39 protein-coding genes (1 of these 39 running past the window's edge) are annotated in these 57,671 nt (G+C 39.8%); 16 read left to right on the top strand and 23 right to left on the bottom strand.

The genetic code is table 11. The features are described from left to right. Positions 1–35: 35 nt before the first annotated feature. The 6 genes from UABAM_RS07920 to UABAM_RS07895 form a co-directional block, all read right to left on the bottom strand. Positions 36–668: a PEGA domain-containing protein gene (locus UABAM_RS07920; RefSeq protein ID WP_151967460.1), complete on the bottom strand. Its 633-nt coding sequence runs from the start codon at positions 666–668 to the stop codon at positions 36–38. 70 nt (positions 669–738) lie between these two features. Beyond that, a complete protein-coding gene (locus UABAM_RS07915; RefSeq protein ID WP_151967459.1) occupies positions 739–5,277 on the bottom strand; it encodes a tetratricopeptide repeat protein in 4,539 nt (1,512 codons plus the stop codon). A gap of 517 nt (positions 5,278–5,794) precedes the next feature. After that, entirely contained in the window at positions 5,795–11,035 is a 5,241-nt protein-coding gene (locus UABAM_RS07910; RefSeq protein WP_151967458.1) for a PEGA domain-containing protein, read from the bottom strand. 258 nt (positions 11,036–11,293) lie between these two features. Then, positions 11,294–13,051: a hypothetical protein gene (locus UABAM_RS07905; RefSeq protein ID WP_151967457.1), complete on the bottom strand. Its 1,758-nt coding sequence runs from the start codon at positions 13,049–13,051 to the stop codon at positions 11,294–11,296. Between the two features lie 15 nt (positions 13,052–13,066). Next, positions 13,067–13,432: a hypothetical protein gene (locus UABAM_RS07900; protein WP_151967456.1), complete on the bottom strand. Its 366-nt coding sequence runs from the start codon at positions 13,430–13,432 to the stop codon at positions 13,067–13,069. A 460-nt stretch (positions 13,433–13,892) separates the two neighbouring features. Further along, a complete protein-coding gene (locus UABAM_RS07895; RefSeq protein WP_151967455.1) occupies positions 13,893–15,098 on the bottom strand; it encodes an LptF/LptG family permease in 1,206 nt (401 codons plus the stop codon). Positions 15,099–15,292: 194 nt separating this feature from the next. Here UABAM_RS07895 and UABAM_RS07890 point away from each other — a divergent pair, with 194 nt between their 5' ends. Further along, positions 15,293–16,075, top strand: coding sequence for a bestrophin-like domain (locus UABAM_RS07890; RefSeq protein ID WP_173013196.1), 783 nt, complete (start codon positions 15,293–15,295; stop codon positions 16,073–16,075). A gap of 46 nt (positions 16,076–16,121) precedes the next feature. On the opposite strand, the gene UABAM_RS07885 is transcribed toward UABAM_RS07890, so the two are convergent. The 3 genes from UABAM_RS07885 to UABAM_RS07875 all read right to left on the bottom strand — a co-directional run bounded on the left by UABAM_RS07885 (position 16,122) and on the right by UABAM_RS07875 (position 19,496). After that, a complete protein-coding gene (locus UABAM_RS07885) occupies positions 16,122–17,966 on the bottom strand; it encodes a C25 family cysteine peptidase (protein WP_173013195.1) in 1,845 nt (614 codons plus the stop codon). A 212-nt stretch (positions 17,967–18,178) separates the two neighbouring features. Further along, positions 18,179–18,844 carry a hypothetical protein gene (locus UABAM_RS07880; protein ID WP_151967452.1) on the bottom strand — a complete coding sequence of 222 codons (666 nt, stop codon included), beginning with the start codon at positions 18,842–18,844 and terminating at the stop codon, positions 18,179–18,181. Between the two features lie 10 nt (positions 18,845–18,854). Continuing rightward, entirely contained in the window at positions 18,855–19,496 is a 642-nt protein-coding gene (locus UABAM_RS07875; RefSeq protein ID WP_151967451.1) for a fumarylacetoacetate hydrolase family protein, read from the bottom strand. Positions 19,497–19,621: 125 nt separating this feature from the next. Between UABAM_RS07875 and UABAM_RS07870 the strand changes: the two genes are divergently transcribed. Together UABAM_RS07870 and UABAM_RS07865 are read left to right on the top strand one after the other, a co-directional pair. Continuing rightward, on the top strand, positions 19,622–21,361 hold the full coding sequence (locus tag UABAM_RS07870; protein WP_173013194.1) for a cation:proton antiporter: 1,740 nt from the start codon (positions 19,622–19,624) through the stop codon (positions 21,359–21,361). 6 nt (positions 21,362–21,367) lie between these two features. Then, entirely contained in the window at positions 21,368–22,126 is a 759-nt protein-coding gene (locus UABAM_RS07865; protein ID WP_151967449.1) for an SDR family NAD(P)-dependent oxidoreductase, read from the top strand. 416 nt (positions 22,127–22,542) lie between these two features. Here the strand turns inward: UABAM_RS07865 and UABAM_RS07860 are convergent, their stop codons facing one another. The 5 genes from UABAM_RS07860 to UABAM_RS07840 form a co-directional block, all read right to left on the bottom strand. Then, positions 22,543–22,974: a hypothetical protein gene (locus UABAM_RS07860; RefSeq protein ID WP_151967448.1), complete on the bottom strand. Its 432-nt coding sequence runs from the start codon at positions 22,972–22,974 to the stop codon at positions 22,543–22,545. Next, a complete protein-coding gene (locus UABAM_RS07855) occupies positions 22,968–24,167 on the bottom strand; it encodes a Na/Pi cotransporter family protein (protein WP_151967447.1) in 1,200 nt (399 codons plus the stop codon). The genes UABAM_RS07860 and UABAM_RS07855 overlap by 7 nt, the downstream gene beginning before the upstream one ends. Then, positions 24,157–25,800, bottom strand: a complete 1,644-nt coding sequence (locus tag UABAM_RS07850; protein ID WP_151967446.1) for a hypothetical protein — start codon at positions 25,798–25,800, stop codon at positions 24,157–24,159. The genes UABAM_RS07855 and UABAM_RS07850 overlap by 11 nt, the downstream gene beginning before the upstream one ends. A 209-nt stretch (positions 25,801–26,009) precedes the next feature. Further along, on the bottom strand, positions 26,010–26,522 hold the full coding sequence (locus tag UABAM_RS07845) for a DUF6702 family protein (protein ID WP_151967445.1): 513 nt from the start codon (positions 26,520–26,522) through the stop codon (positions 26,010–26,012). Beyond that, positions 26,519–28,864, bottom strand: a complete 2,346-nt coding sequence (locus UABAM_RS07840; RefSeq protein ID WP_229759366.1) for a M1 family metallopeptidase — start codon at positions 28,862–28,864, stop codon at positions 26,519–26,521. The genes UABAM_RS07845 and UABAM_RS07840 overlap by 4 nt, the downstream gene beginning before the upstream one ends. Positions 28,865–28,985: 121 nt before the next feature. On the opposite strand from UABAM_RS07840, the gene UABAM_RS07835 reads away from it, so the two are divergent. From UABAM_RS07835 to tatC, 6 genes are all read left to right on the top strand, one after another. After that, positions 28,986–30,719 carry a hypothetical protein gene (locus UABAM_RS07835; protein ID WP_151967444.1) on the top strand — a complete coding sequence of 578 codons (1,734 nt, stop codon included), beginning with the start codon at positions 28,986–28,988 and terminating at the stop codon, positions 30,717–30,719. Positions 30,720–30,796: 77 nt separating this feature from the next. Continuing rightward, positions 30,797–32,722, top strand: coding sequence for a response regulator (locus tag UABAM_RS07830; RefSeq protein ID WP_151967443.1), 1,926 nt, complete (start codon positions 30,797–30,799; stop codon positions 32,720–32,722). A gap of 479 nt (positions 32,723–33,201) precedes the next feature. Beyond that, on the top strand, positions 33,202–34,242 hold the full coding sequence (locus UABAM_RS07825) for a PIN/TRAM domain-containing protein (protein ID WP_151967442.1): 1,041 nt from the start codon (positions 33,202–33,204) through the stop codon (positions 34,240–34,242). A gap of 3 nt (positions 34,243–34,245) precedes the next feature. Further along, complete coding sequence (locus UABAM_RS07820; protein ID WP_151967441.1) at positions 34,246–35,046, top strand: CPBP family intramembrane glutamic endopeptidase; 801 nt, start codon at positions 34,246–34,248, stop codon at positions 35,044–35,046. Positions 35,047–35,050: 4 nt separating this feature from the next. Further along, positions 35,051–36,064 carry a hypothetical protein gene (locus UABAM_RS07815; protein ID WP_151967440.1) on the top strand — a complete coding sequence of 338 codons (1,014 nt, stop codon included), beginning with the start codon at positions 35,051–35,053 and terminating at the stop codon, positions 36,062–36,064. 13 nt (positions 36,065–36,077) lie between these two features. Continuing rightward, on the top strand, positions 36,078–36,848 hold the full coding sequence (gene tatC, locus UABAM_RS07810; protein ID WP_151967439.1) for a twin-arginine translocase subunit TatC: 771 nt from the start codon (positions 36,078–36,080) through the stop codon (positions 36,846–36,848). 112 nt (positions 36,849–36,960) lie between these two features. Here tatC and UABAM_RS07805 read toward each other — a convergent pair whose 3' ends face one another. Next, positions 36,961–37,671 carry an SDR family oxidoreductase gene (locus UABAM_RS07805; protein ID WP_151967438.1) on the bottom strand — a complete coding sequence of 237 codons (711 nt, stop codon included), beginning with the start codon at positions 37,669–37,671 and terminating at the stop codon, positions 36,961–36,963. A gap of 81 nt (positions 37,672–37,752) precedes the next feature. Here UABAM_RS07805 and UABAM_RS07800 point away from each other — a divergent pair, with 81 nt between their 5' ends. The 3 genes from UABAM_RS07800 to UABAM_RS07790 all read left to right on the top strand — a co-directional run bounded on the left by UABAM_RS07800 (position 37,753) and on the right by UABAM_RS07790 (position 42,779). Continuing rightward, positions 37,753–39,381, top strand: a complete 1,629-nt coding sequence (locus tag UABAM_RS07800) for a sigma-54-dependent Fis family transcriptional regulator (RefSeq protein WP_173013193.1) — start codon at positions 37,753–37,755, stop codon at positions 39,379–39,381. An 11-nt stretch (positions 39,382–39,392) separates the two neighbouring features. Further along, on the top strand, positions 39,393–40,661 hold the full coding sequence (locus tag UABAM_RS07795; protein WP_151967436.1) for a tetratricopeptide repeat protein: 1,269 nt from the start codon (positions 39,393–39,395) through the stop codon (positions 40,659–40,661). A 141-nt stretch (positions 40,662–40,802) separates the two neighbouring features. Beyond that, on the top strand, positions 40,803–42,779 hold the full coding sequence (locus UABAM_RS07790; protein WP_151967435.1) for a S8 family peptidase: 1,977 nt from the start codon (positions 40,803–40,805) through the stop codon (positions 42,777–42,779). Positions 42,780–42,843: 64 nt separating this feature from the next. Here the strand turns inward: UABAM_RS07790 and UABAM_RS07785 are convergent, their stop codons facing one another. The 8 genes from UABAM_RS07785 to UABAM_RS07750 all read right to left on the bottom strand — a co-directional run bounded on the left by UABAM_RS07785 (position 42,844) and on the right by UABAM_RS07750 (position 50,392). Further along, the gene (locus tag UABAM_RS07785; protein ID WP_151967434.1) at positions 42,844–43,953 is read right to left on the bottom strand and encodes an FtsW/RodA/SpoVE family cell cycle protein; all 1,110 of its coding nucleotides are present in this window, start codon (positions 43,951–43,953) and stop codon (positions 42,844–42,846) included. A gap of 3 nt (positions 43,954–43,956) precedes the next feature. Next, positions 43,957–44,556, bottom strand: a complete 600-nt coding sequence (locus tag UABAM_RS07780; RefSeq protein ID WP_151967433.1) for a hypothetical protein — start codon at positions 44,554–44,556, stop codon at positions 43,957–43,959. 2 nt (positions 44,557–44,558) lie between these two features. Next, entirely contained in the window at positions 44,559–45,050 is a 492-nt protein-coding gene (gene mreD / locus UABAM_RS07775; protein ID WP_151967432.1) for a rod shape-determining protein MreD, read from the bottom strand. Further along, entirely contained in the window at positions 45,047–45,775 is a 729-nt protein-coding gene (mreC, locus tag UABAM_RS07770; RefSeq protein ID WP_151967431.1) for a rod shape-determining protein MreC, read from the bottom strand. The genes mreD and mreC overlap by 4 nt, the downstream gene beginning before the upstream one ends. Before the next feature lie 99 nt (positions 45,776–45,874). After that, a complete protein-coding gene (mreB, locus tag UABAM_RS07765; RefSeq protein WP_151967430.1) occupies positions 45,875–46,918 on the bottom strand; it encodes a rod shape-determining protein in 1,044 nt (347 codons plus the stop codon). Positions 46,919–47,161: 243 nt separating this feature from the next. Further along, positions 47,162–47,395 carry a hypothetical protein gene (locus UABAM_RS07760; protein WP_151967429.1) on the bottom strand — a complete coding sequence of 78 codons (234 nt, stop codon included), beginning with the start codon at positions 47,393–47,395 and terminating at the stop codon, positions 47,162–47,164. Between the two features lies 1 nt (position 47,396). Continuing rightward, entirely contained in the window at positions 47,397–48,263 is an 867-nt protein-coding gene (locus tag UABAM_RS07755) for a hypothetical protein (protein WP_151967428.1), read from the bottom strand. Positions 48,264–48,721: 458 nt separating this feature from the next. Further along, a complete protein-coding gene (locus UABAM_RS07750) occupies positions 48,722–50,392 on the bottom strand; it encodes a hypothetical protein (protein WP_151967427.1) in 1,671 nt (556 codons plus the stop codon). Between the two features lie 161 nt (positions 50,393–50,553). Between UABAM_RS07750 and UABAM_RS07745 the strand changes: the two genes are divergently transcribed. The 4 genes from UABAM_RS07745 to UABAM_RS33910 all read left to right on the top strand — a co-directional run. Continuing rightward, the gene (locus tag UABAM_RS07745) at positions 50,554–52,593 is read left to right on the top strand and encodes a thioredoxin domain-containing protein (protein ID WP_173013192.1); all 2,040 of its coding nucleotides are present in this window, start codon (positions 50,554–50,556) and stop codon (positions 52,591–52,593) included. Positions 52,594–52,613: 20 nt separating this feature from the next. After that, complete coding sequence (locus tag UABAM_RS07740; protein ID WP_151967425.1) at positions 52,614–53,321, top strand: hypothetical protein; 708 nt, start codon at positions 52,614–52,616, stop codon at positions 53,319–53,321. 120 nt (positions 53,322–53,441) lie between these two features. After that, on the top strand, positions 53,442–56,105 hold the full coding sequence (gene tal, locus UABAM_RS07735; RefSeq protein ID WP_151967424.1) for a transaldolase: 2,664 nt from the start codon (positions 53,442–53,444) through the stop codon (positions 56,103–56,105). Further along, a protein-coding gene (locus UABAM_RS33910) for a TIGR04283 family arsenosugar biosynthesis glycosyltransferase (RefSeq protein WP_151967423.1) crosses the window boundary here: on the top strand, positions 56,095–57,671 show its 5' portion. 430 nt of this gene lie beyond the right edge of the window; only the first 1,577 of its 2,007 coding nucleotides appear in the window; it begins with the start codon at positions 56,095–56,097; its stop codon lies beyond the right edge, outside the window. Before tal ends, UABAM_RS33910 begins: the two co-directional genes overlap by 11 nt.

The raw sequence follows: 57,671 nt of genomic DNA, 5'->3' as shown, positions 1-57,671 counted from the left end.
TATTTTGACCATCCTCTAAGTGGAGTATTGTAATTTTAGTTGGGATTTAAAAGTGCGCTTATGGAAAATGGTTCAGGTGAAGCTGGTATGTCAATTTCTTGTGTGTAAGTTTTATACCCCGCTTTTTCAACTACCATAATCTTGCGACCAGGTTTTACATAAGATTGGTCACTGATTGTTTGCTGTTCCGTTCCACCACCTACATCGGCAATGCTTACTTTGTCTGGTGTGATGCGCTGGTTGGTATTGACATCTAAAAAGTTGAAATTAAGAAGGCGATCTTTTGCTTTTAACATACCGGTAAGTACATATTTTCCTTCAAAATCACTTTGAATGTATACGTCTTTGAACAGAGTGTCATAACCGCTTTTTTCAATACGCAAGTTGTATTGACCATGAGGCAAACGACTGTTATGAGTGACAATTTCATTGTTATTCCATACCGTAATGCCAATGGCACGACCAGCGGGATGGTCACACTGTATTTCATGCTTAATTACGGCAAGACCATCACGTTTTGCGACACCTGCGTCAATTTGTTGGTTGGTGGTATTGCGGTGTACGATGATTTTGTCTGGTTCATTTGTGTCTTCGAAAACTGTTTGCGTACAAGCGGCCATTACCAAAACGCAGCCCATTAGTACATAAAAAAAACATCCAGGATTCATTGTTATACCCTAAATAATAGAACGGACGGTGGCATTTGCCACCGTCCATTTTGATTACACAAGTAAAGAATTACTTAGTTTTGTTGATTGCCTCAACAACAACTTGTAGACGTACGCGATCTTGCGCAGGACCTAGTTTCCAAGATTCTAGGTAGCTAATCAACTGATCTCGTTCGGTGTTGTGTAATTGCTTCAACATCTTACGATTACGATATCCTTTGAGTAGTTTTTCCATTACCTCTAGAGATGCACGACGACCACGTTCACCTTTGGCCATGCGGTCTAAGTGCTCGATCAATTTAGGTACGGATAGGTTTTCTGGACGGCTGATGCTCATACCAGAACGGAAACGCGCTAGAGCTCTTTGTAAGAACTTGTAGCCAATGTATGCGCGGAAGTTCTTCGCTTTTGGCGGAACCATTACTGTGTAGTAGAAACGTCCAATACCTTTTTCCATCTTGATGTGGTGATCTTCTAGCATTTTACCGTCAATACTGAATGTGTATGTGTATTCAATACCATCAATTTTTTCGGTATTCTTGCGGATCGTAAACTCAAGAGGATTTAGTTCTACAAGTGGTACTGGTAGAATGTATGGACCTTCTCCAGGTGGTATCAAAGTAGCCGTAGAAACGGTTTGATACTTCTTGAACTTCACGCGGAAGTTTACTTTCTTTCCTGGTTCGAATACATCTCTAAATTCTACTTTTTTCTTGGTTCCTAGGTCGATTACTTCGTGAGCATCAACTAGAGATCCAGTTTTCTTGTCAACCATCTCAAAAGAGATTTGACGATTCTTCGCTAGTAAGCTTTCGTTGATTAAGTATGCATCTTCACTTGGAGCAATGTCGATGGTCTTAATCGCACCAAAACTGTATCCTGGCTGAGTTACCTTGAGGTCGTATGAACCTGGACGGATTCTCTTACCATCTGTTACTAGGAACAATACGCGTGTTTTCTTCGAGATCAACGATACTTGGTATGGTGGCAAGTTCGCTGGTGGCTCAACATTGTGCGTAATGTTGATGTTGATCGGTACTTGCTTCGCACGTAGTTTTTGATCAATTACATATGGACGATCATCTGGCCATACGTGTTGCTTCACCTCGATTGTTTCGTATGCAGGCTTCTCAATCTTGAGGATGTAAGAGTTTGGCTTAATGATGTCACCTGGCTTGATTTCTTTCGCTTCCGAAGGCTTATCAAGAGGAGCCATTGTAATTTTGTAAGGTGCCAAGTGTGAAGGTGGCTCTATGTCATAAGTAATGTTCAAGTCGATCTTACGTGGTTTAGTCGCCAATACTTCTTGAATCAAGTATGGTTCGTTTCCTGGCTCAATAGTTACGTTCTTACGTAATGGGATGTAACCAGGTTGTTGAATTTCAAGTTCGTACTTGCGAGGCTTGAACAAGTGTTCACGAGCATCTTTACCGTCTAGAGCAACAATTTCTGGATCGATACGTTCACCCACTGGGAAGTCCCCGGTGATGTCAAGTTCGATTTCACGAGCAACAGTTTCGAGCATATCTTTAATTAGATATGGTTCATCTGAAGGTGTCACAACAATTTCAAATGACTTCTCGTTGTAACCTTGCTTTTCAACAGCAACAGTGTAAGTACCAGGTAGTTGAGACTCACCTTGTTCCATGATTTCGTTGTCCAGAGTGATTACGTCTGGCATAACTTCTTTGTTATCGAAGTCACTGACGAAAGAGTACTGGATTTGACGTGGCAATGCTTCCATTGTCGCTTCTAGTACATATGGATCTTCGCTTGGCTCAATTGTGATACCACTAGAAATGGTCTTGTAACCTTTTTCTTTGATTGCCAATTGATATTCGCTAGGCTTCATCTCTTGGCCATCTTTGATCGCTGTTGTTCCAACAAGTACGCTTGTTGGTGTCATTTTGTTACTGGTGTAAGAGCTGATGATGTTTAGGTTCACCTTACGTGGCTTACTCTTCATTTGTTCATCAATCTTGTATGGCTCTTGACCAGGAGTGATGTTTAGACGCTTGTAGATTGGGTAGTAACCTTTTCTTTCGATCACAAGTTCGTACATACCTGGACGAATCTTGTTTACAGCACCCATTGGCATTTCGTTCATCGCTAGAACGTCAACTTCTAGAGGTTCAGATGGTTTGAAGTCTCCGGTGATGTTGATGTGTACTTCGCGAACGGTTGCGTTCATGAGTTCTTTGATTACATAGTTACCACTACCTACAGGAATGTTCACTGTTTTGTTGATCATTGCGTAACCAGTTTTTACAACGCGTAGCGGATAGTTACCAGGCTTCATTGTAAGAACGGTTTTTGGATTCTTTGGATTTTCTTTTCCAATGCTGATTTGTTCAGGCTTGATCAAATCTTTTGTGTAAGAATCTCTGAACTCGAAAGTAACAAGACGAGTTTTGGAGATAACAACTTCAGAAAGGATATAATCTTTGTCGCTTGCAAGAATTTGTACTTGCTTACGAACTGGGATGTAACCTTCTTTTAGGATTACTAGTTCATGAATACCAGGCTTAACTTTGAAACCTTTGTTGATTGCTTTTCCATCAAGAGTAATTTCATCTGGTTCAATTGGATTTCCAGCTTCGTCAGAAATGTCTGTAACAACAGTACGGTCTCTTGCCACTAGGCGACGCTGTAGTGTGTATGCGTCTTCGCGAGGCATAATAAGTACGCGGTCACTTGCAATTTCATAACCAGGTTGAATTACTTCGTATAGATAACTTTCTGGCTTAATTTTCTTGCCGTCAGATACTTTTTCTTTTAGACCAAGAGCTTCGTTTTTCATGTTGCATGTGTAAGTCTGGTCTTTGTCTTCAGGTTCTACATCGTAAGTGATTTGTAGTTTTAGTTCAACATCTTTTGGATTCAGTACACTGGAAATAGTGTATGGTTCATCCGATGGTGGTATTTCGATTGTTTTTGTGATCGGAACGTAACCAGCACGTTCGATTTTTAACTCGTACTTTCCAGGCTTAAAGTTTTCCTGGGTTTTGATATCACGACCATTTAGTGTACATTTGTCTGGAGAAATACGCATTTTAGGGAAAGACGCTAAAATTTGTGTTTGTACACGACGTGGTAGAGATTTTAAAGATTCTTTTAAGATATAGTCTTTAGAAGACGGATAAATTGTTACGCGTTTACTTACTGGCTCATAACCTCTTTTGCGAATGACAACACGGTAAGTATCAGGACGTAAACTTTCACCGGTAATTTTTACAAAACGGTTATTGAAAGCGATTTCATCAGGAGTCAACTCTTTGTTTGGTTGATAGTCACCCGTAATTTGGAAATATACCTGACGATTTAGGGTCTTCATTTGCTCAAAAAAGCGATATTGTGACTCACTAGGTGGAATAATGATGGTTTTTACGATGGGTTCGAAACCCTCTTCTTTAATCACCAACTGATATTCACCTGGTTTTACTTTGCTGCTGTCTTTTACTGATTGACCATTTAGTGTAAATGTGTCTGGATCAATAGTGTCTTTTCCTGATTTTGGATCTACAAAGTCACCGCGAATACTTGCTGCAATTTCGCGCATTTTACTTAGTAGACGTTCTTCAAACTGAAAAGGACCTTCGTTTGGATAAATGGTAAGGGCTTTTTTCACATCTTCGTAACCCGCTTTACGGATACTTAGTAAATAATGCCCTGGCTTGAAACTGTCATCGCTTACACGACGTGGCTTACCACTTTCTTTACCATTTTTTAGGTTTGTTAGCGTGATTTCATCTGGAGTAATTGGACCTTGTTGAAAAAAGTCTTCAAAAACTCTAGGTTCCACCTTACGTGGCATCGCCACTAACATTTCATCGACTTCTGAGTGTCTTTTTTCAGGAAGCATTTGTACCATTTTGTTCAAAGGATAGTATCCCTTTTTCTCAATTTGTAGTACAACGCGTACTGAATCAGGAGTGATGAGTTCGTCTTCGTCAAAATCACTGCGAACTTTAGCGACCAAGAATTTTGTGTAGTGCTCAATCTTTTTCGCGAAAGGATCTTCAGTACCAGCTGTTTGTACACTTTGAGGAACAAATTCTGCACCTGCAACTGCTTGAAAATCAGTGAAATTTTTGTTGCCGAGAACATCGGCCGCACCAACAGTAATTTGACCATCAGGAGTGATATCGTCTTTTTGTGCCGCAGCTTTTGCTTTTACTTGGCACTTGTGATTGTAGATAACACCTAATTTGTGATGGAAATCCGACATCTTGCCGCAGTTGCCAAGCTTTTCTGCGTAGCGAATCGCTTGTTGCAATAGACGAATGGATTTTTCTGTTTGGTTGCTATTTGCATATAGTACCGCAAGGTTTTGTAGTGTATACATGATGTATACATCGTACTGTGTACCTTCTTGCTTTTGATAAAATCCAAGTACAGCTTCGTATCCAGCGATAGCTTCGGCGTACTTGTGTTCTTTTTCCAAACCAAAAGACTTTTGGAAAAGCTCTTTGGCTTGTTGCGCACTCTGCGGTGCGACTACTTTGGTTTTTTCACCTTCTTTTTTTTCCGGTTTTTTGTCATCAGCTATAAGCCCAGAGCTAAAAATGAGGCTGATAGCTAATAAAAAAATAAGAGGAAGTCTACACATTGAGTGTTACCTTTCTAAAACTGAAAATGTACCTTTTGCTGTTTCGTTTATTACAATTAATAGACAGCAAACTGGTAATTCTATTCACAGATTTATGAAAATTTTTTCCACAATCTGAAGTTCAAAGAGATAGTACAAGCAATTGACGATCTACTTTGGGCTTTAGATGGGAATTTGGGTAGGGTGTCCTTTAAGCAATTGTTTGTTTTTGCATATAATACCATGTTCTTCTCTGTGTGGCAATTTTTTAATCGTTGTTTTGTTTTCATTTTGCTTTGAAGGGGTGTTAAGACTGTGAATATTGTTTATTATACAGTTTTAAGATAATATCCGGACACCTTGTGATGTCCAGATATGAAACATTTTTCAATAGAAAGATTGTCATCCCCGGTTTGGGAATTGTCATCCCCGACTTGAGCGGGGATCCAGCAATTTGAAGTAAATCCTGGATTGCTGGTTTCCCGCTTTCGCGGGAATGACAATACTTTCGGCAATCGAAACGTCTTAAAAGAAGAAATTATTTTTCTTCTAGTTTTTTGATCGCGGTCTTACGTGTCTTTTGTTCGTCTGGGTTTAGAGTTAGGTCGCGCAACAAGTTGGCAATACGACGGCGATCTTCTTGAGGAAGAGCCGCAACCTTAAACTTGTCTTGACGATCTTTGAGTAGACGTACAGCACGACGTAGCGCTTGACTTGGACTTGATTTTGCTAAACCACGCAAGTGTTCAAGTAAGCGTGTTGTGTCGATCTTACGTAGGTCGCGGAATTCGAAATTTTCGCGAACTAGGGATTCGTCGTAGTAAAAACCACAAACAATACGCATCGAACGCATGCCTTTTGGTGCGTAGAATTCATAGTTGATGAGGTTAAAACCATCACCAGAAATAATGTGGTGCTTTTCTAGCGGATCACCGTCAACATAGATTTCGACAGGGATCTTAATGCTGTCAAGTACCATACCATGATATTTCTTACCAATGCGCATTTCGTACTTCTTGTACTCGGTCAAGTCAACCTTAATCGCGTATGGACCATCACCAGGCTCAATTGTTACAGAAGCATCTACGGTTTTGTATTTAACAAAACGCGCGATAAATCCGTATTTGACTCCTGGATCAAACTTTGTATCCGGTGTCGCAACTGTACCGTTGATGAGTACTTGTTCTGCTTCAATAATACGACCTACTTTCTGATCGTAAATACCGAAAGACAACGGACGAGGTTGTGCCTTGAGTGTCTCGCGAATCCAGTACGGTTGTTCGCTTGGACGAATACGTAGTACTTTCTTACTATCACCGAATCCATAACCAGGGCGGGTAATTTCTAGTTTGTGATTTCCTGGCTTGATGCGGTTTCCGTGTTGTACACTACGTCCGATACCGTCTTCGTTAATGAAAGTTACTTCATAGTCACCAAGAGCTTTGGCCTCTTCACCTGGTGCGATATCGTACTTGACTTCGATTAAGATTTGTACGTACTTAGCAACGAGTTTTGCTGAGAGTTTGTACGGACGATCATCAGGGATAATCACCGCGCGACCTCTGTAGAGTTCATACGCTTCTTTTTCGATTTGTACTTCGTATTCACCAGGAATGATCATGTCGCCTTCGCTCACTTGACGGAAATCAGTGTCGTTAAGACTGCGAATGCGTATCTTGTGTATACCTAATTCTTGTGTCGGTTCGACATCGTAGCTTAGGTCTACGTTTAGACGACGACGGTTGGCGATGAGGTGACGATCTAGCTCAAGAATTCCTTCGCCTGGTTCGACATCGATTTTTTCGCGAATCTCTGCGAAACCTGGGTGAGCGATCATCAATTCATACGACGCTGGCTTGAACTTTTCTTCCGGAACGATATCGCGTTCACCTAAGGTGAGAAGTTCTGGGGTAAAATCTGCGCCATCCATGTAATCATGAGTTACTTTTACCGCCACTTGACGTGGTTTGGAGATCATGGTCTTCTTCACCAAGAACGGAGTGGTTCCCGCAGCTACGGTGATGGTAAAACTCAGGTCTTCGTATCCCTCTTTCTTGAGGGTAACTTTGCGCTCACCTGGGGTGAGTACATCGGTAGGTAGAAAATCTCTACCATCTACCACAACCTGATCAAGATCTAGCATAACACCTGGACGATAGTCACCATCGACTTGTAGGTCTAATCGACGTGCACGTGGGTCCATAGACATTTTCAATGTGTACGCTTCTTCGGAAGGTTCTACGGTGATCGCAGTTGTTGCTGGATCGTAACCTTCTTTTTCAAGCTGTACTTGGAATTGTCCTGGTTTTATTTCTTCACCTTCACGTATTTCTTTACCATTGAAAGAAACTTTGTTTGGTATGATCTTGATACTACTGTCAAGTGAGTCACTAATATCAAGTACCAGTTTACGTTTCTTAGCAACAAGTGTCTGACGAATTATGTAGTCTTCCTGACTTGGGTTTACTTGAATACGCGTATTGAGCTGTTCGTATCCGGGAACGTAGATCACTACATCGTAACCACCTGGACGTACTTTACTTGATCCTGGGGTGACGTCTTCACCATTAAGTGTCAATACTTGTGCGGTGAGGAAATCGTTGTTGTAGTCACCTTTGATTTCGGCTTTAACCAAACGCTCAGAAGGACTGAGTTGTCTTTCAATGACGTATTCTGTCGCACCTGGCTCAATGTTAACGTCTTCTGTTAGAGTAGAATAACCTTGTGCCTTAATGACCAAGCGATAACGCTTTGGCTTAAATGGTGCGCTTCCGGTTACCGGAGAATCACCAAGTGTAATAATATCTGGTGTAATTGGCTTATTGTCTTCGATGTCGGTAATTTGTGCGCGTACAACGCGTGCCATAGATACCATTTGCTTTTGGATCACATAGTCTTCAGTTCCTGCGAGTAGTTTAAACTCATCGTTAATTGAGTGGAAGCCGGCTTTGTTGATCACTAGAGTGTGTACACCAGGCTTTATTTTGGTGATGTTTTCTACTGGATTACCATCGACTAAGATTTGGTAATCTTGTAGGTTTGGCATCATTTCGTAGTCCGAAGTTACGCGGAAAATCACTTGACGTGGTAAAGATACCAATTCTCTCTTGAGTAGATACGCGGTTTCTGCTGGATTGATGGTCATCGCTTCTGTCACACGTTCGTAACCATCGGCAACGATTTCCAAGCGGTAGTTGTGCGGATCTATCTTATCATTGGTTCTTACAATTTTGTCAAACGCAATTGTTTCCCCTTTTAGGCGAACAGTTTGCGAAATATTTGGATTCTCAGGAGGAACATCGTAGCTAACGTCCAAAGTCAACGCACGTTGCTTAGGCTTCATTATTTCGATGATTCTGTATGGCTCTTCGGAAGGTTCAATTTCCAGAGTCTTCGCGATCGTTTCGTAACCAGTTTTACCTAAAACAAGTTCGTATCTTCCAGGTTTGGCTTCGCTTTCTTTTTGAATTGTCTCGTTGCCTAGAGTACTTGTGTCTAGAGGCATGAGGTCGATTCCTTTTGGAAAAGAAGCGGTTACGTGGAGAAGAACACGTCGTGTTTTTGGTCGTAGTGTAGTCTTTAGTATATAAGGATCTTCTGAAGGTTCGATTGGACCTTCAAAGGTATATACTTCGAAACCTTCGCGCTCAACGCGGAATTCGTTAACCTTTTGCGGCGGAACAGCGTCGCCGTGACGGACTTCGTTACCACCAATGGTTACTTTCACGTTGTCTAGTTTGGAAATACCTTCTTGGGCATCAGGATTGTTAGGATCTTCAATCCCACCATAAATCTCAAGGTGAACTTCACGTGGCTTCGCATTGAATTGGCCTTTGATGATATAAGGTTCACTACCAGGAGTTACATCAATCACCTTCTCAATCGGATAGTATCCGGCTTTGTTGAGAACAAGTGTGTGTTTTCCAGGTTTTACTTTGTAACCATCTTCGGCGTCTTTGCGGTTTACAAGCATCGAATCCGGTTTGATTTTGATATCTGGATCGTAATCCGAATTCACGTCAATGACTAGCTCACGACGAATCGATACAAGTTCTTTCTTGATTACATATTGTTTGTCATCTGGAAAGATAATGATTTCTTCGTCGATTGGCTCATAACCAACTTTGCGAATGCGTAAACGATAGCGTCCTGGTTTGTACAGCTTGAACGGTGCCTTGGTCGCAACATCAACGGTTTCTTTTTCGTTACCATTTATGATACGCGCAAGACTGATAATGTCTGGAGTGGTTACACCCAGCACGTTGTCCGCTGAAATTTCAGGAATCACTTTACGTGGAATTGTTTCCATGTCAACGCGTACTTCAATTTCAAGTTTTTGCGCTGGAAGTGATCTTTGCAAATCTTCCACTGGTTTGTAACCTTTTTTGCGGATATCTACCATCACATCCATTTCATCTGGATTTGGGGTAGGATCTACATCAAAGTCAGAGAAAATTTTCCACAGCATGTATTTGGTAACGGATACCATGTGTGCTTTGACGATATAAGGACGACTATTAGGCTCGATGAAAATCGGTTTACTGTATTTTTTATAACCGGCTTTTTCCACTACAACATTGTAGTTTCCAGGAGCAACTGTTTCATCGGTAATCGGAATCGTAATTTTGTTTACGCTATCTAAATCGATCAAATACTTTTTATCAGGTGCAATTTTGTCAGGAGGAATAACATCGTAGTTCATTTGCACCAATACCTTGCGTGGTAGAGGGCGCATCTTAACGCGGTGGATGTCGAGTGTTTCTCCTGGTAAGATTTTAATGTTTTCGCGTACTTGTTTGTAACCATCACGGTTAATTTCAAGGGTGTAGCGACCAGGTAAAAGAGTATCGCGGTAGTTGATTTGCTTATTTTCTTGGGTAATGACAACGTCTTCCCCTTTTAGTACCGGCTCTTTTCCTTCTTCCCAAACACCATCATCAACAAGTAGACGTACCGGACGGAACTTGTATTGTAAAGTAATTTTTTTCTTTACCACACCATCGTCGGGAACATCAATTGTCGTTTCGAGTGGTTCATAACCCTCTTTAATAACGCGAACAACATAACTACCGCTGCGAATGAGAGTGTTTTTGATAGATTTATTTTTTTCACCGACAATAACTACATCGTCGGGTTCTAACGGTTGGCCCCCAAACAGGGGATCGTTAATGTGAAGTACCAAACGGCGTTTAGGAACGACGATTGGTTGTAGACTAACTAATACTGTTACTTTCTTGTCACTGATGGTCACTGGTCTATCAATGGGCTTATAACCGTCTTTACTGATTTTGATTTTATAAGTCCCTGGTTGTAACTTGTGCTTATCTTCGACCTTGTTATCTTTGGTATATACTTCGAATTCACTGTCTAAAAGGTCTTTACCGTAAACATCAGTACGTTCATACACGACTTGCCGCTCGTAAGCTGGTGCCTTCATATTGCTTTGGGAAGAGTAAAAGGGAACAGAAACTTCTCCCTTACCCTTTGAACCGTCAGGATAAAGAACCGCTACATTCACATAGCGTGTACGCAATCCCAAGTACGCAAAAATAATGCAGAAAAAAAGTAAGGTTAAAAGCGCAGCAAAGATGAACTTCTTCATTTCGAAGAAACCTTCTTTGTCCTGCGTTTTACCAACGGCTTTTTTAATGCGTTGCGTAATTCCCATATCTTGCTGAAGGAGAGCTGTTTTGATACGTGCAGTAAGTCCTAGTTCTTGTGGATTAACCAAGAGCCTGTGTCTTTGTTTTGGCTTCTTGGGATCTCTTTCTTCTGCCATAAAAACTCTCTTTTCAAAATTTTGTTATCAAAAAAGTATTTGTGAAAAAAAGCATACAATCACATATACGTAATTTGTACATTTTTGTTGACAAATAACTTCTAGGAGAAAATTTACGAGTAAAAAGGAATTAAATTATATAAAAGAATGTTAAAAAATAATAGTGCAAATAACAAAAAATGTCATTTCTTTTTTGTGGAAGGTTAACCTGGGCAAAGTGGACTTTGTATAAAGTCCACTTTGTGTTTCTATATATTATTACTTACGTACAAGAGGAACGTTTAATCTAAACGGTCCTTCACCGGGTGTTATGGTGATGGTTCTCTGTACGGTTTGGTATTCTCTAAATTTTGCGACTAATCGGTATTGTTTACCTGGAGTAAAAGTCTTGTCAAAAGTTACTTTTTCTCCGTCGATGAAAATCTCTTGGATGTTGACCAAAATACCATTTTGGTTGATATCAAACGATATTTGACGTGGCTGCACATTCATGCTTTCGCGAATCTCATAAACGTCTTCACTCGGCAAGATGTTTATTTGCTTTTGTCCACCTTGCATCAAATATCCAGGTTGTGTAATCTTGTAGCTGTAACGACCTGGCTTGATACTTCCGCCATCGAATATTTTAAACTGAACGCTACGTCCTACAAATACAGCACTTGGGCGAGGTAGGTTCGCCGGAGGATTGATATCATAGTTGATGATTGTACGAATCTTCACAGGCTTTGCTTCGAGCATTTCTTCGATGTTGTATGCCGAAAGTAGTGGATAAATACGTATGGTTTTGTCCACAGGTAGATAACCACGCTTGCTGATTTTTAGTTTATATTCACCGGGCTTCACAGAAGTATTGTCAGTCACATTGATGGTTCTTCCCGAACGTTGAGAGACTAGTGTTATCGAGGTATCTCCCAAAGATGACGGAGGAGGAACATCATAGGTCACATTTGACTCTACACGACGTGGCAGTGTGGCCATTGTTCCTTTAAATGTATACACTTTCATTCCTGCCGGAACACTGATGTTTTTGCGTAGTGTTTCGTGTCCAGGGTGCTTGACAATAATTTGGTGACTACCACTGGAAATTTTATTTCCTTGCTCGATCTCTGCACCGTCGAGTAGTACAGTTTCTGGTACCGGAATTTCTTCCTGTGCTGGATACTCAGTGTAAATGATCCACTTGATGCGTGTTACGGTACGGTTTTCTGGATCTAGCTTACGACGGATTACATATGGAGAAGTTCCTGGATCTATTGTGATAGAACCGATATATGTCTGATAACCTTTTTTGGAAATCTCCAATGTATGCTTACCAGGCTTGACTTTTCCACCATCACGTACGGTGCTCGCACCAATAATCACTTGGTCTGCACGAATGTTTTTTCCTGTTTTACTGTCTTTAAATTGAAATTTCACCGGACGTGGTTTGGCAAGAAGTTCAACGTCAACGATATGCTCTGTACTACCTTTAGGAACATTGATGACCTTAGATGCCGATTGATAACCATTGGCACTGACCTCAAGAGTTTTTTGTCCTGGGCCCACCTTGTGTGGAGAGTAAATTTGTGCACCGTCAAGCATAATCGTGTTTGACTCTAGTGGTCCACGTGGATAATCGGCCATAACATTCACAATTAAATTGATGTTTTTTGCATTCATGGAGTCGGTGGTGGTATTATCAAGTTGTGTATTACCACGCATACCTGTGTCATCGTGGTATGCTGTTCCACCAATCTCACTATCTTGCCAGTTACTGTCTAATCCACCATCGCCATTACCATCACCAAGGTTATTGGTAACGTTTGTCTCTTTGTCACCATCACCACTGTTGTTTACGACAACTGTTTGGCTTTCAGGAATCACAAGTGGATTCTCATCTTGATTTTTAACTGTTAAGTTATTTTGATTTTCGTAAATGTGTTGTTCTCCGGCCAAGCGTTTAATACGAACACAATCGCAGCCGATTAGTGCGAAAACCAAAGCCCCTATACACAACCATGAAAGTTTTTTATTCATTAGGCAAACTCCTTGTTATTTCTTTACAATGATTTTTCCGGTGACCTTTGTTCCCGTTGTCCACCAAAACAATGACATATTGTATTCGTCGATGATTTTGTATTCAGCGACTCCTACCGCTTTGCCCTTGTACGCTTCGCGAACCTTTTTCTCCATTAGATCTTTGGCGTAAGCTTCACATCCGCGTTTAAATGGTATAAACCACAAGAAATAAAAACCACGTTTTAAGACTGTTACTTGAGCAACAGCTTGTTCATCTACATTCGTAACTGGATCTTCTGTTATATAGAAGTCCTCCTTGGCTGTGTAGTTGCAACATGACGTTAGTACTAATATAGACAATCCTAATATGAAAATATTCAAAAGAATTTTTTGTTTCACGGGTTATCCTTCCAAAACTTGAATATTCAAGCAATCTAGAATATAACTAGACTAAATTTTTTGATGAAATGGTCACTTTTTTAGAAAACCGCAAAACACGAAAATTACCTCTCTTACTTTGGGATGGTCTTCTGCGAAAATGAGAATTCAGTATATTTACAAAGAAATACAATGAATTTTCGTTTTGCATATACACATTTGTGGGTATAGAGATTTGGGTATTTTTGTGCTTTTATCGTTTTTTAAATAATGTGACACGCATAGCAAATTGTTGATCATGATACACGATTATGATTGCTCATGTCAAGAAGTCATTTTGTGCAATTTAACGCTATTGTGGTTCTCGCAAAGTTGCGAATGACATCAACTAAGTACTAAAGAGAGGCCCTAGAGATAAACAAGGAATTATCGACAAAAAAGAATAGAAGTTTTTTTATCGGAATTCTGTAGAGTATGCGCCTTACTTTCGCGAGATGTATATAATGAGAAAAAAGCCCAAAATTAGCATGAACACATTCGACATCCAAGCGCCGATAAATGCCGGAAGTATCGCTTCTTCTCCTAATGTTCGGCCAACCATCATCATCGGGTAGTAAAAAACAAACATTGGTATTGCACTTACGCCAAAAGCGACAAGAGGATTACTGTGACGTATTAAAATTCCCAATGGAGCACCAATCAATATGATGATAATAGGAGTAAATGCATTGGAGAATCTTTCATGGATGGCAACGCGGTCTTGGTAGTAGGTTTTATAAAGACGGTTGTGTGAGTCAAACTTTTGTGGAATTTTTCCTGAGGCACGTAATCGTTCTATTTGTTCGCCCATTTTTCGCGTATCGCGAATGAGTGCACCTATGCGTTTGTATTTGGCACGGTCAGCCATTTCGTTTTCTGGAGCATAAAGTTGAATTGGTATGGAGATGTATTTAAATGAAAAGCGTTTTTCTACAATGGTTTTACCGAACTCATGCTCGCGATCGATATGTGATATTACTCCATTTTCGAGTTGGAAATTGATAATGTTCTTTGTGGTATCAAATACTAAACTTCCCGACTGAGCAATAATTTCTTGACTGACATACTGCTTGTTTGCGTCGGTGTCGTTTTTGGGAGTGTCGAATTTTTGAATATCGAGTCTTTGAATAAAAAGTTTGTTGAACTTTCCGCGACTTAGGGAGTCATAGCGAATTTTGACATCGGGAATAAAGTCTATCGTATTTTGTCCCGAACTGAATGAGGTCGAAATAATAAGTTCTACAGCATAGCGAGTTAACGCGTCGCGCTTTTTGTTCATCCACGGTATAATTTCGCAATTTAAATACAAACACACTAAACTAAAAAAAACTCCAATGATGAAAGCGGGAATTAAATACGAAATTGCATATATTCCTGTGGTACGCAGTATGAGAATTTCGTTTTCATGAGTCATACGTCCGTAGGTAATCGTCACAGCAGGGAGAAGAGACATCGGCAGAGTAAAAGAAATCGATTTACCTATTACAAAAGGGATGGCCGAAAGAATGGTTGTTATTTGCAAGTACTCACCGTAGTAACGAATAATTTGCCATGTAGAAATGACAAAAACAATCGATGTGAGGACAACAAACGTCAAAATAAATGACTTTAGCAACTCTAGAAGAATATAACGTTGTATGACTTTCACGGAATTTAACTTTCAATAATAGTAGAAACTTAAGATTTTTGTCATTGTACAAATAATACTTGCTATGATCAACCGGTAATTTTATAGTTATTGTATTATGATTTATATTTTGTATTGGTTGAGAATGATTCCGGCTAGGTTTTCTTTCCTATAAAGAAAGTGACTTAAAAATGGAATCATACTTAGGAGAAAATATGTTTATGTATATACGCGCAGCACTTATTACGCTAGCCGCTATTGGTGGTAGTTACTATATCCACTCGTATCCTCATGAATTGTTACCTGTTTCCAAGGCAAGTGACACCGGAGGCTTTGAGATATTTTTTAGTATTCTGGGTACTATTTACGCGGTAATGTCGGGTTTCGTGATGTTGGTTGTGTTAGATAACTACACCAAAATCAAGGACCACCTAGCAGAGGAAGTAAATAGTCTTCAAGATCTTCGTGACTTTTTGTTGTACGTAGATAATCAAGAAGAAGCGGTACAAAACGTGAAGGATAAACTAAAGATTTACGTCGATTCACTAGTAAACAACGAGTGGGCATCGATGATGAAACGCCAAAAAGTACATGTCGATACCTCGGATGAGATTTATGATCTCATGACCAGCATTCACAAAATAAGTATTGGCAATGAGAGCGATCACCTCGCGTTGAGCAAACTCATCGAAGTGGTAGGACGTGTGACAACGCTGCGTACTGAGCGACTAACCGCATGTAGCGAAGCGTTACCACGCTCTTTACTCCATGTGATGCTACTATTATCTTGGGCAGTGATCATTGTCTTCATGTTAGTACCCGTAGGAAGTTTTTCGATGATCGTTGCTTTGAACGGATTTGTTGCCTTTGTCGTAACGATGATTTACGGTATGATACAGGATTTAAACAATCCATTTAAAGGAAGCTGGCGATTAAAGGCCGATTTGTTTGTTGATTTACAGAAGAATCTTCATCGTGGAGATGATGGTAAGATATAAACAATATAAACTTTACGAGGAAATTTCCTCGTAAAGTTTTGTGACACTACTTACTTGTTGGAGGTACACTTGGAGTTGCCCAGTACGCTTGTAAACCTGGATCACCCATCAAGTGGTATACTTCAAAATAGTACTTTGTCAAGTAAGAATCCGCTTGCATTACCGCCATGTTACCAGCAAGCATCATACCTGCATTTGTAAAATAATTTTTCTTATCAAAAGTGGAGTCGTAAGCACCAACGCCTGTGTCTTCGCGTTTCGGTGGATTACCTTCGTCTATGCTAGAGGTAATCGCAACGTTTCCGGTACCCCACCATAGATCTTCATCCCAGTAAGTATAACTACTTCCACCAATAAAGCCAACAGCACCTTTGCCAGCAGCGCGTAGCCATGCTTCGCCAAAACAAGTTTCTACTTCAAATGAGTTGGTTAAGCAGCAGTTACCGATCACAACCAAATACTCGTTAAAGTTTGTCAAGTTGTTGACATCTCTAATGGTAAATTGTGGATCGTTGAAGTCTGTCTCGGTTCCGTGCGCTGTATAGTTAAAAAGTCCAGCACCTTTGCTAACCGCCGCAATGATTTCTTTCTCATTTTGGTGTGAGCCTGCGGACAAAAATGTATTTTGTTTTACATTTTCATAACCTTGTTTCGCATTGACATGATACTTTTCTGCATAACGGATATGTGGATATCCTCTTTTTACTGCCCAGTAGCTATCCCAACCGGCGGTCATTACCACTCTTTTTAGGAAACTGTAGTCAGGTAGAGTACCACTTTCGTAAGCAATGGTTTTGTCAATTTGATTTCTTAGGTCTGTTAGGGTTTGTGCAGAAAATCGACCATGAAGAAGATCAGGAAGATGATCTTTTCCTTGTGTTGTGGCGTAGTACAAATCAGTTACGTAGTAACCTTCTGTTCCATCAAAAGTAGGAATGTGTTCTTTATCACCCACTAGAAGTAAGAAAGAGGGAGTAATACCATCTGCAGGATTGTCGTACTCTTTCTTGATCGCTTCTTGGATATCTTCTTTTGTCTTACCGGTTACATCTGTGTAAAGAACAACACTTTTAATACCACGTGCTTTTTTGTGGTCCACAAAACGCTGTACTTCACTTTTGAACATCGGATCCGATACAATGATGTACTTCAAAGAATTCTTACGCTCAGGTTGCATCGCGAGCATAGTTGGACTTTGAATCAAGCTACGGCATACGTTGTCGATAGGTGGAGTCGAATAGCGTTTTTTGAATTTCTTGGTTTTTTCAAGATCAGCGTCTTTGAAGGTAATTTTGATTTCCATATCCGAGAAGAATTTGATTTTGCCTTCTTTTGGATTATAGTCACATAGTTTGACTTGGACCTGAAAGAGACGAAAACCTCTCAATATACCAACTTCTCTTACAGATACGAGGTTGACTTTTGCGTATCCTCTTTTGTAAGCAGCTTCGAAATATGCAAATTCAAATTCTTTTTGTTGCTTGCATATCGAAGGTTGGTTTGGAAATACGTTGTGCTTGATTCCCAGCTCGTCTTGAGTGTATTCTGTTTCAATAACAGACACAACTTCCGCACGTACGGTAGAACCAAGGGGAGCTTCAATAAAAGTGTTGTGCACAGGTCTTTGTGGTTCACCTGGGTTACGAGGATTGAAACTGTATGCTCCTGGAAAAGTCATGCGCGCAAATTTTCCCTTTGGAGTTTCGACAATTTCATAATCACCACCACGTAGTTGCGCACGGATTGTCATCGAAGGAGTTTCAGATTCGAAATCTTCAGAGACAAAAATCACTTGGTTTTTTTCTACGTTAGGGTTAATGATAAACTCTTCAGCAACAGAAAACAGGCTAAAGAGCAATACAAAAAATATTAAAAAAATATTTTTCTTCATAAAAATAATCAGTGTATTTGGCAAAGGATTGCGAATACACTGGCCTCCCATACTATAGTTTAGGAAGAGATTACACATCTCTAGAATTTGTTCAATTATATTGTATTTGCGCAAAAATGTCAAATTGTTTCAAGTTTTGCTGGAATTCGTGAACGCGGTGGAATGTAGGGGCGGACACAGGGTCCGCCCCTACAAAGTCTGCACTACAATGTTTAGTTTTCCCTCGAACTTTTTCCTACGCGAGCGATGTAGGTTTCATCGCGTTTGAGTCCTTTGCTGTCGCCAAAATATTCGGTGTTGTAGTGTACACCGTTAGTGGAGGTTTGGGTGGACCAATATTGCATGCCGATGATTTTACTTTGTGAATCGCGTACCCAACTCATGAAAACGACGGAGTGCCCCGAACCACTGTGACGCCACAGTTGTACAAAGTCACCTGGTTGTGCTTCGGAAAAAGGTATTTTTTTGCCTAGTTTATTTTTGGTAATGGCGTTTAGTAGAGTTTTGCGATTACCGTCGCTACCAAACCATTGACCTCGGAATTTTTTTAGTTGGGCACTATCGAAATTGGCTATGTTAAATTCCCACTTATTGTCAGCACAATACTTTTTATAGGCGTTAAAGAAAATTTCAAACGTTAGGCCACAGCAATAGCAGCGTTTTTTTGTGTCTCCTTTGGAAAATAATTTCCCCTTGTAATAAAGGTCTTGGGTGTTGCCCGCCCAACCACCGCTTTTTGGCCAGTAATAAGTATGCGTTCCGTCGGTGGGATATTCTTTTAGGGCATTTAATACATAAGAGTTAAAATCTTCGCCTGGTATATTGTTTTGTGCAAAAGCGCAAGCACAAAAAATAAAAATAATGATTATTTGTCGCATATTTTTTCCTTTATAAAACTTGCGTTGTGAAGTGGTGTTTGCCGTTTAACTCAAGTTGTAACTTGTCTTGTGAATTCAGTGCAGCAACCCCAGACGGCGTACCTGTTAAGATGACATCTCCTTTAACAAGTGTAAAGTATTTGCAAATGTAGTTGATGAGTTCTACAATACCATACATCATCATCTTACTATTGCCTTGTTGACGTATTTCACCGTTTATTGTAAGTGAAAAAGAAATATCCTGCAAATCGGGAAACTCCTCGTGAGGAATAAAAGGCGAAATAGGACAGGATTTGTCAAATGCCTTGGCCATTTCCCATGGATGACCGTTTTGTTTGAGTTGCTGTTGTATGTCGCGGAGTGTTAGGTCGAGTGCCAATCCGTAACCTGCGATTTTTGATTTTACATCTATCGTTTCGCCTGCATGAATCGTTTCACCAATCAGAACGGCAATTTCTATTTCATGATGGCATTCTTTGGCATGTGAAGGTAGCGAAATAGGTTCGGACAATGGTACAAAAGATGTGGACGGTTTCATAAAAATAATGGGAGCTTTGGGGACAGGGTTATTTAACTCTTTGATATGTTCTAGATAGTTACGTCCTACACAAACAATTTTCCCTACAGGCTCAACTAAGTTGTGTTTATACATTTGGCTACTCGCTATTCAACTAATCAACGAATCTTAATCTGAAGATGTGCTTTTCGAGCTTTGGTCACATCTTTATAATAAACACCATATTACCACATTTACAACTTGATGGAAAGGTGGCAAAAATGAAAATATTCACTAAAAAAATTTGGTGGATACTCTGCTTGGTACTGTTACTGGGAATCGTCAGCGATCTCCCAACTACGTTTACAGAATTACAAGCACAAGAAGATCATACAACACACGAAAATCAAGACGCTCACGATTCTCATGATTCTCATGCCGGAGGTCACGGTGACGAGATCGCTCCTATTTATCTTTTGATTTTCGGTTTGATTTTTGGGGCTGTACTCGGACGTTTTATTGCAAAATTGTTCAACCAACCGGCAGTACTTGGCGAACTTCTCATTGGTCTTGTAATCGGAACCATTATTTACCAATATCACCAACCGGTTATGTTGGTGATGCGGCACAACGACAAAGTGGAAAAAATTCTCGAACACACTATCCGTTCTAATATGGACTTGCAAGAGGCGATCAAGAAAGAAATACCAGAGAAGGACATGCAAGAAGGGCGCTATGGGTATTTTTTAGCAAAAATACTACAGCGCGACAGTTTTGACAAATATCTACGCATGGTGATTGCTCTAAAAATATTCTCGGCATTGGGAGTGATTCTTCTACTGTTTATGGTCGGGCTAGAGTGTAATTTTCGAGAGATGATGGCGGTGGGGTCTTCATCGCTATGGTCGGCAATAGTGGGTATTGTTCTCCCCTTTATTCTTGGCTACTACGTAACAAAGTTGCTTGCCCCCGACATTGATCAAAATGTGTATATTTTTATTGGGGCGACGTTGTGTGCTACGAGTATTGGTATTACGGCACGTGTTTTTAAAGACATGAACAAACTGCACATTCCCGAAGCAAAAGTTGTGATGGGAGCAGCGGTAATTGATGATATTTTAGGTCTGATTATTTTGGCTGTTGTAACGGGAATTGTTACCACCGGGCATGTTGAGTTGAAAAATGTATCTTTTATCATCATCAAAGCATTTGTGTTCTTGTTCGTAGCGATATTTGTCATTGGTAAGCTCTTGAGTAAGTATACATATCACATCATTTTGCTTGACCGTACCAACGCCAAGTTGTTATTCACCATTTCGTTAATGTTGCTGTTTGCATGGGCAAGTGATGCATTGGGATTGGCTTCCATTGTCGGTGCTTTTGCCGCAGGGTTAATTTTGGAAGATAAGTTTTTCCCCAAAGTGTCTCGCGATCATTACGAAAGCATTGAAAGTGCTATTGGGCCTATTGAGAGTCTTTTTGCCCCGATCTTTTTCGTTATGATGGGGATGCTGGTTGATGTGACGACTTTTTTAGATCCCGAGGTGATTAAAATTGCCTTAGCGCTTACCGTTGTTGCGGTTATTGGTAAACTCGCCGCAGGTTGGGTCGTGAAGAAAGATTTGAGTAGCTTGGTTGTCGGTATTGGCTTGATCCCTCGCGGAGAGGTTGGTCTTATCTTTGCAAGTATCGGAAAGACCACCGGAGTTTTGGATGAAGGAATGTTTTCTGCGGTAATTGTTGTGGTTATGTTGACGACATTTGTCACTCCTCCTGCTCTAAAATGGGCAATAGAACGCATTTCGCCCATGAAGAAGCACGTTGTACCTGATAAACCACAAAAGAAAGAAGTCTCACAAGAAGAAAAGACTTCACAAGAAGAAAAGACTTCGCAAGAAGAAAAGACTTCGCAAGAAGAAAAGACTTCGCAAGAAGAAAAGACTTCGCAAGAAGAAAAGACTTCGCAAGAAAATACCAAGCCGAAAAAGAAAAAGAAGAAAAAGAAAAAGAAGAAGAAGTGAGAAAATATGTGTAAGACGGCAATTGTTACCGGTGCCTCTAGTGGCATTGGTTATGAGTTTTGCAAAATTCTAAACGAGAACGGTTACGAAATTTTTCTTATCGCACGTAACGAACAAAAGTTACGTGCTGTTGCTGCAGAGCTAAGAAAAGCACATGTTATTGTGAAGGATTTAAGCAAAGAGAATAGTGCTCAGGAAATATTTTCTGAGATCAACAACACACCTGATGTACTGATTAATAACGCGGGATTTGGTGACCATGGAGAATTTAGCGATGCGTCGTGGGGTAAATTACAGCAAATGATCCAGGTAAACATAACCGCATTGACCGAGCTTACACATTTGTTTCTGCCTGGAATGTTAGAAAAAAAGACCGGTAAAATAGTCAACGTGGCTTCCACAGCATCTTTTCAGGCAGGACCACTCATGGCAATATATTACGCGTCAAAAGCTTACGTATTGCACTTTTCAGAAGCTTTAGCACACGAAATCAAAGGTCGGGGGGTTACGGTCACAACATTGTGTCCAGGACCTACGGCCTCTGATTTCCAGCGAGTTGCGCAAATGAAAGACGAAAAACTTGTTGCGGGAGAGAATTTGCCATCATCACGAGATGTGGCGATATATGGATATAAAGCGATGATGAAGGGCAAGAGTGTTGCGGTTCATGGATGGACAAATAAATTAATGTCTTGTGCTTATCGCTTTTTGCCGCGTAAAGTAATTACCGCGATCGTTGGTCGTGTACAGGCGTCGCGTGGTTGAGTGGCAGATTATGGGTTCCGTTAAGAGAAGAGATTCGTTTTCAGATTGGTGCCCTCACCATCGAATAACAATTTTCAGCTACGCTGAAAAGTTGTATTCTCATACCTCTCCCACAGGGAGAGGTGTAATGCTTCTCTGGTGTTAAAAACTAAATTCACTTGATTTGCGAAACGAGAGTACAGCGATACTGTACTTTATACAGTTGAGGTTGTATGTATAACGGCACAAAACAACACAAATGGAAACAAATTTAGACGTGTTACGCCTCTCCTGTGGGAGAGGCATGAGAATTAAGGCTTTTAGCGAAGCTGAAACCTTAAATCCGATGGTGAGGGCACCAATCTGAAAACGAACTCTTTTCTTAACGGAACCCAAATAATCTGCGATGAAGAGGGCACCAGTTCGATAGAATATTTCTATTCTACATTCTGCGGCCGACTAGATCTTTGATATAATCTTTCGAAAAGTAGTACCGTTTGGTTCTGATAGCGAATGGTTTCGTAGAGCCAGTACAACTGCTGGCTGTTTCTCTTCTTGGTTAGATAGAAGACGTAAACATTCTCCAAATCCCGCAAGGTATTATTGAGATTGGCACCGAATTTTGTTGCGATGTTACCCAGAAAAAGCTTTAGCCACATTTCATTAAATCCTTTTTGAAACTCCTGAAATAAACTGCGCATTTCGGAAGGAACTTGATAGCCATTTAAAATCATGCCCTTTTCTATGTGATTTTTGAAGTCAATATTCAAAATATAAAAACTACTGATGTCGGATAATATTTCGAGTTGATTTTGAATATGTTGGTTGTCTTTTTGATCTAAATTATTCTGTTTTAGACGCACTAACAAATCATAGATGACCTCTTTAAAGCTCTCAAAACGACGTTGTAGTAACATCGAGTTGGTAATTTTTGGCCGTTTACGCCATCGGTGAGCATTTCTAAACTATGATCGGCTAAACTTTTTGTCATGTCCTTCAAGCGCGAAATTTGTTTGTCTATTTCGCGGAAAGCGTGTTGTGGATGACGCGCTAACATGCGTCGCACGCGCATAGGCAAAATGGATTGCGATTCTTGGTCGTAAGATTGGCTGGGAATTAGCTGAAATAATATTTTTACGACAACAGTGGATAGAAGTCCCCATAAACATACATTGAGAAAATTAAAAATAGTATGAACTGCGGCTAGGTGCAAAAGAGCGGCATCGCCGACATCACCTGGGACAATAGCGTCTACAAGAAGTAAAAACGACGAAAAAAATGATAAGGTAATCATCACCCCAAGTAATTTTATCACGAGATGTGATATTGCAAGGCGTTTTACATTGCGGTCGTACTCTAGGGACGCGATAATGGGAGTAATCGTTGTACCTATATTGGCTCCGAGAATAAGCGCAGCTCCCATCGGATAATCGACAAATCCTTGGCGCGCTAGTTCCAAAACGAGAAAGACAATGGTACTACTAGATTGTACCAACATAGTGATAAAGCATCCTGACGCCACGACGAGTAGTAACGAAGTGATCGAGGATTGCTGGGTATATTTTCTTAGAAGTTCCTGAGTCCATTGTTGTGTGACAATTGGCTGTAAACCTTGGTATAGTAAATGAAGTGCGAGAAACGCTAAGCCAATAGCGAGAAGTGCCTCGACACACTCACGTAAAAAAGGACGGCGTAGCAGTACAAGAAATATACTACTAATGCCAACAATCGCCAGCCCATATTTGTGGATGGCAATGGCAAAGAACCAACTTTTGATGGTTGTTCCCAGTGTCGCACCAAGCATCACGAGAAAACTCTGTTCTAGGGTAATCAGCGAAGTCCCTAAAAGTCCCATTGCCGCAATAATCGTGATACTACTTGCCTGCACAAAAATTGTTGATACGCAACCGATGACCATGGAAAAGAAGCGATTCGACAATACCTTTTTCAGTAAGGGCTTTATTGAGTTGGCTATCGATTTTTCCAATATTCTATTTAGTAGACGTAACGACAGTAAAAATAAACCAAATCCTCCGACCACTTGCATCCAATCAGTGTTCACTCTGCGCCTCCTGATAATTCATTTCCCCTCGGGGAATCACTTCTTCCACACGTAAAATTCCTTTTTTATTGAGAATAATGCGAATACGTTCTAATTCGATATTGCGCGTGTACTTTATTTCTTTGTTTTTCTTTTCACAAACAACATAACGGAATACCACATTGATGTGGTATACCTTCGGAGCTTCTATGGAAATGATCCCTTTGTTGCGGTCGAAATAGCTCAACGATTTACTGGGGTTGTCTAGTTTGGATAGAAATTTCGCAAAATTAAAGCGCACCACATCTTTTATGGAAGGCACACCCTCTAAGTTACCGCGTTGCAATTTTAAGGTTTTGCTGTAGTGAATGATCATTTCGTGGCGTTGCGGCTCTATCTCGCTATCGTGTCCCATTTCGCGAACATACAAAACATCTGGGGAAACAGCTTTTTTTTGCAAATAGCGCATGTATTCTGTTGATTTACCCAGGAAATATTGCTGTTTTTCGCCATTGGCATCATAACGTGTGTAGTACATATGACGGTCAAAATCAGGTAAGCGGTGTTTTAGTTGCTCGTTGAAATAACTTTTGCTCCAGTCTTTGATACGGTCTTTAAAAACGTAGGCAACAACACCAATGATAATAATGGTCATGAGTTGTAAGTTGGCTGTTTGCCCTACTTGAGCAACTTGCCAGTAGTGCACGTTGGCTAAACTGGCCCATAAGGCGGCAAGAGCAGCGCCTATGCCCGCAACGATATTGCGATATTTTTTATCGTTTTTAATGTTGGTTACTTGTAGATATAAAGCCGAAGAAACATATTTCTTTAGAAGACCCATGCGATAGTGATAATATTCGCGTACGGCATCGTCTCCTTCATCGATATTTGTGATATTTACTTTACTACGATAATTAATTTCACCATGCAATATATTTTCTATTGTGGTCTTTATTTCACTAAAATGATCCTCATATGGTTGTAAAAGTCGGAAGATACTGATGAGAGTTGTTTCAAGACGATAGGAGTTGTATTCGTCGACTAAAAACAACGCGCGTTTGACTTCGGAGTCGACAACGACCATTTGCTGTCGCAATTTTTCCACATATTCATCGCGGTATACTTGCAGAGTTTTTTGAAAATCTACTAGTAATTTTTGTAAAACGTCCACACGTTGAATAATTTCATGAGATTTTTTGTTGAGGACTTGAAATAGTCCATAGTGCAAATTTTTTAGTTCACTGTTAAACGAACAACCGAAGAGTTTGATATCTTGAATCACAAGTTGTATGAGTTTTTGTCGCTTACGGGTGGTGAGATGTACGGCAAAATATTTTTTGAGATTGGGTAGTAGATCGCGATTGTCTTGTTTTTGTGTACTCGAAATACGTAAATAATTGACGATATCACCATAAAAATCTTCACGAGTATAAGTATCGCGGTTGATTCCTATGTTTTTGGGAATAAAAAAGTAAATATCGACTTCGTAATTTTTTTCACTATTTTCGTCACCGTTTAGATCATAGTTGAACTTCGATTCAAATTGATAACGATCATGTACAGTGCTTAAGCTGCTGATGTCGCTCAATGTAGGATCAAAATCGTCAATTAGATCTTCGTATATGAATTTTTGATGATCGTAGTTTTCTTTCATGGTTTTTTACCGATGGTATAAATTGAATTTTCGACACAATAGTATAGCACAAAATTAGGTATTTGGACAGGGTGGTTTGTTAACAAGGAGGAAACGTGGTGGAAATGTAGGGGCGGACCTAGTGTCCGCCCGTTCTCACAAATACAGTTGGATGCGCGTTGCTGGTTGGAAACAAATGCCCCTAAAGTATCTAGGAGCATTTTGTTTTGTTATTTCTTCGCAAATGATAGAATTCGCTGCGCTTTATCTTTGGTAAAATAGAGCGACAGTTTGTGTTGCTTATAGCGTATATTCATAATGTTGACGGGCGTGTGTGAACTATTGGCTTCAAAAGTCGCCGCTTCAAATAACACGCTGTTACTGATAATTAAGCCTTCTAGCGGTTCTTTTACCGGTACTTCAAAGTATAGCCATAGCTGACCACGCGAAATTTCTTTACCAATCCACACGATAGAACAAGGTTTCCTTTGCGGGGTTTTTACCAAAAATCTTTTTTGTAGATATAGATGAAGTATTTTATCCACATCTTTGGTCTTTTCTAAATCGATTTTTTTGCCGTAAATTTTAGAAAGTACACTTTCTAATTCAAAGGAATCGACACGCAACCCAACTTCTAAACATTTGTTTTGAGAATTCCACTCAACTTCAGAGATTGTAAAGTGGTATCTATGAGCAAAAAGAAAAGTGGAGCACAAGAATAAAATAACGACTAGTTTTTTCATTCACCTTTACTCTCTTTTTTTTCTGCTTTCTTTTTTTCCGCTTCCGCCTTTACTTGCATCGGATTTTTTGGGCGCTTTCTCTTGAATAGCTTAAAACGCGATTCGCGAATGCGTCGTGGATAGTGATTGTTGTGCAAGTCTGTGTCGGCGGTTTCCAAACGTGGATCAAGAACAAGACTGGTGATTTCTTTTTCGGTAATGATCATCTTTGAAACGACTTCGCTATTGTAACGCCAAATTTCCGCAGGAATACGCAATTCTTGGCTGGTTTTGTCGCTGTAATTGATTTGAAGAATTACCGGCATGACTAACCCACCAATGTTTTTAAATTTTACCGAGTAGAAATTGTATTTTGTTTCAATGAGTTTTCTTTCTTCTTCGGTAAGACCGCCAAAGAATTTTTCGAAACCTTTTAATTCTTTCGAGGTAACATCTAGTGGATCGTAACTATTATAGAAATCCTTAAGTTCAGGATATAAATTTGCGCGTTTGGTGAGGTTCTTATTACGTTTTTTCGATAGTGTTTCTGGAGCAGAATCGCGTTTTTCGCGAAGTAACTTTTTCTCTATTTCAGGGTTCATGGTATTTACATTGTAAAGACGCACATCTTCAATAGAGATATCGGTATGATCAGTCGAGTAAAACCAACCACGCCAGAACCAGTCTAAGTCAATCCCAGAGGCATCTTCCATGGTACGGAAAAAGTCTTCTGGAGTAGGGTGTTTGAACATCCAACGCTGTGAATATTCTTTGAATGCCTTGTCAAAAAGTTTTCTTCCCATAACTGTTTCGCGTAGTATGTTTAAAGCAGTTGCGGGCTTACTGTATGCATTTGGTCCAAATTGTAATGCGGAATCAGAGTGAGTCATGATGGGAACTTGTGCGCTACTTGCCATGTATGATGTGATGTCATTTGGTTCTCCGCGTCTTGACGGATAGTTGTCCTCCCATTCTTGCTCAGATAAATATTGCAAGAAGGTATTGAGTCCTTCGTCCATCCATGTCCAACGGCGTTCGTCGCTGTTTACAATCATCGGGAAGTAGTTGTGCCCTACTTCGTGAATGATTACGGAGATAAGAGCGTATTTGGTGCGTTTGGAGTATGTTCCGTCTTTTTCGGGACGTGGTCCATTAAAGCATATCATCGGATATTCCATACCAAAAACCGGACCATTAACGGAAATGGCAACAGGATATGGATATTTAAACGTATAGCGTGAGTATACATTGAGTGTATGGATAATCGAATGCGTTGAGTATCTACTCCATAGCGGTTCGCCTTCATTTGGATAATAACTCATCGCCATCACATGGTTACCCTGTACATTGTGGCCTTGAGCATCCCAAATGAATTTGCGCGATGTGGCAAAGGCAAAGTCGCGTACGTTTTCGGCTTTAAAAACCCAGGTTTTCTTTCCCTTAGGCTTTTTCTTTTCGTTTAGTTTTGCTTCTTCTGGAGTTACGATAAATACAGGCTTTTTTGCTGTCTTAGCTTCCTTTAGACGTTGGCGTTGTTTTTCTGTAAGTACTTCTTGGGCGTTTTGTAAAACACCTGTTGACGCAACAACGTGATCATCAGGAGCAGTGATGCGTACTAAAAAATCTCCGAATTCTAGCGTGAATTCGCCGCGACCTAAAAATTGCTTGTGCTGCCAGCCATGAACGTCTGTGTAAGCTGCCATGCGTGGATACCAATGGGCAATTTCGTAAATGTAGTTACCATCTTCTTTGAAATACTCATAAGATGTTCTTCCACCAACAAGGCGCGAATCATTGATTTGGTAATGCCAGGAAATAGAAAAACTCACTGTTTCTCCGTGCTTTAGTGGCGATTTCAGATCAATGCGCATCATTGTTTTTACGATATGATACTCCATAGGCAGGTCAAAAGCATCTTTTACAGAAGTGATTTTTACACTACCGTCAAATTTCTGGCGTGCGAGAGTGCGACGCATAAGAGCAAAAGGAATTTCTCCTTGAAGTCCACCTGAGGTCTCGGTGAGAACCGCATCCGAATTTGGAGCAAAAATGTTATTATCTAATTGCACCCAGATATAGTTTAGTGTATCAGGAGAATGATTTGTGTAGGCAATTTTTTCCGAACCTATCAAACGTTGATTTTCGTCGTCGATTTCAACATTGATGACATAATCGGCTCGTTGTTGCCAATATTTGTGGCCTGGGGCACCCGAAGCTGTGCGGTAGGCGTTCGGGGTACGTAGGTTTTCGTCTAGTTGACGAAATTTATCTGCTTGTTTGTATTTGTCATTTACAACCTGCGCTGATATACTCAACAAAAACAAGAATAGGGTGCTTAGACAAATAAATTGCATTTTTTTCATAAAAAACCTTCAATGAAAGTGTAATTTTATAAACCAAAAACGACTTTTACCTTGTGTGTGAAAAATCGTTGAATCGTTTTGATGATATGGAAAGTGATGTTTTTTTTCAAGGAAAAACTACATGTGGCGTTGCAAAGCTCATAAGTGTTTGTGCTACTCTTTGCTATTTTTAATAACCTTACATGCCGACTACTATAAAAAAAATGTGCGCGAAGTACCTGAAATTTGGGAAAAGGTGATGCAAAAAAAGGCAAGACTGTATCTGCATCCAGGTGGTGAATTACCCGGGTACTTTGATCGCAGGATGAATTGGTATAAAACAAAAACACCTCTATCGACAAAACAAATACGCAGTAAAAAAGCTTTTATTGTGTTTCGTACAACAGGGCCGAAAGTTGGTTTTATGGATCTCAAATTTGTAAAATATATCTTTGCCAAGAACAGTAAATGGGATACATATGATTTGGCAAAAATGCTAAAGTTGAGCGGTGGAGAGATTAAGTTTAATCGTAACTACGAACCTGTTTTGCAAATTGGCCCAAAAAAAGTTGTGTATTTGTTGCCGCGATGGCAGGTTTCTAAGCTATATAATATAGTAAGAGATCTATTGTTAGACAATTCTTTTGTGACACAACATGCAAAATTTGCTAGGTATCTTGAGCGAATAACAAAGCAAAAGTTTACTTATGTAGACACGCAAATGGATGAGGAGAAATTCTTTTTTGTACTTCGTAGCATCAACCAGGCATACCGTGTTTTTAATCGGCCAGCTTCTAAAAGTGAGTTTTCTCTAAAAGTGTCTAAAAGGCAAATACAGCAGAATTCCGCGTATAGTTTTTCATTGATTCCTTTTAAAAAAGGAGACTTAGATAAACATGCGGACTATATTTTGCAAAATGGCATTCAGAAGGGCTTTGACAAAGTTACTTTGTTTTTTCCTGTGTATTACTCTGGTGGGAGTACGCGTAAAAAGAGACTCTCACGTTTAAACAATGAAATTGTTTACGGCCATCATTATTTTTATGAAGATGATTTTGCCATTGACGAAGACGAGCTGTTGCGGTGTTTACAAAAAATTTGGAATAGTGGCTTATCTCTTACGTTTGTTCCACACCTGGAAAGTATTGTAACCCTAAATCGCATTTGGGAGTCGAATTGGCGAATACATTGTGAAATACCGTTGGATGAACACTATTTTTTGCGTTCATACGGCGCGTTACTTAAGTCTATAGAAAAAAATAAAGACAACATCAAACTTAATCAGCAAATTCGCATTACCGTAGCATCCGAAATTGACCCTGCTTTTGTTACAGAAACACAAGCGACTTATAAAACGATAGAAAGGCTACGTCGTAGACTTGCTCAAATAGGAATCAAAAATAAAGTAAAGTTGGTATGGAACCCCAATGGTGATTTTCTACATGGATGGCACGAAGGGCAAAAAAAACCAAATTACAAATTATTGCTGAAGATCTTTGAGAACATTGACTCTATTGCACCATCTATGTACGAACAACACAATCATATTATCAATGGTAGTTATTTAGAAAGTCGTCGCAGCTTTATTCGTAGATTAGTGAAAAAATTGCGCAAAATGTTTCTTGGTAAAAATATTCAGAGACTTATTATTCGAATACGAAAAATAGCAAAAGAGGATTTTTCTCTAGGAGAATTTGGATTGCGCGACAAAAACTCACGGGGAAATTACATTGATTTTCACCGCGAATTTCGCAAGTACAACAAAAATGGCTGTATCATTTTGTGGAATTCTGGACGTTGGGATCACGCCAATATAACAGGAAGTAATCCTGGAAAATTTGAAGAAGAAATACAACGAGTTCTAAAAAAACCTTAACAATCTTTCGCGTTAATAGTCGGAAGTAACAAAAGTCTTATGCGTTGCGAAAGTGGGAAATCGTGAAATAGGAGAATATGGTGAGCCGTGAAAAAGAATTGGAAAAAAGAATAGCTGAATTAGAGCTAGAGGTTCTTAGACTGAAGAAAAAAACTTTGGGAAAAGTCAACGGAGATACGATTAAAGTTCCCCAGGAGTTTAAAGCGACTTTTGACGCAGCGCAGGACACTGTCGGAGAGTATTTTCAAAATATCGAATTTGATCCCTGTCGTGCGCTCGTTTCTGTAGATAATGAACGCTATATTTTAATGCGGGCATCGTCCTTGTCTTTTGAGTTCTTAAAAAATATCCAGAATTTATATAAAGATCGTGGTCCCGAAGATGCGCTACAAATAGGCCTTGATTTCTTGTTTGATATTTCGCATGTCATTGGTATAGAAGACGCCAAGAAGTTTCATGAGCAGATGCAAGTGAAAACCCCCATTGATAAATTATCAGCAGGTCCTGTTCACTTTGCATACACTGGTTGGGCATTTGTGGAAATCTTGCCCGAGAGTAATCCTTCCCCTGACGATAATTTTTACCTAAAATACCACCATCCATATTCGTTTGAAGCTACCTCCTGGATTAAGGCCGGCAAGAAAGCGCAGAAGCCGATTTGTATAATGAATGCCGGTTACTCATCGGGGTGGTGCGAGGCAAGCTTTGGTATACCGCTAACAGCAGTAGAAATTTCTTGCCGCGCCCAAGGCGACGAAAACTGTACTTTCATTATGGCACCGCCGCATAGAATAAAAGAATATGTGCACAAAGAAGAGCAGGTGAGATCCTATCATATTCCTGTTTTTCTCGATCGCAAAGAGGCAGAAGAAAAATTAAAAAGAGCGAAGCGCGAGTTGGAAAAAGCCAATGAAGCGAAGAGTTTATTTCTGGCAAATATGAGCCATGAAATTCGAACGCCAATGAACGCGATTATGGGTTTTTGTGACCTTTTACAAAGTACAAAGCTTAATAAAGAACAGCAAAACCATTTACAAGTCATAAAAAATAGTGGTGATTTACTCATCTCTCTTATCGACGATCTACTAGATTTATCAATGATTGAGTTTGGCAAATTTCATTTACAGGAAAAAGTAATTGACGTACAGGAGATTATTCGTAAACTGGTGCAACTTTTACAGCCGCAATTTCAAAAGAAAAATATTGAGTTTCAGTTTTCTTGTGGTGAAGCTTCAAAGAATTTGTTGGGAGACCCGGTACGCATTCAGCAAATATTTTTAAATTTACTGAACAACGCCATTAAATTCACGTCGCAGAATGGTGAAATTTCTTTAGAAATATCTTTCTGCGAGACAGACGAGCATACTACTATGCTTGCTGTTGTTGAAGACAACGGCATTGGTATTCCTCGTTCAGAGCAAGTGAAAATATTCGAAGTTTTTTCACGAGTAGACATGTCCTTTAACCGTACTTCAGATGGAGCGGGTTTGGGGCTTGCCATTTCTAAATATTTGGTCGAACGTATGCAAGGCAAAATTAGGGTGGAATCAGAAGAAGGAAAGGGAAGTAAATTTAGTTTTGATGTAAAATTAAAAAAATCTTTCGATGCTGTTTTGGAAGTACCGCAGCAAAAGATGAAGAGGCTGCTGAATGTTTTTGTTCTATTGGTAGAAGACGATCGCACAAATCAAAAAATCTTTGAAATCATTTTGCGCCGTTTGGGGTGTAAAGTTGATATTGCCAATAACGGGGAAGAGGCTGTAGAACAAGTTCAAAAAAGTGAATATGACATAGTACTTATGGATATTTCTATGCCGAAAATGGACGGATTAGGAGCAACGCGTAAAATTCGCAGTTTGGGTTTTTCTATGCCGATCATTGCTTTGACAGCGCATGCTATGTCGAAAGAACGCGAAAAGGGTTTGGCGATAGGGATGAATGATTATATTTGTAAACCGGTTAATGAACAGCAACTGTTTGAAAAAATTGCTCAATATACATAAGGCAAAAAATCATTTTGTTATGTAGTTCCAGAAAATTTTTTGAAGTAACTTCAGTTTTGTTGAGACGGAACTACACAAGTGTGTCATTCCTGCGAAAGCGGGAATCCACAAAATGAAGTCGACTTGTAAAACGCCTGGATCCCTGATCAAGTTAGGGATGACCGTGCCCAACAGCTCGCTGTTGTTTTATTAAAATGAAACTACTTCAACTTGCTGTTGGGATTGTTTTGAAAGATTTTACTCTTTACTTAACGCGTAATGATGGCTACGATTACGATAGCTGTTTATTATTTGACAGATGACGCGCCTAAGAGATGAGCCTTATTTTTATTGACAAATTTATTTTAAATGGCGTATACTTCACCGTAAATATAGGAATGTATTAAGAAAATAGTTTTATAGTTTGATTGTATTGAATATACAATTGCAATTTGTATGCAGCTAATACAAGCTGTGAGTATTATATGAGGTAAAATTCAGTGCCAGGAATATTATTAGTATTAAGAACTGTATTTGTGATCACAACGGCCAGTGTATTTTACCAACTTGCAAAACTAATATTTGAACGGCCAAATTTCCACATAGTTAATATATCTGCCATTATTACTGGATCGATAATCGGTATATGTATTATTTGGGTAGAAATTAAGTATTCAACGCGATTTTTAGTGGGAATTTTCACCGTTATACTTGGTTTGCTAGTTGGATTTATTGCTTCGTATCTTTTTGTGCAAGCACTATTTTTAATTCCACATGTGAATATGATGAAGGATATTTTTCCCGACGAGTATCAGAAAATTCGCGATTTAGTAAATGTTGGAATTACTTTTTTGTTTTGTTATCTATCTGTGGCTGTTTTGTATCGTACAAAGAACAGGTTTAAGTTGTTAATTCCTTTCGTAGACTTTACGAAAGAAGCCGGAGATCGTCGTTTAATACTCGATTCGAGTATCATTATTGATGGACGTATTTCTAATATATGTGAAACGGGAATTATGAAGGGCAACCTCGTTATTCCTAAATTTATTTTAGACGAAGTGCAAAGTTTAGCGGATTGTTCGGATAAGCAGAAGCGAATCCGTGGACGACGCGGCTTGGAAATACTTGCTGAATTACAAAAAAATAAGAAACTAGATGTCACCATCGAGCCACAAACTTTTCCCAATATCAAAGAAGTTGACAATAAATTAATTGCCCTTGCGCAAGAGATAAACGGTATCGTGATTACAAATGACTATAATCTCAAAAAGATAGCGCAGCTACAAGATGTGGGGGTTATTAATTTGAATTCTCTCGCCAATGCTTTGAAGCCCACAGTATTTCCTGGGGAACTGATTGATATTCGCATTGTGAAGCAAGGAGAAGAAGCAGAGCAAGGAATTGGATACTTAGAAGACGGAACAGTTGTCATTGTTGAAAATACCCGCAGAATGATAGGGAAGAACGTTTCTGTTGTTGTTACAAACGTATTGCAGAATAACATAGGGCGCATGGTGTTTGCTAAATTGAACGAAAGCTAATTTGTGGAAAAACAACTCATTGATTTATTGAAAAGTCCACAAGCCATTGCCGTTTTTGTGGGGATTATTGTTGCGGCAGTGTGGGCTGTGTCATGCGTTTTGCGTAAAATTAAATCGCAACCATTTGAAAAAGCCTCATGGGACATTACTGATTTTTTTGTCGCGGTATGTATATTTTTTGTCGTTCTCGGCATTGCTCAATTCTTCATCACACAAGAGATGGCAGGGGACAAATACATACTTATTGTACTAAATGGTCTCATTCAACTGTGCACATGTGGTTTTTTATGTTTATGGTTGCGTAAGTTTCGCAATAGTTCGTGGAGCTCTCTTGGTATTGTAAAATTACCTGCTAGAAAAGCGGGTTATGCTATTGCCGCATACTTACTATCGTGGCCCATTTTTGTGTGTATTGTCATACTGTCTTACCTACTAGTTACCAGTATGGGAGAAACGCCACAAAAACAAGAAATTGTCATATATTTTATGAATGAACAAGGAAGGCGTCTGTGGATTGGAGCAATGGTTGCTATTGTCTTTATTCCTATTTTTGAAGAGTTTTTCTTCCGTGCTTTTCTCTATTCTTTGTTACGATCTTTTTTGGGCGTTCCATTGGCCATTGTGGGGTCTGCGATTTGCTTTGCCGCTGTTCACGGAACACTCGTTGGCTTCTTGCCCATCGCTTCTCTTGGCGTGTTTTTTGCCTTGTTATATGAAAGGACACAAGCCATTTGGATTCCCATTGCAGTACATTCTCTACACAATTTGATCACTATTTTATTGATCATTCAAGGGATTGGATAGAGATATGCAAAAAGTTTTACACAACTGGTGGGCGTGGCTTCTGTGTATTATTGTGGTGCGGCTTGTTTTTGTTGCATTTGGTGAACCAGTACTGCAACCAAGTGAAACAGCCATTCAAGTTTTAATCAACAACGTGCAAAACGATGAAGATGCAAGTGTGCGCGAAGCAGCCGCACAAACACTGCGGGAAAGTATTACCGCTTTTCCTCAGTATCGCCAAAAAGTGATGGAGCAACTGCGCGAGTTGGCAAAAGAAAAAGCACATGGCCAAGATATTGCCAAACTTGTAAGTTCGATAGAGTCCGATCCCCTTTACCAATTATCCATCGCCGTCGAAAAGCCAAATTTGCCGATGAGTTTTTATTTAGAACCGTTGTTGTATGCTATTCCGATTATCTATGGTCTAGCTTTTGTTTTGTTTTTTCCGCTATTTATTAACTATGTTGTCGGACATCGTGCGACACTTAAACTTTATGGCCGCGGAAAAACCGTGATGTACATGTTGATTTTTACAACTTGGTGTAGCTCTATTGTTATTTGGGGATTTTATAAGGAGTGGTTTATCATAAGCCATATATTGCTAGTGGTAACCGCTTGCATTGTTCTATTTTTGACCGTTGTGCGCAAGATGTTGATGCTATTTCTCAACGTACAACAAAAAGTATGTTGGGTTATTTTTGTGGCGCTATTTTGTTTAGGGGGAGCTTCTTTTATTCCCTATACAAACCGTAGCGAGGCACCACAAGTGAAAATTAGCCGCGAGAAAATATTAACGGCAATACAATCTCTTCAACAAAAACATTATGTAAAAGCAAAGCCTCTTTTAACAAAGATTCTTTATAATAGAATATATAACGAACCACAAATAATACAAGAAACTTTGCGCGTTTTAGGGAAAATAGCAGATCCCGATAGTTTACATGTTATCAATGCATATTTATCACATGCAAATGTAGATGTGCGAAAAACCGCTACCGATACTACATTGCAAATTGTGAAAAAAATGTCGCAACAATAAAAGGTTTGACAAAATGGATATTCACGATGTCTCCATGTCTATTGGGGATCATTTAGACGAATTGCGCAAGCGAATAGTGACTTGTCTTTTTGTGCTGTTCGGTGCCTTTGCGATGACAATAGTCGATCAAAATTTTTACATGACTATTATTCTCGAACCGCACAAGGAAGCAATGCTTGCCCTAAATCACCCGACGACCATTCAAGTTCTGCGTTACGAAGAGACATTTTTTTGTTATTTAAAAGTGTCTATTATCGCCGCACTTATCATTACAATGCCCTTTACTCTTTACCAGTTGTGGGAATTCATTGCTTCGGGATTATACAGTCATGAGAAGCGTTATGTTATGACGTTTTTTCCTTTTGCAATTATCTTTTTCGCAACAGGCATTGTTTTTGGCTACAGCGTACTTATTCCTCTAGGATTGCGATTTCTCGGTGGATATGGAGGGGAGAATACCATCCAAATGGGGTTTACTCTTTCCTCGTATGTATCGCTATTCTTTGTATTGACGTTTGTATGTGGTGTTATATTCGAGTTACCGCTCGTTATGTTGGTTTTGGTAAAAGCCGGTCTTTTAAATACGCGTTTCTTTGTTGAAAATTGGCGTCACTCATTTCTTGCCGCCTTTGTCATCGCAGCCCTGTTGACACCTCCTGATGTAGTGACGCAGCTATTGATGGCATTTCCGATTGTATCGTTATATTTTTCAGGTATATTTCTCTGTAGTTTTTCAGATCGTTTGCAAGATATACGCCGACAGATTAACATCGGTATAGAGTGAATCCGATCCCGATCCCGATCCCGATCCCGAAAATAAGATGTCAATAAACTTTTCGGGATCAGGATCGAAAAACGCATTTGTGTTGATTAACCTCAACAGAACCAAGTAACTCTTAACCTAGGCTTCTCCCACCATCCACACAAACACATGTTCCGGTGATAAAATCATTGTTCATAATTCCTTTGACCGCTTGGAACACACTTTCCATTCCACCTTCCTTTTTTAATAAGGTTTTGGCTAAGATCGCTTTGCGTTGTTCTTCTGACTCTCTTTTGGAAAATACGATTGGGCCAGGAGCAATGGAATTGACCTTTACTTGTGGTGCAAAGTTTTTGGCAAATGATTTTGTCAGGTTTTCTAAACCGGCTTTCGTAGAGGAGTAGATGCAAAAACGTTTATCGGGATTTTGAGCATTGGTATCAGTGATGTGAATGATGTCTCGTGGGCCTTCACCTCTCGTAAGTAACGGATAGAATTTGTGATTGATTAAAAAAGGGGCTAACATGTGTACGTTGAAAAAAGTTTGGTATTGTTTTATGGCTTCGCTTAAATCATCGCTTGTTTTCTCGTAAAAAGAGGCGTTGTGTATGATCGCGCGAAGTGATCGCGTGTAACGTTGCAGCTGATCTACCATGCTATCGATGTCTTTTGGCGAAGTTAAGTCGGCGCGGATGACAACTGTATTTCTATTTTTGTATACTTCGAGTTCTGGTGTCATCTTACGGTAGTGAGCGATTACATCGTACCCTTCATCCAAAAAGCGTTTTGTTAGATGCAAACCAATTCTTCGTGTGCACCCTGTAATAAAAATGGCATTTTCCATTTTTCAATCCTACTAATTACTGATAAAATATTGAATAGTTATATAAATCCAAACAATCCATCAATTTTATTGTTCTATACTATGAGCGCAAAAGAAAAATTACAATTTTTATTAGATACATACAAAAGTGATGCCCACAGTGAAAAATACTGGAATGTATTCTGTGCATCTTATGAAAAGCATGGCATTGATTATCTACGTAGGTTGTTGTCCGTGGAAAAGCAGTTATTTTACTTACAAAAGAATCTTAATGATATCAATGCTGGATTTGAATTGCCGACTTTACTACAGTCTGTACTCGATCATGCCATTGAATTAACCAACGCTGAACGCGGAGTTTTATTACTGAACGATTTAGAAATAGCGCGTAATTTTGCCCAAGAACATATCGATGGTGATTTGAAAATTAGTCGCAAACTAGCACGACAAGTCATGGACCATGGAAAGGCTGTGCTAACGGACAATGCACAAGGGGACCAGCGTTTTTCTCCGTATACTTCCGTGCAGGAGCATCGTTTGGTGTCTATTATTTGTGTTCCTTTAAAAGTGCGCAATAAGAACTTGGGAGCTATTTATCTTGATAATCGTTTGGTTATGGCAAATTTTGAAGAGGATGAATTAGCGGTACTTTGTGCTTTTGCTCAACAAGTTTCTCTTGCGATTGAGAATGTATTTTTACATGCACGAATGTCACAACGGGCACAGCAAGCGGAAGAAATGAATATAGCACTTCGCGATCAAGTAAAATCGCAAACTGCGGAATTGACAAAACAAATCTTCCCCGTCGGAAATTATTGGAAAATTTGCGCGGAGAGTGAAGAGATGCAGCAAGTTTTCGCCGTTATTGAAAAAGTAAAAAATAGTGAATTGCCGGTGTTGGTATGCGGAGAAAGCGGTACGGGAAAGGAGCTTATTGCCCAAGCGCTTCACTTTATGGGGAATCGCAAAGATTGTTCTTTTGTCAGCGAAAACTGCGCCGCAATACCAGAGAGCATTTTCGAGAGTGAACTCTTTGGTTATGAAGCGGGAGCATTTACCGGAGCAAAAAAGGGAAAAAAAGGTTTATTTGAAGAAAGTCATGGCGGAACATTGTTCCTCGACGAAATTGGCGAATTGCCGATAGCGTTACAAAAAAAATTACTACGTACACTTGCGGAAAAAAAAATCCGTCGCGTGGGGGCACATAAAAGTATTGAAATTGATACGCGCATCGTCACTGCGACGAATCGCGATTTACGACAAATGATTCGCGAAGGATCTTTTCGCGAAGATTTGTTTTATCGTCTAAATGTCGTTGAAATTTATTTGCCACCTCTACGCAAACGTAGGGGGGATATTCCCATTTTAATAGAATATTTTATACGCGAATATTGTAAAACAGCAAAGATGTCTATGCGTAGAGTGAGTCAAAAAGTCATTGACATGATGATGAGCTACGAGTGGCCGGGCAATATTCGGCAGTTACGCAACGAGCTACATCGTATGTTAACGCTTTGTGATGGCGATTTAACAATAGATTGTCTTTCTCCTGAAATACAGGGACGAAAAAGTACGACTGTGACCAACTTACCTGAGCTACTTCGCGAGGTTGAGAGAAATGAGATTGAAAAAGCGATGAAGATGTGTCAAAATAATAAATCAAAAGCATCGCAAGTATTAGGAATTAGTAGATTTAGCCTACAACGAAAACTCGAAAAGTATCAAATGTAGGAGAAGTAAATATGAAGTCGCAAGAAACTATATTACAAGAACTTCGAGCACGCAGACGACAGTTAATAAAAGACAAAAACTGGTTGGGAGCGCTAGAAGTTATAAATACTGCTTTAACACTTGAACCTACGTTTGATCGTTATTACAACCAAGGAGTTGTCTTATTACAATTACAACGTGTTAAAGAAGCGATGAATAGTTTCAAGAAAAGTTTGGAACTAAATCCCCATTTTACCAAAGGGAAAGATGCTTTAAACAAAGCACAGCAGAGATTGCAAAATGAAATGGTCGCGCAGGTTCAAAACGCCAATAGCGCGATGTATACCCCAAATGAAGATAAACGCACCGGAGATATATCGCGAGAAACGCTCGATATGGGAAAGGCTAGTAATAACGCAAATGCCGTAGAGATCAAAAAATACCACAATAGCAAAATGCCACCACTTCCCGAGAGCCGTAAACTTTCTGAAGAAATACCCACGGGAAGACGTGAAAAACATATTTTAGAAGAGCAACTAGGTGGTAAATTTACGGATGAAAACGAAGTGGACGATAGTAAAAAATACCACAATAGCAAGATGCCTCCGTTACCAGAAGAAGGTCTTCGTATTCATCCTATTCACGAAACGAACATAAACAACATACCTAAACCAAATAGTAGTGGGGCGGAAGCCTCCACCAGTGACAACAGCGATCCAACATTAGACTTTGAATCTCAAAGCGATATGTCGCCTGTGAAAGAAACCACAGGCTTTAAAGAAAGTACATATATAACCACCGAAAATACAATTTGCGAAGATGAACCGCTTGTGATTGCCGACAATGGACAAGTGGTGACAAAGAAGTATGAAGTATTGCCAGGAGACATGACCATTGACGATGTTCACGTACAAATGGCAAATTCTGAAGCTAAAATGGAAAAATATGTAGATACTGACGCGATGACCATTGATGATGTTCATTCCCAGATAGTAACGAAAAAACACGAAGTTGATCCAGGGGATATGACCATTGATGATGTTCATTCTCAGGTTGTTGGTGTGGCAAATAAGCAAGTGGCAACAAAAAAATACGAGCCAGGAGACATGACCATTGACGATATTCATTCGCAATTGCCTAGTCCAACAAATGAAGAAGCCGTCACGAAAAAATATGAAGTAGATGCCGATGCCATGACGATTGATGACGTACATGCTGCATTTGAGAAACCCGAGGAAAAGAGAAAAACCCACACATATTTTAATGATGAATTTATTAATCCTGATGAATTTCGTGATTAATGGGAAAACCTGTTAGGTTTGATGGAAGAAATTTGGTTAAGATGAACAGATGAACCAGATGGAAAAAACTCGCACAATTTTCAATACTTTGTTATAATTCATAAGATTATAGAAAATAGATATTTGTTATTAGGGGGTCACATGACAAAATTTGTTATTTTACTGACCATCGCAATCACTTTTTCTTGTTCTTTTGCAGGAATCTTAGGTCCTGATTTGCAGAAAGCTATGCAAGGAGATGAAAGTGAATTCGCGGTTATGATATCATTTACAGAAGATGTCAAGGTCGGTGATATCATGGAATATTACAGTGGCATGTCGAAAGAGGAAATTTTTGATATTCTGAAAAATGAATGTGAGCAAAAACAAACGTTTATCAAAGATTTATGCCAACGCATGCAACTGGAAGGCTATGTCAAAGACATCAAAGTTTTTTGGCTAGCAAATGCAGTATCTTTGACAGCAAAAAGAGAAGCGATTGAAGAATTGGTTATGCAACCAGAAGTGCACTTGATTTCTTTAGATGCTATCCAAAGTATGATCCAGCCATTTGGTTCTTTAGATTCGGCGCAAGTACCTTGGGGATTGGAGTACATTAAATCTCGTGAAGTAAACGCAAAAGGGTTTACCGGACAAGGTGTGACTGTTGCTGTTGTTGATACAGGACTTGATACGGATCACCCTGCATTTTCTCCACAACAAATACGTACAGATTTATGTAAATCTTTTGTTCCTGGTGAACCAACCGTCGAAGACGGAAATGGACACGGAACTCACTGTGCCGGAACAGTTGCAAGCCAACTTTATGGTGTAGCTCCAGGGGCTAGTCTCATCGGAGTTAAAGTTCTAAGTGCCACAGGTAGTGGTAGCTGGACAGCCGTAATGGAAGGAGTTCAGTATTCCGCGCTTCATGCGGACGTTATTAGTATGAGCCTTGGCGGACGTGCAAATCCAAACGGTAACGTTGTGGAAGATGCCGTTGAAAACGCTATTGACAACGGAATTGTTGTCGTAATTGCCGCAGGTAATGAGGGCCCATTTATGCAAACTATCGGTACTCCTGGTTGTGTAAAAAAAGCGATTACCGTTGGTGCTATTGATAATAAAGGTGAACTTGCATATTTCAGTAGTCGCGGAGTTAGCGTATACTTAGATCCTAAACCTGATATGGTTGCCCCAGGTGTCGATGTACTATCTGCGTGGAAAAATGGGGGAACGAATACCATTTCCGGAACATCTATGGCGACACCACACGTTGCTGGTTTGGTTGCTCTGATGCTCAGTAAAGCAAAAGGGATGAAACCTCAGGGGGTTAAAAACATCCTTATGGCGACAACAAATGGTACCAAGAAAGAAAATTGGTATGGTGAAGGAACTGTACAGTGCGACTTGGCGATGAGCAAAGTTGGTACAGATCTAGGTACTCTTGAAGTAATTAGCGAACGCAATCAAAATTCTAGTACAGTGAAAATTGAAGCTGTCACGGATAGCAATGGTAAACTGAGTGTTATTAAAACTATGCCTGCAAACAGAAGAGCTTTGGTTCAACGTGTTTTTTGCAACGCAAGGTATACCAATTTCCAACTTTCCGTCAATGGTAAAAATGGATGGGAAAAAGGTGTTGGTGAAGTTGAGCCGCGTACAAATTACGATCTAGGTCAACAAATCGTTACTGAAAAAGGCGAAGTTACCTTCAAGGTTGAAGCGGAAAACGGTCCTAAGAATAGCAAGGTGAAAATCATGATTTCTTGCCGTCACAACAAGCTTCCTGCAGAAGTAGCGCCTGCACCACAGCAACGCGTTGCTGCTTTGGCACGTTCACGTACGATATTTTTCTCTGGTCGTACAGATCGCGAAGGTAACCTCAATATTACCCAAGACATCGTTCTCAATAGTAACAGACTTATTCTTGATATGCAGTGCAACGCTGCCTATGACGAATACCAAGTAACTATCAATGGCGAAGCTGTATGGGAAAAGCCAGTTGCGGAATTAGACGCACGTACTTTCTATCCTATTCAGAAGTCAGTGAATTCCGGAAGCATCACCATCAAAGTCGAAGGAAAAAACGGACCTAAGAATAATGCGAAAGTGAAATTTTGGTTCCGTAGTCAGTAATTACACAACGTTTTGCTGTAAAGTTGCCATTCCCGCGAGAGCGGGGGGCAACTTCATTATCTACCTACTCACTCCCCTGAATAGATACCACCAAACCGATACCTATAAAAGAAGTTAGCAAAGAACTACCCCCATATGAAATAAATGGTAATGGAATACCTGTAATGGGTGCAAATCCTACTGTCATAAACATATTGACGAAAGTTTGCATGGCAAAAATTGCCGTGATTCCTACAACCACAAGCTGAGACTGCAAGTCTGGTAAAGACGAGGCGGTAAACAGTAACAATGCAAATAAAGCAAAGAATAGCACAATTGTGGATACCGTCCCCAAAAACCCCCACTCTTCACCCACAATCGCAAAAATAAAGTCTGTCTTTTTCGCAGGTAAAAAGTTGTTGATATTTTGATAGCCGTTTTTCAATCCAGAACCAAACCAACTTCCTGATCCGTATGCATTTAGCGATTGAATCAATTGATACATTTCGCCTTCTTGTTGATATTTGGGTAACTCATTTTGGACGAGTGGCTGGAAGAAATTCGTCAATCTTCTTTTTTGATAGGGTTTTAGTCCGTAGGAGTAGATAAGCGAAAAAGCCAATAGAGATAGCAGTATAATGTGGCGTATGGGTATTCCTACAACAAATGCCATGGCGAACAAAGTACCAAAAAAAATCAACGATGTACCCAGGTCTGGTTGTATAAATACCATCGCCGCTGGTAAGCATGTAATAAAGAACGCAGGTATAACGTCAAAATGCGTTTTGTCTTTGTTGGTCACGAATTGGGAAAACAGTTTTGCTAAGACGAGAACTAGCGCGTATTTCATAAATTCGGAAGGTTGTATCGAAAAAGAAGACACGCGAAACCAGCGCTTGGTATTACCAACAAACGGATCGCAAATAAGTAAGAAAAGAAGGGTGATAATCCCCAACGAGTAAAAAATAAACGCATATTGAAGTAACCATTTGTGATTGATTCGTATAGTGATGAAAAATGCGATTGCGGAAATGATAAACCATTTTTTTTGTTTCGCATAGGTGTTTTCGCCATCAAAGGTTGTGCTGTATATGAAGGATAGACCTATGATCGACAATAAGACGACGATAACAATGATAGGAATGATGAAGCTATACAAAGTTTTGTTCCACTTGAGCTGGTTAAAGATAGACATTATTTATCGGCCTCTTTTTTTCTGTTTTGCAGCACGCCTACGAACAACAAAACCGGTGTATAAGTCGCGCCATATTAAAATATCATCATTGTTTCGAGGTACATGCTTTTCTATTGCTAAACGCATGATCGTATTTTTATCGATGTTATAAAAGATCGGGTAGGGACGATTGAAATACATCTCCTCTTTCTCACGTATAATTTTTTGCCAATCACCACCGTTTTGTTCATATTCTTCTTTGGCTTTCGCATCGATTTTTTTTCGTAAAATTTTTTCTTTTTTGAGACATTCTTGCCACACATATCCGCTACTGTAACCTAGTAGGTTAGCAAGGCGCGTAACCGATTCGTTGTACGCAAGCTTTTTGTCTTTATTGAGTAGCTTTTTGGGAATAATCTCAATGTCAAAAGCTGACTTTTCCACAATGATGTTGTACTTACGACTATAAAGTGGATTTTTACTTTTTTTTCTTTGTTTGAGAGTTTTTTCAAGATAGTAATCATGCCTGACGACTTGTAAAACAAACAATCTCGTGCAGAGAATCGCCGAAAGAGCGAAAGAAAAAAAGATGAGTTGCATTATTTTATTATGTACACTTTCCATATTTAAACCTCGTAAAGATACCCTTCCGGAGGCTCATGAGTGAAAACGCGTAAAACGAGTATGGTGAATGGGGCAACAAGAGTGGTGTATATGGCACACTTGAATGCTGTGTTGGCTAAATCAACATTACAAAAAATATACACAATGATGGAATTTAACAAATAGTATTGGAATGTATAGAAAAAAATTAGAATTAAAAGTACAAACGAGTTGGTGAGATGCATTGTTTGTTTGAGTTTGAGAAGTGTATAGGAAAGTAATATACACAAAAGAGAATGCAAACCAAACAAATCGAGAGTCAAACTGTCTTTTAATAGTCCGATGAGCCAAGTTTGTAGTAATATAGACTGGCGACTGTTATTGTAAACAATGATGTAAACACAGAGAATAATGAGTAGATCTGGACGTTCGTTGTGAAAACCCAATATGGGGAAGACAACGATACCTGTAAATAAAAACAATACACCAAATATTAAGGTAATGTATAGTTTCATTTGCGAACATCCTGATTGACAGTTACCATAACGTTGTATATTTTGTCCAAGGCAATTGGATTTACATTGAGTAAGTAATGTTGTTTTTCGCGTTGTGTTGTCGATTTTTTTATCGTTACGTTACCAACGATTAGGCCTTGGGGATATCGATTACCAAAACCAGACGTAAGTGCTACTGCTGCTTCGGGAAGAGCCTTTTCTGCGAACCACTGAATAAACTTTATTTTGCATTTTTGCTTGCTCTGTCCAACACAAATTCCCTCATCGTAAATGGTAAAAGCCTGCTGTTTTTTGACCATTAGAAAAACGGGTATGTGCATGTATGGATCGGAAACATGTAAGACCATACTAGATTTTGCTGATAATTTAGAGACAATACCAAGTAAATTTTTCTTAAATGTAACTAAGGCACCTAATTGAACTCCATCGCGTTTTCCTTTGTTGATGACAAATGAATTACGGTGACTTGTACTATCTCGCTTCAGCAAAACTTTTGCACTAATGAGGTTTCTACTGCTATCAAGAAAGGCTTCTTTTTGTAGTGCTTCTATATTTGCCAAGGTTTGTTGAAGATGTATGATTTCGAGTTGTTTACTCGCCAATTGTTTTTGCAAATGACTAATTATTTCGTCTTTGTTACCTTTTACTTCTTTTTTTTCCGGATTTGATAGCAAAAATGTGAAAGAAGTTAAACTCCAGGAAGAGAAATAGCTACTGTAAAACATAAATACACATGAGAGTAATGCGAGACATACAAGCAGGATGTGTTGATAGTACTTCAATTTTTTTGCCTTTACGATTATTGAGGTTTATGATAGAAAAATTTATGGAGAGCTTAGGATATGTTGCAATAAATCCAATTTTCCTAAAACAGCTCCTGTACCGCGAACTACACATTCTAAAGGTGAGTCAGCGACACTAACTTTTAATTGGGTCTCGTTGGCAATAACTTGATCTAAACCTTTTAGTAGTGCTCCTCCTCCGGCTAAGACAATACCCCGTTCGATTAAGTCAGCGGAAATCTCAGGAGAGGTGGCCTCTAGTGAATTTTTTATCATATGTATGATGTCTTGTATACAAGTTTGTATTGCTTCGCGCACTTCTTCGGAACGGACAATAACGGTTTTTGGCAAAGACGAAGTCGCATGTTGTCCTTTGATTTCCATTTGGAGTTCTTGCTCTAGTTCGCACGCAGAACCTAAATTCTTTTTTATAATTTCTGCTGTTGATTCACCGATAAGTATTTTTTTTTCTTGTTTTAGATAGTCGACGATTGCACGGTCCATCGCATCTCCTGCTATTTTTATACCGCGCGTAACCACTGGTGAAGCCAACGAAATAATAGCAACTTCGCTTGTTCCACCTCCGATATCCACAATCATACTACCTTTTGCTTCGGTAATCGGCAAGCCCGAACCAATTGCTGCTGCCATTGGCTCATCAATTAGGTAGACTTCTTTTGCCCCTGCGCGACGTGTCGAGTCGATCACTGCTTGTTTTTCAACGCTGTTGATTCCTGAAGGGATGGCAATGACAACACGTACGCGAATGCCCCATTTGAAATTTAATGCTTTGCGTATAAAATAGCGTAGCATTGCTTCGGTGACAGCAAAGTCAGATATAACACCGTGTTTTAGAGGTCGTACTGCTTGTATGTTGGGTGGTGTTTTGCCAATCATTTTTTTTGCTTCGTTTCCAACGGCATTTCCCCCCATCAAAACTTCGTTGGTATTTTTGTTGATAGCAACAACAGAGGGTTCACTTATAATGCCTTGGTTTTGAACACTAACAAGAGTATTCGCTGTGCCGAGATCTATTCCTAAATTAAGCGAAACGGCACCCAATATTTTATTTGATAAGCCTAACATAATGTAATTTCGCCAGAAGAAAAGTTGGGAAGGACCAGTAAGATTTTCAGAAGAAGTCTGAAATAGGAAATGTGAAGCTTTAGATGTAGTTACTTAGCTAACAAATAATAAAGGCTTTGGCTGTACAAGTGACAGCCATAGCAAATAGCCTTTACTAGGAATATTTACTCGTAGTAATTTGTAAATAGTATACCAGTTTTACAAAGCGTATTTGTAGAGATGGCATACTATTAACACTTAATACTACTTGAGTTTTATCTGAATAAGAGCACTATCTGCTCTTCCTGGGTTTCCTTGACCGTCGTAAACGGAAAAGAGTTCCCAACCAATGAGTAACATGCCTATAATCGTGAAAATGGTTGTTAAGATTATAATTACAGGCGTTATCGAATCGGAAGGAGCTACGGAACTTCCTAGATCTTCTCCTTCATCAATAACCTCTAGTTCTCCTTGATAGTCTTCATAATCTGCTGCCATTTTAGCCTCTTGTGCCTCCAAAGCGTGTTGTTACAGAATCGCCTTTTTGAATTTTTTGGCGGGTTTTGTCTTTGAGGATACGAGCGGCGCTAGCGTCTTTGTAAACGTCTTCAATTACAATAGTTCCAATATAACTGCTTCCTCGGAATACAGTAAATTGATAACCTTTTTGTACATTGTCGTCACTTCCGAGAGAAATCATTACAAGCGGTAGTTTTTTACTAACGGCTGTAATAAAACCATCAAGAGGTTTTTCTCTTGTGTACAGAAGGTCAAGACGTACACCTTGTTTTTCTGCAGCGGCAATGATTTGTTTTGCTTCGAGCAATTCGCGTTGTTGTTTTTGAATTATTTTTTCTTTTTCGGCAATTTCGCCTTTGATGTTATTTAGTTCGGTCTGTAAAACAAGTTGTTCTTCTTCGGAACTTTCTTTTGCGCGAATAGCGTCTTCTTTTTCTTCTTTTGCTTGATCTCTGGCTGTTTCTAATTCGTTGATGCGAGCATCTTTTTCGCCTATTTTACTATTGATTTCCTTATAACTAGCTTCTAGGTTAGCTATTTTTTCGTTTAGGCTATCATTAGTTCTCTTTGCCTCATCGTATATATCTTTGGTTTTATTAAGTTCAACATTAAGTTGAATTGCTCGGCCGGTAACGTTGTTCAAACTTTCTTGCAAGTTTGCAACTTTTCCTTCAGCATCTTTTAATTTATCTTCTTGTACTTGTTTTTCACGAGTGGCTTTTTGAGCTTGATCAATCAGCATTTGTTTGTAGTCCCATTTCTGGGCTAACAGTGTTCCAGCAATTACCATATAAGCAATGCTAAGAATAAAATTGATGAAAATAAAAATTTTAGCAATACTGCTCATGATTTTTACTCTCCCTGAAAATCTGCGGTGGAAGTCAAAAATATTAATATAATTATAGCTCTTAGTGTCGTAAAAAGAGATAGTTCCTAGCTATTGTAAAGTATGAAAACAAAAAGTCAAGAGTAATTCTTTATTTCGCGGCCTAGTAAAATATGCAACAAATTAAAGGCCGTGGTTGGTGAATATAACAATATGAGACTCCGAGAATCGTTATGTTTGACGTTATTTGTAAATGGATTTTGCTGTTCGATAACAAAACAAATTGAGTATAAGGATTTTGAATTATTTTTGAATTTCTTTTACTTTACCATGGCAACAACTACTCGAATTACACCTACTTTTATTCTAACGAATTTGGTGCTTGGTATAAAAGTTTTTGCCGAACCCGAGCCCGCAAGCGAGCAATGCTGATTTTTCGTACTTTACAAAGTAAATCACCAAAACGTTAGAAATCGTATCTACTTTTGTTTGTGGAGTTGTTGTAGTTTTTGTAATAACTCTGTATAACGTCGTTGAATATTTTTACTTAACTTCAAAGACTTGAGTTGTAACAAGACTGTTTCACACTCTTTAGACTTTTGTTGTTTTAAATATGTTTGCGCTTCTAACAAAAGAAGTAGAGAATAATGCGACGAGTGCTTTGGTACTTGTTGCTTAAGAAGGGTTGTGAGAGCAAGTATTTTGCTAAAATTTTCTTCTATTTCATAAACTTTGAGCAGTTGCAAGCGTAGATGGAGGAGGTGTTGCGCAGATATTTTTTTCGCCTCTTTTAAATAACTGTTTATGTGCTGTTTGCCATACGTAAAATAGATTCTGGCAAGTTGTTGACGATTGTTTTCCCACATCCATTGTGCAGTACTTACGTAAGCCATGCAAAAATTAAACCGTATGCTGGGACGTAAAGTTCCTTTGTCGATTGTATCTCCATAAATAGAAATAGCGGACTGCCAGACGCGAGACCTTTTTCGTGTTTCCTGACTAAGAATGAGTAAGAGTAGAACAAATAGGCATAGCAAAGTAGTGTGTGCAAGAAAATACAGGAATTTTTGCTTCGATTGTCTATTTTGTCCCTTTTGCGCTTGGTTTTGGTAAAATTTACGCGCTTGCTGGACTAAATTTTCATATAGTGAAAGGCCAACGCTGGCGACGCCAACAACAAGAAAAACTAGGAAGGGATATGCTCTGTATTCTACAACAACGAAGTTGGTGGGGATGAAAGCGTAAGGTATAAGAATTACCATGCAAGCGAGAAATGCGCGGGGGGCCACTTTATTGTTTAGTTTGCATAAAATAAATCCTGTAAGGATCAAGGCAAATAAACTACTAAAGCCATGGGAGAAGTTCTGTGTGACATGATCTAAAGAAAGTTGTGTTGCAGCAGGGTAGATGAATAATTTGACATAATACCAAAAAGCAACTAGCTGTTTGGTTAGATTGGAAAAAAAATCACCTGCGGCAAACCTGTTGTAAATAACCGGAGACAGAAAGGCAATGATTACAAAACATACTAAACCTAAGAGCGGAATTTTTTTATGAAGTTGCGATTTTTTTTTGTAAGAAAATATGATGTATGTCGCCAGTAAGTAAAAGCATGCTACCTCCTTACATAGGATAGTGCCTAAGGAGAATAAGACAAACAAAATATTTCTTTCACGATAGATGATTGACAACAACAGAAATAATGTTAAAAGAATCATGGAGCGTGCTTGAATGTAGTTTACAGCCTCGCTGGCGAGAGGATGGACGAGAAATACACCACTCACTAATATGGACAGTGCACGGGGGAATTTCAAATCTTTGCACAACAAGAGAAGGGCAATAGCGCATGCAAAATGTAAAACAATATTGGTTATGTGCCAATAAAAAAGAGAGGGACCACCTATGGTGGTAATGGTATTGCGCCCTTCGAGTTGCGGACCAAGGTTGTAGTTTAGCCAAAAAGTAAAATTTGGTATAATGCGCCAGTTATTTGCTGTTAAATATTGCGCGTTTTCTATGTCCTCGCTATCGACAATTTGCCAGATGTCGTCATAGATAAAAGGTCCGTAGAGATTGGAGCTGTACGCATAAAAAACACTTACACTTCCAAGAAGAAGAATAATTGATGTAGAAAGAATGGTTTTTTGCACGGTTTAACCTCGATTTGGTTTTCATTTTCCAGTATAATAGAAAGTATATTACAATGCCTATCGTTCGCAATAAATATTTGCTAGTATGTTTGCTATTTTTTTTAACAAATTGTAGCGCACAAAATGATTACGACAACAACAAACAAAAGAAAAATTCACAAATGCAGACTTCTAAAAACGAATTAGCACAGGAGAGTAGCCCATATCTCCTACAACACAAAAACAACCCTGTGCATTGGCAGCCTTGGGGAGAAAAAGCATTTCATATGGCGAAAAAGCGCGATGTACCTATTATCGTATCTATTGGTTATTCCACTTGCCACTGGTGCCATGTTATGGAACACGAAGTTTTTGAAGACCAAGAAGCGGCAGAGATGATGAACAAATGGTTTGTTTGTGTGAAGGTGGACCGCGAAGAACGACCAGAAGTTGATGATATTTACATGAGTGCTGTGCACGCCATGAATCAAAGAGGTGGATGGCCTCTCAATGTGATCATTACGCCTGAAGGAAAACCATTTTTTGGGGGAACGTTTTTTCCCAAAGAGCAATGGATGAAACTTCTCAAGGCAATACACGATGCTTGGACAACAGAACGCAAAAAAGTAGACGAGATTGCCAATGGGTTAACGAAATTTTTACAAGAAAATGAAGAGCAAACGCAAAGCGAAATTCCCGTGTCGATATGGGAGGATTTACAGAAGAATTTGCGGACATACTATGACGAAAAGGACCCTGCGTGGGGAAGAGCCCCCAAGTTTCCCAGTGCACAAATGTTACGTCTAGTTTTGCTGCTAAAAGAGGGTAAGGAAGTAAAACAACAAGCGTTAGATATTTTAACTACGATGCAAGACTCCGGGCTTCATGATCTAGTAGGGGGAGGTTTTCATCGTTATAGCACAGATAAAATATGGCGTGTACCGCATTTTGAAAAAATGCTGTACGACAATGCTCTTCTTGCTGTGGCATACTTCATTGCCGGAGATCAGTATAAACGAAACGATTTAACGCGAACGGGCGAGAGAATTCTCGACTATATGCTGCGTGATTTGCGCGTAAAGAGTGGTGAAAAATTCATTGGTTATGCATGCGCCGAAGATGCCGATGATCCCAATGGAGAAGGCAGCTTTTATGCCTGGAATAAAGAGTTGCTATCTCAAGTTTTATCCGACAAAGAGGCGCAAGCTCTTGCCGAAGACTGGAATGTAACAAAAGGGGAAGTGCACAAAAACGATTTTGGTCACAAAGAACCGGTGACCTCTCATATTCCCTTTCCTCGTGGCAGTAGTTTAAAAGAGGATTTCCACTCTCCCGAGAGTATTGCCAAAAGGTTATCGTGGGAACAACACTACGCCGCACTCTTAAAAAAACGCGAAGAACGACCGCGCCCACATCTTGATGACAAGGTGTTGACTTCGTGGAATGGGCTTGCATTGTCCGCTTTTGCGCACGGCGCGCGCTTGACTCAAAAACAAAAGTACATTACCGCTACCAGAGAACTCGCATCGGTATTACTTGGAAGACATAAAAAAGATGGTTTGTTGCGTTTGCCACATATCGCCGCTTTTATCAATGACTATGGTTTCTTACTGTGCGGTTTAATGGATGCTTTTGACGCTTTGGGTGATGTAGATCTTGTTCTTAGTGCCGAGAAGATTGCCATAGAAGCTAGCGAAAATTTTGCGCACAAAGGTGGCGGGTTTTACTCTACGGTAGATAATCGCGATGATTTGATTATGCGCTCGCGTATACTTTACGACAATGCATATCCTTCTGGTAACTCTGCGATGGCCTTGGGGCTTGTTCGTTTATGGAATGTGACAGGAAATGAAAAATTTAAAGCGACTGCCAGAGCGTCCATAGAGGTATTGGGAAAGTCGGCAAGTAAAATATGCATTTCTTTGGGAACTTTATTAACGGCACATCTTGCTTTACAACGAGGAGAAATGACAATCGTTATTACCGGAGCCGGTGAGGAAAAGGAAGCACTTTTGAAAGCGTGCCGTAAGAATCACTATTTGGCCACAGTCATCGACTTAGAAAAAACCAAGAAACAAAAGTGGAAAATTTTAGAGGCATACAAAGATATCCGTAAAACAACGGCTGTGTTTTGCGTTGGTAAGACATGTTTACAGCCAGCAACAACAGAAAAAGAAATTGAAAAGTTACTCACTGAATACAGTAAATTTTTACGTTATTAACTTAGAAAGGTTGATTTACAATGAAAACCGCAGCTTTATTAACCGCCGTTTTGGTTGTTTCTCTTTTTACTGTAGGTTACTACACCCATATGGAAGATGGTTTTTTTGCTTCACAAAATACCGGGTGTTGTAAATCTAAAGCAAAAGCGCAAGCGGCCAATCTTGCGGCAAAAACAGGATGTTGCAAAAGCAAAGCAAAAGCGACAACAGTTGCTAATACTACAGCGAAATCTTGTTGCAAAAGCAAAGCAAAAGCGACAACAGTTGCTAACACGACAAGTTGTAGCGAAAAAGCCGAAGGTTGTAGTGGAAAAGCAACAACAGTTGCTAATACAACAGCTAAGTCTTGCTGCAGTGAAAAAGCAACAGCAACAACAGTTGCGAACACAACAGCAAAAGCAGAAGGTTGTAGTGAAAAAGCAGAAGGCTGCTGCAGTGAAAAGGCAACAACAGTTGCTAACACAACAGCAAAAGCAGAAGGCTGCTGCAGTGAAAAGGCAACAACAGTTGCTAACACAACAGCAAAAGCAGAAGGCTGCTGCAGTGAAAAGGCAACAACAGTTGCTAACACAACAGCAAAAGCAGAAGGCTGCTGCAGTGAAAAAGCTAGTTGTGAAGGCGAAGCTGGAGCGACAGCTACACCTGTAAAAGCAGAAAAAACAGACTGTAGTGATCCTGAAAATTGCGATCCTGAAACTTGCGACAAAGAAAATGGTTGCAATAACTAGTGATAGTTTATAACATTATCTCCTTGTGAGATATTTCTGCAATATTTTAATGTAAGGCATTAGTTCGATATTTATGCGAACTAATGCCACTTTTTTTATGTAGGGCTAAAGGAATAAGTCATGGCAAATCCTCTATTACAAGTGCAAAATTATTCACAAAGCATTTGGTATGATAATATACAGCGTTCTTTGCTAAGCAAAATAAAACAAATGATTGACGAAGGCGAGATTGTAGGGATTACTTCCAATCCGACCATTTTTGACAAAGCAATAGGTGGCAGCAACGATTACGATGATATGATGACGGAACTTTTAGAAAACAATCCGCAAATGTCCATCAAAGAGTTGTATGAGGCTTTGGTGATCGAAGATATCCGCGAAGCAGCAGATTTACTACGCGGCGTCTACGATGCAACAAGTGGGGTTGATGGATATGTTTCGGTGGAAGTTTCGCCAGACTTGGCACATGATACTGAGGGGACCATAAAAGAAGCACAACACCTATTTCGCACCATTGATCGCGAAAATGTAATGATTAAAGTACCTGCAACAAAAGAGGGATTACCTGCCATTACACAGATTATTGGACAGGGAATTAATGTTAACGTAACGCTTATGTTTGCAATGCAGGATTTTCTTGACGTTGCCGATGCATATCTTTCGGGTTTAGAGCTCTTGGATAAAAATGGTGGTAAGCTAGATGGCGTTGCATCTGTCGCATCGTTTTTTATCAGTCGCATGGATTCAGCGGTGGACAAACTTTTACCTGAAAATTCTGCTATTGCGGGAAAAGTTGCCATCAGTTATGCCAAAAATGTCTACCAAAAAGCTATCGAGTTTTATGCAAGCCAACGCTTTAAGGATTTGGAAGCAAAAGGAGCACGTATACAACGATTGCTATGGGCAAGTACAGGGGTAAAGAACCCTGCATATCGCGACGTTTTGTATATGGAAGAATTGATGGGGGAAAATACAGTAAACACGGTTCCTCCACATACACTAGATGCCTTTCGCGATCACGGAAATGCGGCATCAAGAGTCGGGAAAAATCTCGAAGAAGTACAAGAGGTTTTGGCAAAAGTACAAGAGCTGAATATCGATTTACAACAAATTGCCAGCAAACTAAAAGAAGATGGTGTTGCGGCGTTTAGCAAATCTTTTGCATCTCTTATGCAGACACTGGAAGAAAAAAAGGCCAAACTCGGCGAAAAAAAAAACTTAGCAGCGAAACTGCTTGAAAAAGATTGTAGTTTATGGGATTTTCCCGGAGTTAACCTAGATGAAGTACGCGAGCGTCTAGGTTGGCTTGATAGTGTTCGCGAAACACAACAAAAAATATCAGATTTGCAAGAATTCGCACACGAAGTGCGCGAAAAATTTTCTGCCGTTGTTCTTTTAGGGATGGGAGGTAGTAGTCTCGCCCCTGAAGTTTTTATGAAAATATTTGGCAACAAATCGGGATATCCATCACTACGTGTTATCGACACCACAAACCCCGTGACAATTCGTCAATATTTGCAGGAAATGGATTTGGCAAAAACAGTGTTTGTTGTTTCGAGCAAATCGGGCGGAACCATCGAAACTCTGAGTTTGTATAAGTTTTTCTTTGCCGAAGTACAAAAAGTATCTTCACAACCTGGGCAGCATTTTATCGCCATTACTGATCCTGGATCTAAACTGGAAAATATTGCGAACGAAAAACAGTTTTTGCGCACTTTTTTCGCCCCACAAGATGTGGGGGGGCGTTATTCTGTTTTTACCGTTTTCGGGATGGTTCCCGCAGCTCTTATCGGAGCACCACTACAAAACATACTCGACAGTGCAGAAAAAATACAAAACAGTTTGAGTGCAACAGATGAAATTTCTCCTGTGGTTTTGGGAACAACTCTAGGGAAACTAGCCACACAAGGCAAGAACAAACTTACGTTTGTTCTTAGTGATCAACTGACACCTTTTGCCGATTGGGTAGAGCAACTCGTCGCGGAAAGTACAGGAAAAATAGGCAAAGGTGTTCTTCCTGTTGCCGGAGAGCATCTTCAGGAAAATTATAGCAATGATCGCGTTTTTGTCTGTGTTACGGTAGGGGAAGAAAAGGCGCCTAACATTCCTTCTGACAATGTCTTGCACATACATCTCGAAAATTTGACCGACCTTGGAGGAGAGTTCTTGCGTTGGCAAGTGGCCACAGCAATTTGTGGTAGTGTTTTGCAAATCAATCCTTTTGATCAACCCGATGTGGAGCTAGCAAAAATAAAAGCACGCGAGCTCATGAGTGGTGATGGTAGCGTCACGTCAGGAGATGTAAAGATTGTGCGCGACGATCTTGAAATATACAGCGCAAATATTGACGAAGGTACAAATATTGAAGGCCTTTTATGTAGTCTACTTTCTAGTATCAAGAGTAGTGATTATTTTGCGGTGATGGCATATTTACCGTATGATGAAGAGATTACAAACATTCTGCAGAAAATTCGCTGTCATATACAACAAAAACACAATATTGCCACAACCATCGGATTTGGTCCGCGTTTTTTGCATTCAACAGGGCAACTTCACAAAGGTGACGATAACAGCGGAGTGTTTTTGCAAATAACACATAGCGCGCAAGATAAACTTGCCGTACCTGGTGAAAATTATGACTTCAATACATTAATACATGCGCAAGCTGCAGGAGATTTTCAGGCGCTCAAAGAGAAAAAACGCCGTGTACTTCGTTATCATATAAATGGCAAATTACTTGTGGCGTTAAAGAATTTACTTTTCACCATGGAGAATGATGTATAAGCAGAAAATCGATGTCATCATACCTGTTCTGAATGAAGAATTGTCTATTGGCAAAGTGATTGACGATATACCTTCTTGGGTACGTGACATCATTGTTGTCGACAATGGCTGTACGGACAACACTGTCGAAGTAGCTGTAAGGCACGGAGCCAAAGTTGTGCATGAACCGATGCGTGGTTATGGGGCCGCTTGTTTAAAGGGCATTTCTGTTCTACAAAATCCCGATATTGTGGTTTTTGTAGACGGGGACTATAGTGATCGCCCACAACAAATGCATCGCCTAGTTGACCCTATAGTTCATGGTGAGGCCGAGATGGTTATCGGCTCTCGCGTTCTAGGTAACAGGGAACGCGGAGCCCTAACTCCTCAAGCGCGTTTTGGAAACTGGCTAGCTTGCCACTTAATATTTGCGGTGTGGCGTGTTCGCTATACAGACCTGGGTCCTTTTCGCGCCATTTCTTACCCTACACTGACGTCTTTTGCCATGTGCGATTTAAACTATGGATGGACTGTCGAAATGCAGATCAAAGCCGCTATCCATCGTACGCCATCGACAGATGTTGCGGTAGACTACTGCCGACGCATCGGCACCTCCAAAATTTCCGGTACAGTTTCAGGAGTAATCGGAGCAGGATATAAGATACTTACCACGATTTTCAAATACGCCGTTCGCCTACAGCAGGTCAATAAAACCAAGCGTGTAGTTTTGTTCAGTAAATACCCGCTTGCTGGAAAATCTAAAACGCGAATGATACCGGCTTTGGGTAAAGAAGGGGCGGCAAATCTACAGCGTGAAATGACTACTTTTATCTCGGCGAAACTACGTCGCTTCTGTCGCAAGAACAATATAATTTTTGAGGTGCGTTTTTTCGGCGGCAATCGGCAAGAGATGCAAAAATGGCTTGGGGAAAGTATGGTAATGCGCGCGCAACGCGGCGAAGATTTGGGAGAAAAGATGTACCAAGCATTCTCTCAAAGTTTTAATGAAGGTACGAAGTATTGCGTTGTGACAGGGGCAGATTGTCCTGAAGTGAGCGAAGAGATTTTGCGCTTAACTTTTTTGTATCTAAAATCAGTTCCTCTAGTGATCGGACCCGCCGCAGACGGTGGTTATTATCTTATTGCAATGACACAACGTTTTCGTGAAGTTTTTCACAATATTGCCTGGGGTAGCTCTAGCGTTTTACAACAAACACTAGACGCAGCAAAAAAAGTTGGAATTCGTTACCAATTGCTGCCTGTTCTACATGACGTAGATTTACCAGAAGATTTGTCGGTATGGCAATCTGTGAAGGAAAACAGCGAATTCTCCCCGAAGATTTCTGTTGTCGTTGCATGCTTGAATGAAGAAAAGTACATCGCACGATGTTTGCGTAGCGTTGTTGGTAAAAATATCGAGTGTATTGTGGTCGATGGAGGAAGTGAGGATCGCACTTGCGAAATAGCGAGTAGTTTTGATAATGTACAGGTGGTTTCCTGTGGTCGAGGACGAGCACAACAGCTAAACTATGGAGCGCAAATTTCGAGTGGGGACATTTTGTTATTTCTTCATGCAGACAGTGTTCT

The sequence above is a fragment of the Candidatus Uabimicrobium amorphum genome (genome assembly GCF_009002475.1).
Lineage (GTDB): Bacteria > Planctomycetota > Uabimicrobiia > Uabimicrobiales > Uabimicrobiaceae > Uabimicrobium > Uabimicrobium amorphum.
The sequence above is the reverse complement of the archived record's forward strand: the minus strand, read 5'-3'. Positions and strand labels throughout refer to the sequence as shown.

What these genes read in the sequence shown, in the direction of transcription:
- UABAM_RS07845 (WP_151967445.1), bottom strand. Translation starts at nt 26,522, where the DNA reads ATGAAAAAACTAGTCGTTATTTTATTCTTGTGCTCCACTTTTCTTTTT.
- mreC (WP_151967431.1), bottom strand. Translation starts at nt 45,775, where the DNA reads ATGTTTTACAGTAGCTATTTCTCTTCCTGGAGTTTAACTTCTTTCACA.
- UABAM_RS07885 (WP_173013195.1), bottom strand. Translation starts at nt 17,966, where the DNA reads ATGAAGAAAAATATTTTTTTAATATTTTTTGTATTGCTCTTTAGCCTG.
- UABAM_RS07875 (WP_151967451.1), bottom strand. Translation starts at nt 19,496, where the DNA reads ATGTATAAACACAACTTAGTTGAGCCTGTAGGGAAAATTGTTTGTGTA.
- UABAM_RS07865 (WP_151967449.1), top strand. Translation starts at nt 21,368, where the DNA reads ATGTGTAAGACGGCAATTGTTACCGGTGCCTCTAGTGGCATTGGTTAT.
- UABAM_RS07850 (WP_151967446.1), bottom strand. Translation starts at nt 25,800, where the DNA reads ATGAAAGAAAACTACGATCATCAAAAATTCATATACGAAGATCTAATT.
- UABAM_RS07760 (WP_151967429.1), bottom strand. Translation starts at nt 47,395, where the DNA reads ATGGCAGCAGATTATGAAGACTATCAAGGAGAACTAGAGGTTATTGAT.
- UABAM_RS07795 (WP_151967436.1), top strand. Translation starts at nt 39,393, where the DNA reads ATGAAGTCGCAAGAAACTATATTACAAGAACTTCGAGCACGCAGACGA.
- UABAM_RS07745 (WP_173013192.1), top strand. Translation starts at nt 50,554, where the DNA reads ATGCAGACTTCTAAAAACGAATTAGCACAGGAGAGTAGCCCATATCTC.
- mreB (WP_151967430.1), bottom strand. Translation starts at nt 46,918, where the DNA reads ATGTTAGGCTTATCAAATAAAATATTGGGTGCCGTTTCGCTTAATTTA.
- UABAM_RS07790 (WP_151967435.1), top strand. Translation starts at nt 40,803, where the DNA reads ATGACAAAATTTGTTATTTTACTGACCATCGCAATCACTTTTTCTTGT.
- UABAM_RS07805 (WP_151967438.1), bottom strand. Translation starts at nt 37,671, where the DNA reads ATGGAAAATGCCATTTTTATTACAGGGTGCACACGAAGAATTGGTTTG.
- UABAM_RS07780 (WP_151967433.1), bottom strand. Translation starts at nt 44,556, where the DNA reads ATGGAAAGTGTACATAATAAAATAATGCAACTCATCTTTTTTTCTTTC.
- tatC (WP_151967439.1), top strand. Translation starts at nt 36,078, where the DNA reads ATGGATATTCACGATGTCTCCATGTCTATTGGGGATCATTTAGACGAA.
- UABAM_RS07870 (WP_173013194.1), top strand. Translation starts at nt 19,622, where the DNA reads ATGAAAATATTCACTAAAAAAATTTGGTGGATACTCTGCTTGGTACTG.
- UABAM_RS07840 (WP_229759366.1), bottom strand. Translation starts at nt 28,864, where the DNA reads ATGAAAAAAATGCAATTTATTTGTCTAAGCACCCTATTCTTGTTTTTG.
- UABAM_RS07785 (WP_151967434.1), bottom strand. Translation starts at nt 43,953, where the DNA reads ATGTCTATCTTTAACCAGCTCAAGTGGAACAAAACTTTGTATAGCTTC.
- UABAM_RS07920 (WP_151967460.1), bottom strand. Translation starts at nt 668, where the DNA reads ATGAATCCTGGATGTTTTTTTTATGTACTAATGGGCTGCGTTTTGGTA.
- UABAM_RS07905 (WP_151967457.1), bottom strand. Translation starts at nt 13,051, where the DNA reads ATGAATAAAAAACTTTCATGGTTGTGTATAGGGGCTTTGGTTTTCGCA.
- UABAM_RS07815 (WP_151967440.1), top strand. Translation starts at nt 35,051, where the DNA reads ATGCAAAAAGTTTTACACAACTGGTGGGCGTGGCTTCTGTGTATTATT.
- UABAM_RS07880 (WP_151967452.1), bottom strand. Translation starts at nt 18,844, where the DNA reads ATGCGACAAATAATCATTATTTTTATTTTTTGTGCTTGCGCTTTTGCA.
- UABAM_RS07835 (WP_151967444.1), top strand. Translation starts at nt 28,986, where the DNA reads ATGTGGCGTTGCAAAGCTCATAAGTGTTTGTGCTACTCTTTGCTATTT.
- UABAM_RS07740 (WP_151967425.1), top strand. Translation starts at nt 52,614, where the DNA reads ATGAAAACCGCAGCTTTATTAACCGCCGTTTTGGTTGTTTCTCTTTTT.
- UABAM_RS07830 (WP_151967443.1), top strand. Translation starts at nt 30,797, where the DNA reads ATGGTGAGCCGTGAAAAAGAATTGGAAAAAAGAATAGCTGAATTAGAG.
- UABAM_RS07755 (WP_151967428.1), bottom strand. Translation starts at nt 48,263, where the DNA reads ATGAGCAGTATTGCTAAAATTTTTATTTTCATCAATTTTATTCTTAGC.
- UABAM_RS07800 (WP_173013193.1), top strand. Translation starts at nt 37,753, where the DNA reads ATGAGCGCAAAAGAAAAATTACAATTTTTATTAGATACATACAAAAGT.
- UABAM_RS07890 (WP_173013196.1), top strand. Translation starts at nt 15,293, where the DNA reads ATGTTTATGTATATACGCGCAGCACTTATTACGCTAGCCGCTATTGGT.
- mreD (WP_151967432.1), bottom strand. Translation starts at nt 45,050, where the DNA reads ATGAAACTATACATTACCTTAATATTTGGTGTATTGTTTTTATTTACA.
- UABAM_RS07910 (WP_151967458.1), bottom strand. Translation starts at nt 11,035, where the DNA reads ATGGCAGAAGAAAGAGATCCCAAGAAGCCAAAACAAAGACACAGGCTC.
- UABAM_RS07915 (WP_151967459.1), bottom strand. Translation starts at nt 5,277, where the DNA reads ATGTGTAGACTTCCTCTTATTTTTTTATTAGCTATCAGCCTCATTTTT.
- tal (WP_151967424.1), top strand. Translation starts at nt 53,442, where the DNA reads ATGGCAAATCCTCTATTACAAGTGCAAAATTATTCACAAAGCATTTGG.